General features: G+C 37.5%; 68 protein-coding genes, 1 tRNA gene and 1 pseudogene (2 of these 70 running past the window's edge). 45 read left to right on the plus strand and 25 right to left on the minus strand.

Going from position 1 to position 55,172, the window contains the following annotated elements:
• A protein-coding gene (locus tag CYJ36_RS00990) for a hypothetical protein (protein ID WP_101563956.1) crosses the window boundary here: on the plus strand, positions 1–308 show its 3' portion. The gene continues 61 nt to the left of window position 1, outside the view; 308 of the gene's 369 nt are visible here — the last part of the coding sequence; its start codon lies off the left edge, out of view; it ends in the stop codon at positions 306–308.
• A 53-nt stretch (positions 309–361) separates the two neighbouring features.
• A complete protein-coding gene (locus tag CYJ36_RS00995) occupies positions 362–1,831 on the plus strand; it encodes a phospholipase D family protein (RefSeq protein ID WP_101563958.1) in 1,470 nt (489 codons plus the stop codon).
• Positions 1,832–1,867: 36 nt separating this feature from the next.
• On the opposite strand, the gene CYJ36_RS01000 is transcribed toward CYJ36_RS00995, so the two are convergent.
• Positions 1,868–2,467 (minus strand): short chain dehydrogenase, encoded by a 600-nt coding sequence (locus CYJ36_RS01000; protein WP_101563959.1) that lies wholly within the window; start codon positions 2,465–2,467, stop codon positions 1,868–1,870.
• 136 nt (positions 2,468–2,603) lie between these two features.
• Between CYJ36_RS01000 and CYJ36_RS01005 the strand changes: the two are divergent.
• Positions 2,604–2,921: pseudogene (locus CYJ36_RS01005) on the plus strand (RsiV family protein); the annotation flags it as partial.
• Positions 2,896–3,402, plus strand: a complete 507-nt coding sequence (locus CYJ36_RS01010; protein ID WP_180849989.1) for a polysaccharide deacetylase family protein — start codon at positions 2,896–2,898, stop codon at positions 3,400–3,402. The pseudogene CYJ36_RS01005 and the gene CYJ36_RS01010, both read left to right, overlap by 26 nt.
• Before the next feature lie 230 nt (positions 3,403–3,632).
• Here the strand turns inward: CYJ36_RS01010 and CYJ36_RS01015 are convergent, their stop codons facing one another.
• Entirely contained in the window at positions 3,633–3,899 is a 267-nt protein-coding gene (locus CYJ36_RS01015; protein ID WP_101563964.1) for a YiaA/YiaB family inner membrane protein, read from the minus strand.
• A gap of 104 nt (positions 3,900–4,003) precedes the next feature.
• Between CYJ36_RS01015 and CYJ36_RS01020 the strand changes: the two genes are divergently transcribed.
• Entirely contained in the window at positions 4,004–4,249 is a 246-nt protein-coding gene (locus CYJ36_RS01020; RefSeq protein ID WP_101563966.1) for a hypothetical protein, read from the plus strand.
• Positions 4,250–4,480: 231 nt separating this feature from the next.
• Here CYJ36_RS01020 and CYJ36_RS01025 read toward each other — a convergent pair whose 3' ends face one another.
• Positions 4,481–4,873 carry a DUF948 domain-containing protein gene (locus CYJ36_RS01025; protein ID WP_101563968.1) on the minus strand — a complete coding sequence of 131 codons (393 nt, stop codon included), beginning with the start codon at positions 4,871–4,873 and terminating at the stop codon, positions 4,481–4,483.
• A 171-nt stretch (positions 4,874–5,044) separates the two neighbouring features.
• Here CYJ36_RS01025 and CYJ36_RS24965 point away from each other — a divergent pair, with 171 nt between their 5' ends.
• The 7 genes from CYJ36_RS24965 to CYJ36_RS01055 all read left to right on the plus strand — a co-directional run bounded on the left by CYJ36_RS24965 (position 5,045) and on the right by CYJ36_RS01055 (position 8,486).
• On the plus strand, positions 5,045–5,173 hold the full coding sequence (locus tag CYJ36_RS24965) for a hypothetical protein (RefSeq protein ID WP_441296219.1): 129 nt from the start codon (positions 5,045–5,047) through the stop codon (positions 5,171–5,173).
• Complete coding sequence (locus CYJ36_RS01030) at positions 5,161–5,532, plus strand: SF0329 family protein (protein WP_257962356.1); 372 nt, start codon at positions 5,161–5,163, stop codon at positions 5,530–5,532. The genes CYJ36_RS24965 and CYJ36_RS01030 overlap by 13 nt, the downstream gene beginning before the upstream one ends.
• A gap of 54 nt (positions 5,533–5,586) precedes the next feature.
• A complete protein-coding gene (locus CYJ36_RS01035; RefSeq protein WP_101563970.1) occupies positions 5,587–6,105 on the plus strand; it encodes a GNAT family N-acetyltransferase in 519 nt (172 codons plus the stop codon).
• A 318-nt stretch (positions 6,106–6,423) separates the two neighbouring features.
• Entirely contained in the window at positions 6,424–6,552 is a 129-nt protein-coding gene (locus CYJ36_RS01040) for an FbpB family small basic protein (protein WP_101563973.1), read from the plus strand.
• A gap of 17 nt (positions 6,553–6,569) precedes the next feature.
• Positions 6,570–6,959 carry a sporulation protein gene (locus CYJ36_RS01045; protein WP_101563975.1) on the plus strand — a complete coding sequence of 130 codons (390 nt, stop codon included), beginning with the start codon at positions 6,570–6,572 and terminating at the stop codon, positions 6,957–6,959.
• Between the two features lie 23 nt (positions 6,960–6,982).
• Positions 6,983–7,762, plus strand: coding sequence for a TerC family protein (locus CYJ36_RS01050; RefSeq protein WP_101563977.1), 780 nt, complete (start codon positions 6,983–6,985; stop codon positions 7,760–7,762).
• Between the two features lie 148 nt (positions 7,763–7,910).
• The gene (locus CYJ36_RS01055) at positions 7,911–8,486 is read left to right on the plus strand and encodes a YdcF family protein (RefSeq protein ID WP_101565580.1); all 576 of its coding nucleotides are present in this window, start codon (positions 7,911–7,913) and stop codon (positions 8,484–8,486) included.
• On the opposite strand, the gene CYJ36_RS01060 is transcribed toward CYJ36_RS01055, so the two are convergent.
• Positions 8,483–8,686, minus strand: coding sequence for a hypothetical protein (locus CYJ36_RS01060; RefSeq protein WP_101563979.1), 204 nt, complete (start codon positions 8,684–8,686; stop codon positions 8,483–8,485). The genes CYJ36_RS01055 and CYJ36_RS01060 overlap by 4 nt on opposite strands.
• 145 nt (positions 8,687–8,831) lie before the next feature.
• On the opposite strand from CYJ36_RS01060, the gene CYJ36_RS01065 reads away from it, so the two are divergent.
• From CYJ36_RS01065 to CYJ36_RS01080, 4 genes are all read left to right on the plus strand, one after another.
• Positions 8,832–9,323, plus strand: coding sequence for a PaaI family thioesterase (locus tag CYJ36_RS01065; protein WP_101563981.1), 492 nt, complete (start codon positions 8,832–8,834; stop codon positions 9,321–9,323).
• A gap of 173 nt (positions 9,324–9,496) precedes the next feature.
• Entirely contained in the window at positions 9,497–10,348 is an 852-nt protein-coding gene (locus CYJ36_RS01070; RefSeq protein WP_101563983.1) for a DUF1206 domain-containing protein, read from the plus strand.
• 671 nt (positions 10,349–11,019) lie between these two features.
• Positions 11,020–11,388, plus strand: coding sequence for a Ger(x)C family spore germination C-terminal domain-containing protein (locus CYJ36_RS01075; RefSeq protein WP_180849991.1), 369 nt, complete (start codon positions 11,020–11,022; stop codon positions 11,386–11,388).
• 195 nt (positions 11,389–11,583) lie between these two features.
• The gene (locus CYJ36_RS01080) at positions 11,584–12,201 is read left to right on the plus strand and encodes a spore coat protein (RefSeq protein ID WP_101563986.1); all 618 of its coding nucleotides are present in this window, start codon (positions 11,584–11,586) and stop codon (positions 12,199–12,201) included.
• A gap of 139 nt (positions 12,202–12,340) precedes the next feature.
• Here the strand turns inward: CYJ36_RS01080 and CYJ36_RS01085 are convergent, their stop codons facing one another.
• Positions 12,341–13,369: an STAS domain-containing protein gene (locus tag CYJ36_RS01085; RefSeq protein WP_101563988.1), complete on the minus strand. Its 1,029-nt coding sequence runs from the start codon at positions 13,367–13,369 to the stop codon at positions 12,341–12,343.
• 271 nt (positions 13,370–13,640) lie between these two features.
• Between CYJ36_RS01085 and CYJ36_RS01090 the strand changes: the two genes are divergently transcribed.
• Together CYJ36_RS01090 and CYJ36_RS01095 are read left to right on the plus strand one after the other, a co-directional pair.
• On the plus strand, positions 13,641–14,819 hold the full coding sequence (locus tag CYJ36_RS01090; RefSeq protein ID WP_101563990.1) for a processed acidic surface protein: 1,179 nt from the start codon (positions 13,641–13,643) through the stop codon (positions 14,817–14,819).
• Position 14,820: 1 nt separating this feature from the next.
• Complete coding sequence (locus tag CYJ36_RS01095; RefSeq protein WP_257962357.1) at positions 14,821–15,468, plus strand: class D sortase; 648 nt, start codon at positions 14,821–14,823, stop codon at positions 15,466–15,468.
• Positions 15,469–15,561: 93 nt separating this feature from the next.
• Here CYJ36_RS01095 and CYJ36_RS01100 read toward each other — a convergent pair whose 3' ends face one another.
• Together CYJ36_RS01100 and CYJ36_RS01105 are read right to left on the minus strand one after the other, a co-directional pair.
• Complete coding sequence (locus CYJ36_RS01100; protein WP_101563992.1) at positions 15,562–16,419, minus strand: manganese catalase family protein; 858 nt, start codon at positions 16,417–16,419, stop codon at positions 15,562–15,564.
• Between the two features lie 52 nt (positions 16,420–16,471).
• Positions 16,472–16,975 carry a DUF3231 family protein gene (locus CYJ36_RS01105; protein WP_101563994.1) on the minus strand — a complete coding sequence of 168 codons (504 nt, stop codon included), beginning with the start codon at positions 16,973–16,975 and terminating at the stop codon, positions 16,472–16,474.
• Between the two features lie 150 nt (positions 16,976–17,125).
• On the opposite strand from CYJ36_RS01105, the gene CYJ36_RS01110 reads away from it, so the two are divergent.
• Complete coding sequence (locus CYJ36_RS01110) at positions 17,126–17,362, plus strand: WGxxGxxG family protein (protein ID WP_257962358.1); 237 nt, start codon at positions 17,126–17,128, stop codon at positions 17,360–17,362.
• A gap of 148 nt (positions 17,363–17,510) precedes the next feature.
• Here CYJ36_RS01110 and CYJ36_RS01115 read toward each other — a convergent pair whose 3' ends face one another.
• The 4 genes from CYJ36_RS01115 to CYJ36_RS01130 form a co-directional block, all read right to left on the minus strand.
• Positions 17,511–18,650 (minus strand): zinc-dependent alcohol dehydrogenase, encoded by a 1,140-nt coding sequence (locus CYJ36_RS01115; RefSeq protein WP_101563996.1) that lies wholly within the window; start codon positions 18,648–18,650, stop codon positions 17,511–17,513.
• Positions 18,651–18,859: 209 nt separating this feature from the next.
• Positions 18,860–19,228 carry an ArsR/SmtB family transcription factor gene (locus CYJ36_RS01120; RefSeq protein WP_101563998.1) on the minus strand — a complete coding sequence of 123 codons (369 nt, stop codon included), beginning with the start codon at positions 19,226–19,228 and terminating at the stop codon, positions 18,860–18,862.
• A complete protein-coding gene (locus tag CYJ36_RS01125; protein ID WP_374702767.1) occupies positions 19,228–19,650 on the minus strand; it encodes an SRPBCC family protein in 423 nt (140 codons plus the stop codon). Before CYJ36_RS01125 ends, CYJ36_RS01120 begins: the two co-directional genes overlap by 1 nt.
• A 149-nt stretch (positions 19,651–19,799) precedes the next feature.
• Positions 19,800–20,120: a hypothetical protein gene (locus tag CYJ36_RS01130; RefSeq protein ID WP_101564000.1), complete on the minus strand. Its 321-nt coding sequence runs from the start codon at positions 20,118–20,120 to the stop codon at positions 19,800–19,802.
• Positions 20,121–20,272: 152 nt separating this feature from the next.
• Here CYJ36_RS01130 and CYJ36_RS01135 point away from each other — a divergent pair, with 152 nt between their 5' ends.
• The 3 genes from CYJ36_RS01135 to CYJ36_RS01145 all read left to right on the plus strand — a co-directional run bounded on the left by CYJ36_RS01135 (position 20,273) and on the right by CYJ36_RS01145 (position 23,810).
• Positions 20,273–21,271, plus strand: coding sequence for a TAXI family TRAP transporter solute-binding subunit (locus CYJ36_RS01135; RefSeq protein ID WP_101564002.1), 999 nt, complete (start codon positions 20,273–20,275; stop codon positions 21,269–21,271).
• Between the two features lie 66 nt (positions 21,272–21,337).
• Positions 21,338–21,847 carry a DUF1850 domain-containing protein gene (locus tag CYJ36_RS01140; RefSeq protein WP_101564004.1) on the plus strand — a complete coding sequence of 170 codons (510 nt, stop codon included), beginning with the start codon at positions 21,338–21,340 and terminating at the stop codon, positions 21,845–21,847.
• A complete protein-coding gene (locus CYJ36_RS01145; RefSeq protein ID WP_101564006.1) occupies positions 21,837–23,810 on the plus strand; it encodes a TRAP transporter permease in 1,974 nt (657 codons plus the stop codon). Before CYJ36_RS01140 ends, CYJ36_RS01145 begins: the two co-directional genes overlap by 11 nt.
• A 371-nt stretch (positions 23,811–24,181) precedes the next feature.
• On the opposite strand, the gene CYJ36_RS01150 is transcribed toward CYJ36_RS01145, so the two are convergent.
• Entirely contained in the window at positions 24,182–24,823 is a 642-nt protein-coding gene (locus CYJ36_RS01150; protein ID WP_101564008.1) for a DsbA family oxidoreductase, read from the minus strand.
• 133 nt (positions 24,824–24,956) lie between these two features.
• Here CYJ36_RS01150 and CYJ36_RS01155 point away from each other — a divergent pair.
• From CYJ36_RS01155 to CYJ36_RS23480, 4 genes are all read left to right on the plus strand, one after another.
• Positions 24,957–25,028, plus strand: a tRNA-Val gene (locus CYJ36_RS01155).
• Positions 25,029–25,149: 121 nt separating this feature from the next.
• Entirely contained in the window at positions 25,150–26,064 is a 915-nt protein-coding gene (locus tag CYJ36_RS01160) for a tyrosine-type recombinase/integrase (RefSeq protein WP_101564010.1), read from the plus strand.
• 1 nt (position 26,065) lies between these two features.
• On the plus strand, positions 26,066–26,173 hold the full coding sequence (locus tag CYJ36_RS01165; RefSeq protein ID WP_101564012.1) for an anti-repressor SinI family protein: 108 nt from the start codon (positions 26,066–26,068) through the stop codon (positions 26,171–26,173).
• Between the two features lie 1,012 nt (positions 26,174–27,185).
• Positions 27,186–27,329 (plus strand): hypothetical protein, encoded by a 144-nt coding sequence (locus tag CYJ36_RS23480; RefSeq protein WP_180849993.1) that lies wholly within the window; start codon positions 27,186–27,188, stop codon positions 27,327–27,329.
• Between the two features lie 36 nt (positions 27,330–27,365).
• Here CYJ36_RS23480 and CYJ36_RS01170 read toward each other — a convergent pair whose 3' ends face one another.
• From CYJ36_RS01170 to CYJ36_RS01205, 8 genes are all read right to left on the minus strand, one after another.
• Entirely contained in the window at positions 27,366–27,869 is a 504-nt protein-coding gene (locus CYJ36_RS01170) for a hypothetical protein (protein WP_101564014.1), read from the minus strand.
• Positions 27,870–27,900: 31 nt separating this feature from the next.
• The gene (locus tag CYJ36_RS01175) at positions 27,901–28,224 is read right to left on the minus strand and encodes a hypothetical protein (RefSeq protein WP_101564016.1); all 324 of its coding nucleotides are present in this window, start codon (positions 28,222–28,224) and stop codon (positions 27,901–27,903) included.
• Positions 28,225–28,238: 14 nt separating this feature from the next.
• Positions 28,239–28,853 (minus strand): hypothetical protein, encoded by a 615-nt coding sequence (locus tag CYJ36_RS01180; protein WP_101564018.1) that lies wholly within the window; start codon positions 28,851–28,853, stop codon positions 28,239–28,241.
• Between the two features lie 169 nt (positions 28,854–29,022).
• A complete protein-coding gene (locus CYJ36_RS01185) occupies positions 29,023–29,445 on the minus strand; it encodes a hypothetical protein (protein WP_101564019.1) in 423 nt (140 codons plus the stop codon).
• Complete coding sequence (locus CYJ36_RS01190) at positions 29,446–29,652, minus strand: hypothetical protein (RefSeq protein ID WP_101564021.1); 207 nt, start codon at positions 29,650–29,652, stop codon at positions 29,446–29,448.
• Positions 29,653–29,767: 115 nt separating this feature from the next.
• On the minus strand, positions 29,768–30,043 hold the full coding sequence (locus CYJ36_RS01195; protein ID WP_101564023.1) for a hypothetical protein: 276 nt from the start codon (positions 30,041–30,043) through the stop codon (positions 29,768–29,770).
• A gap of 321 nt (positions 30,044–30,364) precedes the next feature.
• Positions 30,365–31,246 carry a hypothetical protein gene (locus CYJ36_RS01200; protein WP_101564025.1) on the minus strand — a complete coding sequence of 294 codons (882 nt, stop codon included), beginning with the start codon at positions 31,244–31,246 and terminating at the stop codon, positions 30,365–30,367.
• A gap of 670 nt (positions 31,247–31,916) precedes the next feature.
• Positions 31,917–32,471: a tyrosine-type recombinase/integrase gene (locus tag CYJ36_RS01205; RefSeq protein ID WP_101564027.1), complete on the minus strand. Its 555-nt coding sequence runs from the start codon at positions 32,469–32,471 to the stop codon at positions 31,917–31,919.
• A 512-nt stretch (positions 32,472–32,983) separates the two neighbouring features.
• Between CYJ36_RS01205 and CYJ36_RS01210 the strand changes: the two genes are divergently transcribed.
• The 6 genes from CYJ36_RS01210 (at position 32,984) to CYJ36_RS01230 (ending at position 35,919) form a co-directional block, all read left to right on the plus strand.
• Entirely contained in the window at positions 32,984–33,289 is a 306-nt protein-coding gene (locus CYJ36_RS01210; protein ID WP_101564029.1) for a YjcQ family protein, read from the plus strand.
• 41 nt (positions 33,290–33,330) lie between these two features.
• The gene (locus CYJ36_RS01215) at positions 33,331–34,155 is read left to right on the plus strand and encodes a hypothetical protein (RefSeq protein WP_101564031.1); all 825 of its coding nucleotides are present in this window, start codon (positions 33,331–33,333) and stop codon (positions 34,153–34,155) included.
• A 56-nt stretch (positions 34,156–34,211) separates the two neighbouring features.
• The gene (locus CYJ36_RS01220) at positions 34,212–34,694 is read left to right on the plus strand and encodes a hypothetical protein (protein WP_101564033.1); all 483 of its coding nucleotides are present in this window, start codon (positions 34,212–34,214) and stop codon (positions 34,692–34,694) included.
• A gap of 82 nt (positions 34,695–34,776) precedes the next feature.
• Positions 34,777–34,941 carry a hypothetical protein gene (locus tag CYJ36_RS23485; RefSeq protein ID WP_180849995.1) on the plus strand — a complete coding sequence of 55 codons (165 nt, stop codon included), beginning with the start codon at positions 34,777–34,779 and terminating at the stop codon, positions 34,939–34,941.
• 96 nt (positions 34,942–35,037) lie between these two features.
• Positions 35,038–35,364: a hypothetical protein gene (locus tag CYJ36_RS01225; protein WP_101564035.1), complete on the plus strand. Its 327-nt coding sequence runs from the start codon at positions 35,038–35,040 to the stop codon at positions 35,362–35,364.
• Between the two features lie 75 nt (positions 35,365–35,439).
• Positions 35,440–35,919, plus strand: a complete 480-nt coding sequence (locus CYJ36_RS01230; RefSeq protein ID WP_101564037.1) for a hypothetical protein — start codon at positions 35,440–35,442, stop codon at positions 35,917–35,919.
• A gap of 747 nt (positions 35,920–36,666) precedes the next feature.
• On the opposite strand, the gene CYJ36_RS24600 is transcribed toward CYJ36_RS01230, so the two are convergent.
• Positions 36,667–36,825 (minus strand): YjcZ family sporulation protein, encoded by a 159-nt coding sequence (locus CYJ36_RS24600; protein WP_101564039.1) that lies wholly within the window; start codon positions 36,823–36,825, stop codon positions 36,667–36,669.
• Between the two features lie 263 nt (positions 36,826–37,088).
• On the opposite strand from CYJ36_RS24600, the gene CYJ36_RS01240 reads away from it, so the two are divergent.
• The 3 genes from CYJ36_RS01240 (at position 37,089) to CYJ36_RS01250 (ending at position 40,205) form a co-directional block, all read left to right on the plus strand.
• On the plus strand, positions 37,089–37,904 hold the full coding sequence (locus CYJ36_RS01240; RefSeq protein ID WP_101564040.1) for an STAS domain-containing protein: 816 nt from the start codon (positions 37,089–37,091) through the stop codon (positions 37,902–37,904).
• Between the two features lie 386 nt (positions 37,905–38,290).
• Positions 38,291–39,457 (plus strand): MalY/PatB family protein, encoded by a 1,167-nt coding sequence (locus CYJ36_RS01245; protein WP_101564042.1) that lies wholly within the window; start codon positions 38,291–38,293, stop codon positions 39,455–39,457.
• Positions 39,458–39,521: 64 nt separating this feature from the next.
• On the plus strand, positions 39,522–40,205 hold the full coding sequence (locus CYJ36_RS01250) for a copper homeostasis protein CutC (RefSeq protein ID WP_101564044.1): 684 nt from the start codon (positions 39,522–39,524) through the stop codon (positions 40,203–40,205).
• Between the two features lie 36 nt (positions 40,206–40,241).
• On the opposite strand, the gene tatC is transcribed toward CYJ36_RS01250, so the two are convergent.
• From tatC to CYJ36_RS01265, 3 genes are all read right to left on the minus strand, one after another.
• Positions 40,242–40,997, minus strand: a complete 756-nt coding sequence (tatC, locus tag CYJ36_RS01255; RefSeq protein ID WP_101564046.1) for a twin-arginine translocase subunit TatC — start codon at positions 40,995–40,997, stop codon at positions 40,242–40,244.
• A gap of 66 nt (positions 40,998–41,063) precedes the next feature.
• A complete protein-coding gene (locus CYJ36_RS01260) occupies positions 41,064–41,243 on the minus strand; it encodes a twin-arginine translocase TatA/TatE family subunit (RefSeq protein WP_101564048.1) in 180 nt (59 codons plus the stop codon).
• Between the two features lie 228 nt (positions 41,244–41,471).
• Positions 41,472–42,686, minus strand: a complete 1,215-nt coding sequence (locus CYJ36_RS01265) for a metallophosphoesterase family protein (RefSeq protein ID WP_101564050.1) — start codon at positions 42,684–42,686, stop codon at positions 41,472–41,474.
• Between the two features lie 434 nt (positions 42,687–43,120).
• On the opposite strand from CYJ36_RS01265, the gene CYJ36_RS01270 reads away from it, so the two are divergent.
• The gene (locus CYJ36_RS01270; protein WP_101564053.1) at positions 43,121–43,921 is read left to right on the plus strand and encodes a DeoR/GlpR family DNA-binding transcription regulator; all 801 of its coding nucleotides are present in this window, start codon (positions 43,121–43,123) and stop codon (positions 43,919–43,921) included.
• Positions 43,911–44,915 carry a histidinol phosphate phosphatase domain-containing protein gene (locus CYJ36_RS01275; protein ID WP_101564055.1) on the plus strand — a complete coding sequence of 335 codons (1,005 nt, stop codon included), beginning with the start codon at positions 43,911–43,913 and terminating at the stop codon, positions 44,913–44,915. The genes CYJ36_RS01270 and CYJ36_RS01275 overlap by 11 nt, the downstream gene beginning before the upstream one ends.
• A 108-nt stretch (positions 44,916–45,023) precedes the next feature.
• On the opposite strand, the gene CYJ36_RS01280 is transcribed toward CYJ36_RS01275, so the two are convergent.
• On the minus strand, positions 45,024–46,010 hold the full coding sequence (locus CYJ36_RS01280) for a LacI family DNA-binding transcriptional regulator (protein ID WP_101564057.1): 987 nt from the start codon (positions 46,008–46,010) through the stop codon (positions 45,024–45,026).
• 203 nt (positions 46,011–46,213) lie between these two features.
• On the opposite strand from CYJ36_RS01280, the gene CYJ36_RS01285 reads away from it, so the two are divergent.
• The 8 genes in view from CYJ36_RS01285 to uxuA are tightly spaced (at most 33 nt apart) and all read left to right on the plus strand, a layout consistent with a single transcriptional unit that may run on beyond the window.
• Positions 46,214–46,870: a bifunctional 2-keto-4-hydroxyglutarate aldolase/2-keto-3-deoxy-6-phosphogluconate aldolase gene (locus tag CYJ36_RS01285; RefSeq protein ID WP_101564058.1), complete on the plus strand. Its 657-nt coding sequence runs from the start codon at positions 46,214–46,216 to the stop codon at positions 46,868–46,870.
• A complete protein-coding gene (locus tag CYJ36_RS01290) occupies positions 46,867–47,865 on the plus strand; it encodes a sugar kinase (protein WP_101564060.1) in 999 nt (332 codons plus the stop codon). Before CYJ36_RS01285 ends, CYJ36_RS01290 begins: the two co-directional genes overlap by 4 nt.
• A 33-nt stretch (positions 47,866–47,898) precedes the next feature.
• Positions 47,899–48,900: a TRAP transporter substrate-binding protein gene (locus CYJ36_RS01295; protein ID WP_101564062.1), complete on the plus strand. Its 1,002-nt coding sequence runs from the start codon at positions 47,899–47,901 to the stop codon at positions 48,898–48,900.
• A gap of 22 nt (positions 48,901–48,922) precedes the next feature.
• A complete protein-coding gene (locus CYJ36_RS01300; RefSeq protein WP_101564064.1) occupies positions 48,923–49,447 on the plus strand; it encodes a TRAP transporter small permease in 525 nt (174 codons plus the stop codon).
• Positions 49,448–49,465: 18 nt separating this feature from the next.
• The gene (locus CYJ36_RS01305) at positions 49,466–50,761 is read left to right on the plus strand and encodes a TRAP transporter large permease (RefSeq protein ID WP_101564066.1); all 1,296 of its coding nucleotides are present in this window, start codon (positions 49,466–49,468) and stop codon (positions 50,759–50,761) included.
• A 25-nt stretch (positions 50,762–50,786) separates the two neighbouring features.
• Entirely contained in the window at positions 50,787–53,183 is a 2,397-nt protein-coding gene (locus CYJ36_RS01310) for a glycoside hydrolase family 31 protein (RefSeq protein ID WP_101564069.1), read from the plus strand.
• 16 nt (positions 53,184–53,199) lie between these two features.
• On the plus strand, positions 53,200–54,606 hold the full coding sequence (uxaC, locus tag CYJ36_RS01315; RefSeq protein ID WP_101564071.1) for a glucuronate isomerase: 1,407 nt from the start codon (positions 53,200–53,202) through the stop codon (positions 54,604–54,606).
• A gap of 21 nt (positions 54,607–54,627) precedes the next feature.
• On the plus strand, positions 54,628–55,172 hold the 5' portion of the coding sequence (uxuA, locus tag CYJ36_RS01320) for a mannonate dehydratase (protein WP_101564073.1). 514 nt of this gene lie beyond the right edge of the window; the window shows 545 of its 1,059 coding nt (coding positions 1–545); the start codon lies at positions 54,628–54,630; the stop codon falls past the right edge of the window.

The following is a 55,172-nucleotide window of genomic DNA, read 5'->3' on the forward strand; positions in this document are numbered from 1 at the left end:
TAGTCACTTTATTTTCAGGAGGTGCTTCAAGAGTTGAAGTCAGTACGGATGAAAATACAGAAGGAACAAACCGTCAGCTGACCCAAATTGGAGAAAATACATTTGGAATGATTGATGAATGGGGGGACTTGAAAATTTTCGAGTATGATCAAGCAAAGAAAAGCGTCGTAACCGATCTCAATTTTGAGATCGGTTTTTTGGTGTTGCAGGAAATGATGACATTTAACATGATTGTAGATATCGCAATAAGGTTTGGACTGCGCTTTTGTTCTTTTTCCATAATGAGGGGAGGGATATTGGCTTTTTAGGAGAATTTACTTATTTAGCATTCTTAAATAATGACATAAAAAGGAGTTACAGCATGACCAAAACAGTCTTAACAGAGCAAATCGCAACAAAAAGAAGTCGATCGAGATTGATTTGGCTGGGAGTTGCCATTTTTTTGATTTTGTTAACCTCATCTGTTTCAATCTACCAGTATTTAAAACCATTGCCTCAAGGTGTTTCTTATGAAGGAGACGTTCATTCTGCCGATCAAATTGAGTTTTTATATGACTTAACATTTGAGAATAAGGGTCAAATCAATCATGATCAGGTAATTTTCGATCAGATCCATACGATGATTGAAGAGGCAGAGGACTTTATCTTAATCGATATGTTCTTATTTAATGATGAGTATGACCGTTCGGCCACATATCCCTCGGTATCAACGGATTTGATGCAAGCGTTACTAGATAAGAAGAAACAGAATGAACAAATCAGCATCACGGTTATAACAGACCGTATTAATACATTCTATGGATCATATCGTTCAGAGATTGCTGCAAAATTAGAAGAGCAGGGAATACAGGTTGTTTTCACAGATATGAAGCCGATGCGGGACTCAAATCCTGTTTATTCAGGAGCATACCGGACTTTCCTGCAATGGTTCGGAACAGAAGGCAGCGGCTGGATTCCAAATGCATTCAGTCCTGATTCACAAGATGTTACGTTAAGGTCTTATTTAGATCTCTTAAACTTCAAAGCCAATCACAGGAAAGTTGTCGTAACTGAAAAGGAAGGAATGGTGACCTCGGCTAACCCTCATGATGGGAGTTCACTGCATTCAAACATTGCTTTTGTTGTAAAAGGAGAGATCCTTCAGGAACTGGTGCAGACTGAAAAAACAGTAGCTCAGCTTTCTGGAGCAGATGTAAATCTGGCTGAGAATATGGCTGTCTCGGATATGACAGAAACCGGGGAGTATACTGTTCAGGTTCTGACGGAAGGGAAAATTAAAAAGCATCTTTTGAGTGAAATCACGAACTCAAAAGAAAATGAAAAAATCACAATCGGAGCCTTTTACTTATCTGACAGGGACATTGTAAAGCAACTGATTGCCGCATCAAAAAGAGGTGTTGAAGTTAAGCTGATTTTAGATGCAAACAAAGATGCATTTGGACGTGAGAAAAACGGAGTACCAAACCGGCCTGCTGCTCACGAATTAGTAACGAGGTCTAATGATGAAATTCAAGTTCGCTGGTATAAAACAAATGGTGAGCAATATCATACGAAGCTTGCTTTTTTCGAAAGAGAAAAGGAAGACATTGTGATAGGCGGATCAGCCAATTTCACGAAAAGAAACCTTGGTGACTTTAATCTTGAAACAGATTTGAAAGTGACAGGTCCAGCTAATACAGGAATCATGTCTGAGGTTGAAGAGTACTTTGATACAATTTGGAATAACAAATCGGGGAGATATACAGAAGATTACGAGATGTTTGAGGATGACTCCGTTATGCTTCGTTTTCTCTATCGCTTTCAGGAGTGGAGCGGGATATCAAGCTTTTAGAAGAAAACGGCAGCTGATGAACTGCCGTTTTGTCCTTCAATAAACTTTATAGGTCTGCCCAGTTTGAGCCCCAAGAACACTCTTTTTATAGGCAAGTGCCACATCTGCAGCTGGAACCGCTTTAAAGCCGTGGAAAAAATCAGCATATTTGTCCATCGATTCGATCAGGACGTTTGGACTTACATTATTAATACGGATTCCGCGCGGCATTTCAATCGCTGATGCTCTGACAAAAGCCTGAATCCCGCCATTTGCCATCGCTGCAGAGGCCCCCTTTAAAATAGGATCATCCATCATGACTCCGCTCGTCAGTGTAAAGCTTCCGCTGTCATTCACGTAGGGAATTCCAAGGAGAACGAGATTGATTTGTCCCTTGAGCTTGCTCATAATTCCGATTTCATTTAATTCAGGGGTTAGCTCTTCTAAAGGGGAGAATTGTGCTCTGCCTGCAGCGCTGATTACTGCATCTACTTTCCCGACGGATTCATACATTTCTTTGATGCTTTCTGATAAAGTGAAATCAACCTCGATATCTGCCCCATTGCGTCCAGCACGAATGATTTCATGAGCATTTCCAAATTCTTTTACAATCGCATTTCCAATGGTTCCGCTTGCACCTACAAGCAAAAGTTTCATTTAGCTGCCTCCTCCAGTATATTTGTAACCTATTATATCCTCTAATTTATCAAAGACGCCAATAATTTAAGCTGAAATTAATGTTTAGATTCAATTATGTATTTTATAATAAAAGGACAATCGAAAGTCCTTATATACTTACTTGAAAACTGCCTTTGAATCCTCTGAAAATTACAAGCTCTATTTCTTTCAGAAGGATTTGGAAGATTGGGCTTATCATCCTGAAAATACATTTTATAATGCTTATTTAACGGAAAAGTCACTCGTGTTTAAATTCAGCGAATACGAAGTGACAGCAGGTGCAGCTGGAATGCCTGAGATAGAGATTCCGCTTGAAAAAGCACAGCACCTATTGAAGGATGAATGGAAGAAAGAACTGGCTCAAGAAAGTGCTCGGCCTGAGGAAGAGAATCAGCCTGAGGAAAACAATGATTCAAAAGAAAATCAAAAATGAAGAGAACAAACCTGAGAATAGTGCTGCACATAATAAAAAGCAAGTAGCTCTAACCTTTGATGACGGTCCACATCCCCACTATACTCAGCAGATTCTTGAAACTTTGAAAAAGCATCATGCAAAAGCAACCTTTTATGTCCTTGGAAGCAGGGTAGACTTTTATCCAAATCTTGCAAAACAAATTGTCCGGGAAGGCCATGAAATCGGAAATCATTCATGGAGCCATAAGGATCTGACCACTTTACCTCCAGAAATGATCCAAGAAGAAGGGGATCAATCGAATGAAGCAATTGAAAAAGCAACTGGAAGTGCTCCAAAAACGGTTCGCCCTCCATTTGGTGCTTCCAATGAGGAAGTGATGGCTGCGATCGGGCTTCCGAGTATTCTTTGGACGGTCGATACAATGGATTGGAAAACAAAGAATGCTGACGACATTTTAAAGCAAGTGAAAGAGAATACGAGAGATGGATCATCATCTTAATGCATGACATTCATAAAGCAACAGCTGAATCGTAAAATCAGGTTTTATTTTTTCTTGATGAAGAAGGTTATGAACTTGTCACGGTTTCAGAGCTTATGAATGGATAGAGCAGCGGCTTTCTTTGAGAGCTGCTTTTTTTGTTGGCGAATATAGAAAGAAATAAGGAATATTGGAACGGGAACAAAAAAAGAAAAAAGGCACTTTTACTTGTGCCTTCTGTAAATATAAACTTATGAATCTATTGATTTCCCGAGATTTTGCTTGCGTTCTTGTTCTGCAATGATTTCGTCATCTTCAGCGTTATCTCTTGTTACCTTTTGCGTTAAAATCGCACCTACAGCTACCAAGATCATGACCGCAATATAATACCCTTTTTCATTCAGCTGCAGATTATCTGCATTGTAAAGTCCGATGCAAAACATGACGACCCCTGCAAAAAATGTGAAATAAGCCAGTACGGTGAAAGCAGGAGTATTTCTTCTTCTGTACCTTTGCATATTTCCAACCTCCTTGTATTAAAAGATATGTATGTAATGACTTAGATATCATACCATAATTTACCTTAAACGAAACCTTGTTACGATGTAAAATTTTTACCTATTTGGAAAGTATATTTACACTATTAATAAAGGTTCTATTCTTCATAGAACCAAACGGCATTATTGGCTATCATCAGGCAGTTGTTCTCCAGTTATTGCTCATCGGTATATGGGGACATGTGAAAACGGGTGACGCTGTTTTCTGCAAGAAGGAAGAATGGCATGAATTATCGAGCAGCGAAGGCATAACAGCGATTGACATTGAAAGTGAGATGCTGAATCCAAATTCTTTAATGACGAGGCTGTGAAAGTAGGAAGCGATTGGAAAAAAGAAAGTAAGCAGCTCGTATTGGCAAGTATTTTCCGTGTTTCGGAAAGTAAAGTGCTCAGATTAGAAAGTAAATACGTGATATTGGAAAGTAAACAAAAAAAGAACGATTAGATTCAGGACATTTACAAATGATAAAAATAGCACCCTAATCCTTTACGGCTAGAGTGCTGTTTAAGAGAGACGGTAACTCAAATAATTGTACTTATTATTATTTCACATTTATATGAACTGGCCCCTTTATTCGGACTGGGGGTTCATTGACGGAAATTTCAGTGCGCGGTGACCGTTTTCCTCCGAATACAGCACCTACCTGCTTAATCGAGCTTGTCACATTATGAATCATTTCTCCAACATCATGTGCAGATTCAAGCAGCGGATCTACTGTTTTGATTTTTCCTTTCACGTCCACTGTAATCTGATTAGCTGTATGTATCAGCTGTTCAGCCTCTTCTGTCAAACCATTCACGGCATTTCTGACCTCTGCAAGAGTTTTATTTGTTTCATCCAGTGTAGTCATCCCTTTTTTCAACGTTACAATTAGATTAACCGCTAAACAGATAAAAGCCCCAGATGCTCCTGCTACACTCAACTTAATAAGCATGTTTTCACTCCTTTTTACTTCAACTTTATGTCTGGGAATGATCGTACATTCCTATATTTACATCTTTGAAGATAATGATATTGTTATGGTTATTTATGGTAATATAGATTTACAAGAGTCAGAAAAAGACAGCAGAGGTGAAAATGGTTGTACAAACCAAAATGGAGCAAATTGAAAAAGGAGTTAGAGGGATTCATTTGCGACTCTCTCAAAGATCGAGTAAGCTACTATGCAACAAATTATCGAAAGGCTCATGATCTAACAGTTGATAAAAAGAAGTCTTTAATATGTGTACAATAAAATCAAATAGGATTCTTTTTAATAAAGAAAATGAACTGAGAAAACTGATAGACATTGATTACGATATAGACAATGGAGCTGAAAACTATAGAATAAGCGTTCAGGCTCACGAGATCATCGAATCTGAAGGCACATTTGCTCAATACGACTTTTTTAATGCGGCCGAGCAATATTTGAATGCACCTATTGATCACTCATTGGAATCGAAGGATATGATCATAAAAATTTTCTCGCTGCTTGAGCGAAGAATTGGTAAACGCACTTTGCTGAAAAGATATGAATCTATTCAAAATGAATTGGAAATCATTCAATATTTTTATCGTTTGCGATGTGAGGCAGAAGGATGGGAATTCAAGTAAGATGCCACGCGAAGAATCTATGGCAGACATTTTGACTAGAAGGGAATAACCCCAATGAAAGACATAAGACAAGAAAAAGCTGCAGACATCCTAGCGATTAAAGAAGTAAACGACTTGGCATTCGGTCAGGAAAATGAATCAAAACTTATTCAAGAAATCAGAGAATCTAAATACTTTGTTCCAGAGCTTTCCTTAGTTGCGGTAATTGATTCAGAAGAAGTAATCGGTCATATCCTGTTCAGTCAAATTACGATTGAAACAGAAAACGGTTCGATTCCTTCACTTGCTCTTGCGCCAATGGCGGTTAAGCCGGAATTTCAGAAACATGGTATCGGTTCCCTGCTCGTTAACGAAGGATTAATGCGCTGCAAGGCAAAGGGCAATGGTTCGGTTATTGTACTTGGCCATCCTGAATTTTATCCTAAGTTTGGCTTTGTACGTGCAAGCGGGAAAGGCATCAAACCCCCTTTTGAGGTTCCAGATGAAGTGTTTATGCTGATTGAACTTGAGAAAGATGCATTGGATCATGCTGAAGGTACGGTAAAATATCCGGCAGCATTTTTAAATGTCTGACCAAATAAAAAGGGATGCACAGCTTAAACTATTCAACTTTCAGAATTATGCTAATTAATCATTGACATAGACGCCGAATCCCTATATGATATGAGTATACAAATCGAATAGTTTTCTCCTAAAGGGGAGTAGCTTTTACAATAGAGTCGTCATTTCGAAGCATTTGCTTCCGGCCCTATTGGCAACCACTTATGTTGTTAGCAAGACCTTTACCATATCGGTAAAGGTCTTTTATTATTTTACAGAAAAAAACCTTTGCCGATATGCAGGCAAAGGTTTTTTTAATACACAAATTAACTTGGAAGGTGTGAGTTACAAATGAAAAAAGTCAGAGGATCGATTGAACAGCTTATTCAAAAAAACAAAGAGGAGCTTTTGAAAGATAAAAGACAGCTCGAGAAAATTGAGAAACGAATTGATGAAAAGTATATGAAAATAAAAGCTTAATTGGAGGAGAATGAACAATGATATTGAGAAAGTATATGTCCATTTTAGGAATTGGATCGGCGCAAATTGACCTAATCTTGCCTAAGGAAGAGTTTCAGGCTGGAGAATGCATTAATGGTTATTTTTTAATTAAAGGCGGTGTGATTGAGCAGAAGCTGAAACGAATTGATTGTGATTTAGTGTTGGCTGATCATACGACTGATGAAGAAAGAATAATTGAAACAACCAATATTTTAACGTCGAAACAGATTGAATCAGAAGAACAGAACCGGATTGATTTTACATTCAGGCTGCCTTCAGACTTGATGGCTTCAACTGATGTAAGAACGTATCACTTTAACACGAGGCTTGTTTTTGATGAAGGTGTCATCAGCAAGGATCTGGATATTATTAGAATAATGGACTGAATTAAAAAAAGGGGGTTTACTAAATGGAATTAACAATGTTAATGGAATACGGATGGGTACTGCTGCTCTTAATCGCAATTGAGGGACTTTTGGCAGCGGATAACGCCCTGGTTTTAGCAATAATGGTCAAGCATCTTCCTGAAGAGGAAAGAAAGAAAGCTCTCTTTTATGGTCTTGCAGGGGCGTTTGTTTTACGATTTGGCTCATTGTTCGTGATATCCTTCCTCGTTGATGTTTGGCAGGTTCAGGCGATCGGTGCTCTCTACTTGTTATTCATTGCTTTGAATCATATTTTTCGGAAGGTGGTTTTCAAGAAAGCTGAGGAAAATGCGAACCCTGAAAAGAAAAAATCTGGGTTCTGGGGAACCGTTCTCAAAATTGAACTTGCAGATCTTGCATTTGCGGTAGACTCCATTCTCGCTGCAGTCGCTTTAGCTGTGACACTTCCAAATACAAATCTGCCTCAGATTGGCGGTTTGGATGGAGGCAAATTCCTTGTGATCTTTGCAGGAGGAATCATCGGACTCGTGATTATGCGCTTTGCAGCAAACTTCTTTGTGGAGCTGCTTCATAAGAGACCAGGTTTAGAAATTGCTGCCTTCACGATTGTGGGCTGGGTAGGGGTGAAGCTGTCTGTTTATACATTATCCCATCCAGAGCTTGCCATCTTGCCAGAAGGATTTGCGAAATCACCAGAATGGAAAATAACATTCTATGTCGTTCTCGTTCTTATTGCATTAGGCGGCTGGTTTTTATCAAAGGAGAAAAAAGAAGAAACATTGAAGGAAGAGGTAATTGGATAATATCAGTCAATCGGTATCTTTTAAGCTGGGAAACTGGCTTAGGAGGTGCCGGTTTTTTGCGGGTCAGAACATTTTAGTAGTTTTTTCCATATGAATTGGTTTATAGTTAAGAAACAAACCATTAAATTCAGAACGGACGAATCAAATGATAAAAAAGAAACAGTTACGGTCCTTTATATTAATACTTTTATCTTCAGGTCTTATTTACACAGGTTTCCTCCACTATAAAATCCATCAATACAGTTCAGCAGAACCGCCTCAAAATGCGGATTATATCATCGTGCTCGGTGCGCGGGTAAAAGGAACCGTACCTTCACTCGCTTTGCAATATCGGGCGGATGCAGCGGCAGAATATCTAAAAAAAAATCCGAGAACAGTTGTGATTGCTTCAGGAGGACAAGGGCCTGGCGAGGATATGACCGAGGCAGAGGCCATTAGTGAGATTCTGCAAAATCATGGGATCGATGAATCTAGAATCATAAAAGAATCGAAGTCTACAAGTACGATTGAAAATATCACATATTCCAAAGAGCTGCTTCCAGCTCATGCAAAGACTGGACTCATCGCTACAAATGACTTTCATGTTTATCGCTCATGCTTGATTGCAAGAAATCTTGGGCTCGATGCAAAAGGTCTGTCAGCAAAAACGCCAAAAGTTGCTGTCTTAAAATCCTTTGCAAGAGAATACCTGGCAATAACTAATTATTATGTGAAGAACCGTTAGGACGCAAAATAAAAAGAACCATTTTTTCTTTCGTCAGAGAAATGGTTCTTGTACTTTTGTTTATTCAGCTGTTCTTTTTTCGTTTTTGTTTGTCTTGTTCGCATGTCCCCGAAGACAAATGGACTTCTGCTTTCTTCAGGGTTTCTTTTTCCCTCACGCAAAAGCTTTAAGCGCTGTTTCTTGGCTTTTGATTGACTCACTTTTAACACTCCTTAAATAGTATTCTTCCATAGTATACAGGAATGCGCAGCATTTTGTACAGAATTTGGTAATTTTGCTCTATTATCTAACTCGGGAGCTGATCTTGTTATGTTATAATATTCAGAAAAAAGGGGAGAAGAATGAATGGAGGAAAAAGCGGTTCATGCGATTCAGGATGATTATCCAGATGATTTTGCATGGTGTTATGGGTGTGGCCGTTTAAACAAAGATGGTCATCAGTTTAAAACAAGCTGGCAAGGGGAAAAAACAATGACAATTTATACACCCCGCCCAGAACATATGGCAATCCCGAATTTTGTTTATGGCGGTTTACTTGCATCCTTAATAGATTGTCATGGAACAGGTTCAGCCTCATTAGCCAAGCACAGAAAAAATGGAAATGAAGTCGGGGATGGCATTGAACCTCCCCGGTTTGTAACAGCCTCATTAAGAGTGGACTATGTAAAGCCAACCCCACAAGGTGTACCGTTAGTAGCGATTGGAACGATAAAGGAGATTCATCCTAAAAAATGGGGGATTACTACAGAGGTATTTGCAAATGATTTGCTTTGTGCCCGCGGTGAAGTTGTCGCTGTGGTGATGCCAAGTACTTTTACAAAAAAAGATAATCTCTGAGCATATGAAAGTGCAGTTTTATGTTTATATTGGAAACGCCGCAAATATACAAAAGTATTTGCGGCGTTTTTTTGAAGTGACAATTTATAGAAATGATGCAATCCAGGTTTCTTTTTTATCCACAATGGGAAATAAATAGTCACCAAGCAAGATTCAAAAGGGAGCGATAAAACATGGAGTATTCTGCTAAAGCAGGTGCTAAGCAAAAGGCAAACCAAGCTGGACAAGAAACAAAGCCTTGGATCAGGCGTTTAGGCAGATTCGGATATATGGCAAAAGGAACCGTATATTTCCTAATTGGGATTCTGGCAGTAATGGCAGCACTTGGAGCGGGAGGGGAAACAACAGGAACGAGCGGTATGCTTCAAACTGTAGCAAGCAAACCGTTCGGGGAAATACTACTATGGCTGATTGGAATAGGCTTGATTGGCTATGTCATTTGGGAAATTATTAAAGTTATAAAGGACCCTGAGAACAAAGGAACAGATGCAAAAGGCATCATCACTAGAGCTGGCTATGCAGTAAGTGCAATCGTATATGGAGCGATCGCGTTTAAAGCTATCTCCGTTGCGATGCATGCAAGTTCAGGAGGCGGTGGCGGGTCTGAAAAGACAATCTCTGCAAAATTATTGGCACAGCCATTTGGACAATGGATCATCGGTTTAGTCGGAATCATCATCATAGGCTATGGATTGTATGAACTTTATACGGGATATACTGAAAAATTCATGAATAAATTTAAAGTCAGTGAAATGAATCAGCATGAGAAGAAGATTGCAAGAAAATCAGGAAAGGTGGGATTAATTGCACGCGGTGCGGTTCTTTCCATGATTGGCTATTTCTTTATTCAAACGGCGATCACTGCAAACCCGGAACAATCGAAAGGAATTGATGGCGCACTTGCCGAACTTGCTTCGAAGCCATTTGGACAATGGCTTCTTGGTATTGTCGCAGCTGGTCTGATGCTATATGGAATATATGAGGTTATTAGGGGAAGATATGAACATATGAGTTTTGGAAAATAGTATGATGGAGCATGAAATCCTTATGGGTTTTGTGCTTTTTTAAATGATAGGAAGTATAAAATCTTTATTTCTTATCTAATGATTCTTGATCAGATCTTCTGCATGCAGCAAACGTTATGTGAAATGGACATCGCCTGCAATAGTATGGTGAATGCACCAAAAATAGAGTCTTTCGAACTTAAGAAAGTGCGACAAAACGGAGTTTGCAGCACAAAGTAGCCTATCCCACTGGTAGTAAGTGCGTCGAAACGGAGTTTGCAGCACAAAGTAGACAATCCCACTGGTAGTAAGTGCGACAAAACGGAGTTTGCAGCACAAAGAAGGCCCTCCCACTGGAAGTAAGTGCGTCGAAACGGAGTTTGCAGCACAAAGTAGCCTATCCCACTGGAAGTAAGTGCGTCGAAACGGAGTTTGCAGCACAAAGTAGCCTATCCCACTGGTAGTAGGTGCGTCGAAACGGAGTTTGCAGCACAAAGTAGCCTATCCCACTGGTAGTAAGTGCGTCGAAACGGAGTTTGCAGCACAAAGTAGACAATCCCACTGGTAGTAAGTGCGTCGAAACGGAGTTTGCAGCACAAAGAAGGCTCTCCCACTGGTAGAAAGTGCGACAAAATGGAGTTTGCAGCACAAAGTAGCCTATCCCACTGGAAGTAAGTGCGTCGAAACGGAGTTTGCATCACAAAGACAAGCATGTCAGTATTCAAAACCTTTCATCAAATACAAAATATAAACCTGAAAAAAGAGGAAGCGAATATAAAATCAAAGTCAGCATAACGATGGATGGACGAGTCATGGAAGGCGGAGAGCTGGATTTGACCCAAAAAAAGAATATCGAAAAAATCGAAAAAAAAGCCGAAAAAATGCTTGAATCAGAGGCATTGGATCTATTGGAAAAACTCCAGAAATTAAATGTCGATCCACTGGGTCTTGAAGAAAAATTGCGCCAAAAGGGATTTACTGATTGGAAGAAGAAATATGAAGAACTTCAGTTTGAGGTGAAAGCTGATGTCCATGTTATACAGGCTGGAATTATGGAATGAGAATTGCTGATGAAAAAAGTGTATATAAAATGTAAGAAATCTATTATGGATGACAAAAAGGTAAAATTCCTGTACAAGTTAACGAATAAATTTCCATTTAAGATACAGAATAGGTTTGTAAGTTCATATAGGGTGTGACACAGCTAATTAACTTCAATTACCATTATTAATATGTTCAAGAGAGGAATGAATGAAATGGATGTAAACAATGAGGTACATGAGAACATGCATACCGGAAACGTTCCAGCACAATTAAATCATGGCGGCCATGAAATGTTTGATGTTTCTGAAATCCTATCAGGATCCATCAATACCTTAAATCTTTACACGATATTGAAACAGCATGTTCAAGATCCTGAGCTTTTGGATATGATGAATCGCCAAGAGCAATTTCTGATAACCGAATACAATACAATTGTTGAGTGTTTTCAAACAGGGATGAAACCATCTGTATCTACTGGTGTCTACAATATGACGCAGGGAAATGATTTTGTGTATGGCCTGAAGCAAACCCAGCCAATGAAGCCAATTCAAATGCCCCAGGAAATAAACGATCAGGTCGTATCAGATCTTATGTTGGGTTCAGTCAAGTCTATTGCATCATTAAAAGGGATGGCAACTACGGAAATAACCAATCCTGTTGTTAGACGTGTTTTGGCTGATACGATTCCTAATTGTATTGAGATGGCTTATGAGATTTCAATCTATCAAAATAAACATCATTATTATCAGGTACCGCAGCTGACGGCAGGAGACATGCAGCAGATGGTGTCTTCTTACGCTCCAGCTCAAATGAAGAATCTTCCGAATTAAGATCTAAGCAACAGTTGTCAATTCATTAAACAAGACCTCTCCTGGACGAGAGGTCTTGTTTTGAATATGGTGGTTTTGCATTCTAGCCGGTAGACAGCAAAATGTGCTCATGATTATTGGTCTTCTTAAAAAAGTTCATTTACTTTCTGTTTTTTCTTTCAACAATATCAAATCCATTCTCCCCAAGTGCATATTCTACACCGTGCTGCAAAGTAGAAAAGAAAGTGATGTCTTTCATTTCCACACCTGAATTGGTAATCTTCATGCTGAGAGAAGGCGAGATTCCGACTAGTATGCAGTTTCCTCCAAGGAGACGAATCGCCCGGATCAGCCGTTGCAATCCATGAATGGTCATTTCATCAAAATCCTTAATGCCTGTTAAGTCGATGAGTAAATAAGCAGCTTTTTGTTTGGAAAATTCGTACATTGCTTTTAAAGTAAGCTCCTCAATTCGTTCATCAGTAAATGTTCCTATTAATGGGATCACGAGAATATCCTTCAATACTGGTATCACAGGAGTAGATAAGTCTTTTACAAGTTCCGTTAATTCCGCAGTCCTTTGTTCGACTTTATGTTCCAATTCATTGATGTAATGCTGTTCTTTTTGCCTTGCCAGTTTATGTATGTTTGTTGTTGGAGTTGTAGAAGATGCAAAAACTTCAATTTCATCATAATCATGACCGTCTAATTGGCTTCGAGTAATTTTGTACCACATGTTTTCTTCAAATAATTCAGTGAAAACCCCGGCCCAATGACTTGGCAAGAGCACACCTGCCTGAGTTTTGTCCATAGAATGAAAGATTCGATGCTCCCAGCTGTTCTTCAGATGGATCACTACTTTTTTTTCTTCAAAAGAGTAATAATCTATTTTGACCTTACCCCAGCCTGCATTTCTGTAGATATCACTATAATGATTAAGAATGTCTACAATATCATATTTATCTGTATAGTAAGAACTGACGAGCTGCCCCATGCGGAAGCCAGTTGATTCAAATACTGTTGAGGAAACATCACTTCCGGAGATTTCTTCAATCGTTTTCATAAATAATTCAATTGCAGAATCCCAAAACAGCAGAGCAGGAGCACCGTCAAATGTGAATATATCATTATCTTTATCCCATATAAACTCGTTTTGATTCACTTTTACACTTATGATTGGATTTTGCATATAGCTGCTCCCTTACAAGTTATGTAACATATGGATGTATACTAAAATCATATAATATATACCGCGGGCGGACAACTTTATTTTACGAAGCGGTTCTAAGAATAAGGGCGATATCTGCGTGGCAAAAATAATTTAAATAGGTCTGATTCTTTTACGGTAGAAATATGGAAAATATTACGTATAAAAAAAACTGAAAATACTTATATTCAACTCTCAATTTAGATATTATAATACTCTAGTAAATATAGAAATTTTTCACAGGGGGAAAGAAATGAAGCGTTTACTATCATTGGTGTTGGCTGTTGCACTACTTTTTGGAATTTTACCTTTATCGGCATTTGCCATTGAATCAAACGACCCGGATTTCGAAATGTTCTTAGACGAAATGAATTGGGACAAGCAAGAATATATTGAATACTTGGAAAGTAAAGAATGGTACTTAGAAGATTTTGAATCAGTCGATGAAATGGGAACACCTCTTTCAGAAGAATCTGTGCAGTCTGTTATGCATGATTTTGAAATGAGCCGTGAGGAGTTAAATGAGCTTCTCATTGAAAACGGAGACATAGAAGATGGACAGGATGTTCTTGACGGTACGTTTATTATCTTTGAGGAAGAGCTTTCAGAATTTGTCGACTATTACTTGAATGGTTGGGAAGGCACACCTATTGACGATGAAAACCTTCAGGAATTACTGGAGTATTATGAATTTGAAACGAGAGAAGAATTAGAGAACTTTTTAAATGAAAATGACGATTCGATTAATAACTATGAATTCATTGAAGATCTGGATTCTGCTGTTGATATGTATGTAAACGGCGGAGAATACGCAGATGAGATTTCAAGCCTATTCACTGAACTTGGATTAACAGAAGAGGAACTAGAAAAATTATTTGATCATTTAATGACAGTGGATGTTGAAGATCCAGCTTTTGAAGAGAAGCTTATTAATCTTAGCGAAAGAATGATGGCGTTCGAAGATTTTGAAGCTGCTGAAGAACTCACAGCGGAACAAATTGCGGAATTACTTCATATTTTCAGTGAAATGCTTGACCTATTTAAAGTGGAAACAAAGTATTTCCTAGTAGTAGATGGCGAGAAACGACCTGTCTCGGTTGAAACATTAATGACGTTAGAAGCAGAAAAGGGCACGAGTTTATTAATGGAAATATTTAACACTCAAGGAGATTTTCTTGCAGATATATTACTGACAGCTGATATGTTTGGATCAAATCTCATTCAAGAAACTGGAAAAGATATTGAGCAAGCAAAGGAAATAGTGACAGAAGCTCCAAAAGCAGCTGATCGTTCCCATGCACCTGTTAAAACAATAAAGGGAGGGAAGCTCCCAGATACAGCTGCAAATTATGCAGGTAACACATTAGCAGGGCTAGGACTTCTTTTAGCAGGAGTAGTATTATTTCGCCGTATAAGAGTAAAAGGTATTTAAGATGAGAAGAGCAGAGACAAGAAAAGTCAAAATCAAACGCAGAAAACGTCTGATTTTGCTTTCGCTTTCTGTTGTAATGGCTGCATGCGGGCTTTGGTTCAGCAGCACGAATGCTTATACACTCTTAAAAGGATATCTTATGTTTGAAACAGGTCAGGCGGAAGCTGTACATTCTACAGAAATAAAGCTTTCTGATCCAGTTGAAGAGAAGGAACAGGGTCTAGAATTAAAGTACCCTGAGCGTCCCAAAAAGGGAGAAAACATCGGCAGCCTCACCATTCCGAAACTTGAAGCAAAACTCCCAATTTACCATGGAACAGATGAAGAGGAATTGGAAAAAGGGGTAGGCCATTTCGCGAAAAGTGTTTTACCAGGGGAAAAAGATAATTCAGTTCTATCTGGTCACCGGGACACTGTTTTCCGAAGGTTAGGCGAAGTTGGAAAAGGGGATCTCCTTATCGCAGAAACGTCAGCAGGAAAGTTCACATACAAGGTAAAAAAAGTACGCATTGTGGATTCGGATGATCGGACCGTCATTGTACCAAAACCAAGAGCCATCCTAACGGTCTCTACCTGCTATCCATTTGATTTTATCGGGGCTTCGCCGCAACGTTACATTCTGGTTGCAGACCTAATTTCAACTGAATAAGAAATATGTAAAAGCAGGGTGTTTCTGGATGGAAACCACACTGCTTTTTTTCATTGAATCTTATTAAAAGGGAACAGAAAAATTCCACAACGACTATTGATTCAGGTCATTTAAACCAGGGCTATGCTCATTTGGCATTACCGGCAAGTCAGGGATTGGATATCCTTGTGGAGGATCTGATATCATTAATTCGCCGCTGTTTCGGCTCGGTGATTCGCCATTGAATATCTCGCCGATGCGCGTTGTATCCAAGCGGAAATTAAACTGGGCATTATGAAAACCCATTTCAACATACTTCCGGCACTCAGGATACTTATTTATGTCGTAATTTGGAATCGGGAAAATCTTCCCCCAGTTTACTCCTAATGTTTCAAGTGCTTTGGCAAACGCATTTTGATGAGCGTTGTCACGAACAATTAAGAAGGCAAGAGTTTCTCTGAATGTTTTATTCGAGCTCATTTCATAAATTCTTGATTTTTGAAGCACTCCAGTAGATTCGAGAATGATGTTATTCAGCAAATCACTGATTAAATTTCCATGGCTGTAAACCCATGATCCGTTCCAGGGATTTCCGCCTGCATCGACAGGCAATGAACTTTGTGCTCCCATAATATAATGATGCGGGTTAGCGTGTTTAACAGTGTCCTCTAGGGGGGCTTGATCAGGACCAGAGTTCCCTGCATCATTTACCTCGCCGGATTCATTTAATAGCTGATTAATAGTTGTTTGAACAAGTTCCACATGACTGATTTCTTCAAGAAAAACACCTCTGATTAAATCACGATACTGTTTATCTTTCCCTCTAAAGTTTGCACTTTGAAAGGAATACTGCATCATCGTCCGCATTTCTCCAAATTGTCCGCCTAATGTTTCCTGTAATACTTTTGCAGCAGCGGGATCTGGTTTGTCAGGGACAATCATATTAATTAAGTCTTCTTTATAAAAATACATCTAAGGCTCCTTAATAACAGAGGCAGTAATTAAATTACTGCCTCTGTTTTATTTATTTATCCAGATGCAAAGGAGGAGGAATTAACCATCCTTTTTCTTTGTTCAATTGCAGGATTTTTCCGCCAAATTGAACTTTTTTAGCATGATGCTGAGTAAATAACAAGGCAATATCCTCACGTATGGACTGTCCAATCATTGTACTGTCTGCCACAAGTCCCTGAGCGATATCTTTAGAAATACTCATTGCAACTTCAGGATCTGAAATTCGCGCTCCAACAGGGATTTCTTCCAATTTTGCATTTGGTCTTTCTGGAGGAGTAGGAGGCAAGCCGACCTCACTCTTTTTCAAAAGAGCTTCAAGTTCTTCAATTGAAGGCTCTATACAATTTTTAATCATTTGATCAATGAATTTTTTTAAGTCTGAATCGCCAGTGTGATTATAGTAAACTTGGTAGCCTGCATGGGATGCTTTTGCCGCTGATAATGCGCTCCATACTCCAAATACCTCTCCATAATGCATCGGTTCATCTGTCGGATTACCGCTGAGAATACCCAAATTTTATCACTCCATTCCATATTTAAAAACTACATAACCTAGTTTGTACAGGATAACTATATTAATACAGCTTATATGTAAAAAATGAAGAATAAAATGTTTTCTTTAGAAGATACTAACAATGAACTGATACAAAAAGGAGGGATTATCTTGAAGAAAAATGCAATGTTGATGATATTTTCATTCATTTTTGCAGTTATGGTGTCTGGTGTTAACGTCCATGCGGAAAATAACAACAATGGCAGAGACGATAATATAGGCACTAGAAATGTTAACACAGGCACAACAGCAGCCGCAGAAGATGATAATATGGATTTTGGCTGGGTTGGTTTATTAGGTTTAGCTGGACTGTTAGGCCTTAGAAGAAAAGATAGAGATACTAGGTAATAGCAATGAAAAAACATGCCGCATACTTGCGGCATGTTTTTTTGGCATGTTCAGGTAAATTGGGGTTAAGGATTAATTTAAAATTGAAACAAGAGAGAGAACGAAAAAGAAGCCTGGAAAATTATAGTTCAGGCTCTTCCCCGCTTTATTAAGGCTTCAAAACCACCTTCACACACTCATCTTCATGATCATTAAAGATTTTATAGGCTTCACTTGCCTTGCTTAAAGGTACTCTGTGAGAGACAATTTCGGTTGGATCCAATTTTCCTGCTGTAATCATGTCAAACAGCATGGGCATGTAGTGAATAACCGGTGCCTGTCCCATTTTAAGATTGATGTTTCTTTCAAAGATATTGCCAAGGGGGAACATGTTATATTTTGATCCATATACTCCTGTCAGCTGGATCGTGCCAAACTTTCTGACGGAATTCATCGCAATTTCAAAAGGGCTCAGCGTTCCGCCCTGAAGTTTCAGCTTTTGTCCAATTTCTTCAAGAGCTGTTTTCTTACCGTCCATTCCGACACAATCAATTACGGCATCTGCACCACCGCTTGTGAGCTCTTTTATATGAGAACCTGTATCTTTAAAATCATCAAAATTTATAATCTCAACATTGTTCATTCTCTTAGCGCGTTCCAGTCTATATGGAAGATTATCAACAGCGATAACGCGTTTTGCCCCTTTCATCCACGCGAACTTTTGCGCCATTAAGCCAACAGGACCGCAGCCAAGCACAACAACAGTGTCATCACTTTTTACTCCTGCATTTTCAATACTCCAATATGCTGTCGGCAGCACATCAGACATAAACAGAAGCGCTTCATCTTCAAACTCAACAGATTCTGGAATGACAAACGGCATGAAATTTCCAAAAGGAACTCTTAGGTATTCAGCCTGTCCGCCTGGATGGTTCCCATAACGTTCTGTAAATCCGAAATAACCGCCGGTGTCAATTTCCGGGTTTGGGTTCGAATTATCACATTGGCTTTCCAAATCGTGCTTGCAATAATAACAGCTGCCGCAAGAGATGTTAAATGGAATGACAACTCTGTCGCCTTTCTTTACCTTTGTTACTTCTGGCCCAACTTCTTCCACAATTCCCATTGGTTCATGGCCGACAACATAGTCTTTGTCTGCAGGCAATGCTCCCTGATAAATATGTAAGTCTGAACCGCAAATAGCTGTAGAAGTAATCCGGACAATAATATCATCCTTCTTTTGAAGTACGGCATCTGGAACTTCTTTCACTTCCATGTTCTTCATTCCCTGAAAAGTTACGGCTTTCATTTAATTAGCCTCCTAGAATTTGTGATGCTTTTCATATACCCGAAGCAGAAAGAAATAAAAGTAATTATTTAAAAAATGAGACTTTTGAATGGTTATATTTTCAAAATGAAAGGGTCTAGTTCAGTATTTGATATTTTTTTTGAAAAATATCTATTTAATTGCAATAAAGAACACCGCTCCTATATGAATGAGCGGTGTTCTTATACCTGTTACTTATTATTCATCTCATTATCAGTTTGAATCATCTTCAAGCCGTTTTTATCAGGCTCTTCCACCAAATGTTTAAGCATCGATAGCTTGTTATTCCAAAATCGCTCGTAATAGGAAAGCCATTCTTTTAATTCTGACAAAGGTTCAGGGTGCAGGCGATAGCGCTTTTCTCTTCCTTCTTTTCTTCCGCTGACGAGTTCAGCTTCTGAGAGAATATGCAGATGTTTTGCTATAGCTGTACGTGTCATAGGAAAATGACTCGTTATTTCAGAAATCGGCATTTCTTTTTCTGCAAGCAATCGTAAAACTTCTCTTCGGGTTGGATCAGCGATTGCCTGAAATACATCATGCTTTTGTGCTGAAGACACTACATTTCAACAATCTTTCGAAGATTTCCAACAATTTGAGTCCAGCCGTGATCCATACGGCCGCGGATAATAGAACTTTTCTCATTTGCTTTTGGAAGGATCGTATCTGCCTCTTTCCAACCGCCATGGATGAGGGTGAACTCAGTTTTTCCGTCCAGTTCCTTTAAAATAAAAGTTACAAACCAGCCCTCTGTGTCCCACTCAAATGACAGACGATGCGGGGGAACTAGTTCAATTACCTTGCATGGGGAAGGCCCGAATGGCGATTGTAAATGAAACTCATAGCCCATTTCCGGCTTAAAATCATTTGGCATAAACCAGGCTGCGATACCTTCTGAAGTAGAAACTGAATTCCATACTTTTTCAATTGGGGCATTGTATACAACTGTTTGTTTAATATCCTGCAATGTATTTTGGTTCATAATCATTCTCCTTATAACACCATTTAGTTTCATTTTAATAATATAACACCATTTGGTTCTACGTCAATAGTAAAACACGAATTCATGCCAATTTGAGCATCCTATTAAACGATTATGAACCCTCATATCATCTAGTTGAGCGGGCCATTTTAATTCCTATACTTAATAAATAGATACTTGGCAATTTCAAAAAGAATGAAACTTGCCAAAAAGGTCACCGCTACACCCTGCCAGTACAGATCTTCATGAAACATACTTACACAGCATTGCCGATTATATGTAAATGGAAGCGGAGGATCAATAGTTGAAGATGTAAGCTCTAAAAAAGGAACCGGAAATCCAATATAAAATGGAAGTGCCTCTTTTAATTCTTCCCCTGAATTTAATTCTTTACCATCAAAAAATACTGATATCCAAACAATTATGAGAGACCATATGAATAATAGAGCCGCTTTTATTACTTGTTTCATAGAAAAACTCCTTTAAAAATAATAGTTACATTATGCATTAAAATGAATATTATTCAAATTTTAAGAATAGATTGACAACTAACTTCAAACATATGGTAATATTAGAAAGTGGTTATATTACAATTAAATGACAAAGAGGGGGAAATTTACTAGTGAAAATACGTAAAAGCTTATTTGTTGTGATGATGCTTGTCCTTGCCATGATCATTTCTGCATGTGGAGAAAAAGAGGCGACGACAGGCTCAGGCGGAGGTTCCGGAGATTCCGGAGATTCTAAGCCAAAAACGCTGCGGATTTTAACTGGCGGAACGGGTGGTACTTATTACCCTCTTGGCGGATCATTTGGAGATATCATTTCCGATAACACGGATTATAAAGCCACTGTTCAATCTTCAGGAGCTTCCGTAGAAAACATGCAAACATTAAAAAGCGGTGACGCAGAAATTGCTTTCTCGCAAACGGATATCGCGACTTATGCTTTAAACGGAGAAAGTATGTTTAAAGATAATAAGATTGATAACGTCCTGGGTCTTGGTACTTTATATAACGAGACTGTTCAATTAATAACCACTGAAAAAAGCGGAATTAAATCGGTAGAAGATCTGAAAGGCAAAAAGGTTTCGGTTGGAGCAATCGGTTCAGGTGCTTACTTAAATGCAACTCAAGTGCTTGAGGTGCATGGTTTGACAGTAGAAGATATTCAAGCTCAAAACCTGTCATTTGATGAGTCTACTGAAGGGATTCAAGGTGGAAGCATTGATGCTGCATTTGTAACAGCGGGAACGCCGACAGCTGCTGTAGAAACACTTTCTGCTCAAAACGAAGTAGTCGTAGTTCCGCTTGAAGCAGACAAAGTGAAAGAGCTGATCGAAAAATATCCTTTCTACTCTGAAGATGTTGTTCCAAGCGGCACGTACAAAATTGGTGAGGATGTAAACACAGTTGCTGTTAAAGCAATGCTTGTTGTTCAAGATGAGCTTGCAGAAGATCTTGTATACGACATTACAAAATCAATTTTTGAAAACACAGATAAAATTGCACATGCAAAAGGCAAACTTATCAAAGCTGAAACAGCACTGGAAGGAATCGGTGACTTAAAGCTGCATCCTGGTGCAGAGAAATACTTTAAAGAAAAAGGCGTTCTGAAATAATTGGCTGACGGATAGACCGCAGGAAAATCTGCGGTCTATCGCTTATTCATTTTGGAGGGAAATTGGATGAACAAATGGAAGGTATATGGACTCATCCTTTTCTTCGCACTCATCATAATTTTTTTTATCCCTTTTAAAGAGACCGTTGCTTTTCATTACGAAGACACACGTAATCTTTTAGCTTATCTTTCTGTAGAGGAAGAGGATACTTTTCAAATAAATTACACTCATTCTATTCATTTAACAGAAGTGATTGAAACGTATGAGCTTTCGAATAAGCAAATTAAACAAATCGAACTTTCTTATGATACCTTTGCTGTGGGGATGCCTTCTGGTCCTGAGGGAGATGAGGTTTTTGAAAGGGAAAATGGGAGGTACATCATTTCTAATATGAATCGGACGTTTCCTTTTATTGACCTTAGCATAGGACAGGTCGTTGCTAATCATCGGGCAGTATACATGGGCAAGGAATATGAATTAAAAACATTCATAAAACCCGGAACATGGGTCAGAATCAGCTATGAAACCATGAATCTTTTTCAGCTTTTGAGAGGAGTGAAAATGAATGAAGGATGAAGAAGTAAAGTTTTTATCACTTGAAGAACAGCAGGAAATTCTCGAAAAGTATGATCCTGAAGCTGCAACGAGAAAGCTGACAGGGATAATGGGGTGGATTGCCTTTCTTGGTTTGCTTTCATTTTCCCTTTTTCAATTGTACACAGCTATTTTTTCTGTGTTTACAGCTCAGATTCAGCGATCCGTCCATTTAGGATTTGCACTTGCGCTAATATTTCTATTATTTCCTTTAAGTAAGAAAAAGAAGGAAACCGGCAAGTGGCAAGTTGGCTGGTATGATATTGTGCTAGCTCTTCTCAGTATTGTCGTTGGTGCATATTGGCCGCTATTTATAGAAGATATCGCCATGCGTGTAGGAATCTTGACGACAACTGATTTTGCAGTAGGAGTTATAGCCATTCTGCTCGTTCTTGAAGCAACAAGAAGAGCGGTTGGTCTGCCGATTACAATTATTGCAGTCATTTTTATGCTTTACGGAATTTTTGGACAATATATGCCAGGATTTCTTCAGCATGGCGGACTGAGTCTTGAGAGATTGGTTCAAACCATGTTTTTCACAACTGAAGGTATACTAGGAACACCGATTGGGGTTTCAGCAACATTTATCTTTTTATTTCTTTTATTCGGCTCTTTTTTGATTCAAACAGGGGTTGGCCAATATTTTAATGATTTATCAGCCGTAATCGCCGGGAAAAGGATAGGCGGTCCGGCAAAAGTTGCCATTTTTTCAAGTGCCCTGCAAGGAACGATCAGCGGAAGCTCAGTTGCGAACGTTGTAACTTCGGGAGCATTTACCATTCCAATGATGAAAAAATTGGGATATAAAAAGGAATTCGCCGGTGCTGTCGAAGCAGCATCTTCTACAGGAGGCCAATTAATGCCCCCAATTATGGGAGCAGCCGCTTTCTTGATGGTCGAGTTTATTGGGAATGGCATTACATACTGGGATATTGCAAAAGCTGCAGCAATCCCGGCAATCCTTTACTTCACAGGGATCTGGATCATGACACATTTTGAAGCAAAACGATTAGGTTTACGTGGTTTAACTGAAGAAGAAATGCCTAACCGTAAAGAAGTAGCAAAGAAGATTTATCTATTGCTGCCCATTATAGCAATTATCGTCTTGCTTATGACAGGAATTCCAGTCATGCATGCTGCACTTTACTCTATTTTAATTGCGATTGTTGCAGGCTTTATCAATAAAGAAACAAGAATGGGTCCAAAAGCTATCATTTTAGCATTAGTAGATGGGGCAAGAACAGCTTTATCTGTAGCTGCAGCAACCGCAGCAGCCGGAATTATTGTTGGAATCGTCACAAAAACAGGTCTTGGCTTGACGCTTGCGAACGGGCTAATCGATCTGGCACAAGGCTACATTATTCCTACCCTTATTTTCACGATGATCGCGTCTCTGATTCTTGGGATGGGTTCGCCAACAACAGCAAACTATGTCATCACATCAACCATTGCTGCACCTGTTATCATTTTTATGGGATATCCTGATTTAGCCGCACATCTCTTTGTTTTCTATTTTGGAATTATAGCAGATATTACGCCGCCAGTTGCACTTGCAGCATTTGCAGCTGCTGGCGTATCAGGAGGAGAACCGATTCGTACAGGGATCCAATCGTCGAAGCTCGCAATCGCAGCATTTATTATCCCGTACATTTTTGTCCTTTCACCTGAAATGCTTCTAATAGACACGACAATTCCAGAAGTCATCTGGGTTGTGTTTACAGCAGTGACCGGCATGATTGCAATCGGAGCTGGAATTATAGGCTATTGGATGAGAACTATGAACTGGATTGAACGAGTACTGGCTATCGTTGCAGGATTGCTGTTAATCTATCCAGAAGGAATATCTGATATTTTTGGTTTAGTTATGTTTGCAGGCTTGTACGCTGCCCAATTCTTTAATAATCGAGATAGAGATAAAGGTCAAAAAATAGCGCAGCAGGTATAACAGGCAAGTTCATAACCATAACTTAACCTGAGACTGAGCATGAAAAGTATATTTATTTCATGCTCTTTTTTGTCCCTGAGACTCCATAGAAGAGTACCATAAGAAAGCCGATATGGTGATTTTGTATTTGTTTCTTTTCACCTATCTAGATTCTCATAACTATACATGATTGGACTCTGCTTTTTATGGATCTAAACGATTTTTAGTAGAAAGTGCTAAATCATTTGAAGAACATTTAAGAGAAGAATTATTGAAGATTGATAGCAGTGGATTGTTTAAAGAGGAAATAAATCTGTCAGTTAAGTTGGCTGTGAAAAACTAAATTAAGAAAGAACAGCTAATACCTATTCTTTCTCAGTTTGATATCTCTCTTAGCAGCTATCCGCAGAACAGCTGTCACCAATGAAAGGTTTTTTCTTCACAACTTGATCCTTCAAAATCTGCTCAAACGTTTCTTTTGAGTTTAATCCTTGAAAAACTTGATCTCCGATAATAAATGTAGGAACCGCTTGAATCTGAGCATCTTGATAGGCATGTTTAATGGCGTCACGGTGAATGATTTGATACGTTCGGTCACGTAATGATTTTGCAAATGCTTCTGAGTCTAAGCCGATTTCTTCAGCAAGCGCAGTTAGGACATCTATATTTCCAACATCTAGCCCTTTTTGCCAATATGCTTTAAAGGCAGCATCTACATATTCATCAGCTTTTCCATGATCTTTTGCAAATTGAAAGCCTTCATGCGTCAAATGAGTTGCAGGTACAGGATCTAAGTGAAACGGCATATCCATTTCCACGCCAAAACGTGCAGAAAGCGGTTTTACTGACTGCTCCCAAGCTTGTTTAATGTAGCTGCTTTGCGGAGACAATGGCTCAGTACCTTGTGGCCGAAGCTCAAATGGCATCCATTCCACTTCAACATCCTTGCCCTTAATGGCCTCTTTAAGTGGTGCTTCTCCAATAAAACAAAACGGACATACATAATCCGAATAAACTTTAATTTTTACAAACATCTTGAATCCTCCAGGGCATATGATAAGCCTATTTTACCAGACAAAAAGAACAGTTGGTGAGCTCGAAGAATTTTGTTGACTTTGACCTCAGAGCCTCATATAATAGAGTTTGTCAGCAACACTTACATACTGCGACTTGTTAGCTCAGTGGGAGAGCACTTCCTTGACAGGGAAGGGGTCGGGGGTTCGAATCCCTCACAGGTCATAAAGCGAGTTGTATCAAGGGTTCAAGGCACTTTCACTACAATGTAAAATATAGTGGTCGTGCTAGAAACTGTTACAACACCGATAAACCACTTCACTAATTTCAGTGAGGTGGTTTTTTTATGTTATTAAAGTTTGGTTTACAAGAATTTTTAGAAGACAGAGAGTTTAAAAATGTTACCCCTAATACGTTGACTAATTACAAAATCATGCTCATTCAATTCTTAGATTTTTGCATTGAAAATGAAGTTGTAAATGTTCAAGATGTTACCCCCAATATTGTCAAAAAGTTTATTCACCATTATCAGAAAAAGGGGAATAACGCTTCTTCTACCAATTCAAAGTTACAGCGTATTCGAGTTTTCTTCAATTATATGATTGAGATTGAAGTTATCGATAAGAATCCTGCTAACAAAATTCAAAAAGCAAAAGAAGATGTAAGAATTGATGTATTTACTGATTACCATATCAAACAAATGCTCAATTACTACCGTAGAATTAAACAACGTGAAAAAGCCTTTTGGGCTTATCGTGATCATACTATTATCGTTACCCTTTTAGGGACTGGAATCAGATTATCGGAATTAACTTCTATGAAATGGACTGATATAGACTTTCAGAATCAAACATTATCCGTATTCGGCAAGAATCGTAAACGTGAAACTATGCCAGTTGCTGAAAAAGTTATTAAAGAATTATCTGCTTACAAGATTTATTGTGAACAATTCTTTTCTAATGAACAAATTCCTTATGTATTTACGGATAGAGAGAATAAAGAATTAACTCCAAATGCGGTTAAATGTATGTTTAAAAGATTGGCTAAAATAATGAACTTTCGTGATGTTCGACTTTCGGCTCACACGTTTAGGCATAGTTTTTGCCAGAGGTGTATCCATGCAGGTATGAGTACCTTTGCAATTCAAAGGCTAATGCGACATTCATCAATAGCAGTAACTCAAACTTACGCAGCCATGTGGGGAAATGATTTGAAAGAACAGAACGACAAATTCAATCCTCTAAATAACTTGGAGATATAACATGAAAAAACTAGATTATGAGTGGTTGCAACTTATTACTCAAGCCAAAGAATTAGGAATAACCATTGAGGAAGTAAAAGAGTTTCTAAATAACCACCTGAAAAAATAAAAAATGAGGTAGGGTGCTCGAACACCTTACCTCCAATAAATCACCTTATTATCCCATAACTTAATATGGAATTTCCCTGCCTTCATTTTACGAAAAAAACTCGTTTATGCAAGGTCTAGTTTCCTATTGTCTTTTTTAGGGAGTTCCCTTGTGAGCTGCCGTTAAGCACAAGTTAATAAATTACGTCAGGTCTGCCCTGCCAATGCACATAAAAGGGGATAGGATACAAAGAATGTTATCTGTTTCATTCCGTATCTGAAAGGTGAAAGCCACCTTTAAACGCTGATCGAAGGAAGGATAGGAGTATATATACTCGTAGGACAAGCCACATACAACTGTCAGGGCTATCTGAAACAGTAGGCTTGTTGAGATGAACAATCTCACAATAAACAGATTTGATACATACGGATACCATACCGATATACAATTAAGAATCAAGTTGCCTATCTTTGTTGCATTATTTTTTTTATTGCAAACTTAGGTAGCCAACTTTGTCCAACCGTTTCCAATCCCTCAACCAATTAAGCAAAAACCAAAAAGAACAAGTCAAGTATAACCTTCCAAAAATAGTTGAAAAATTATTGTTAAACATACGGAATAGGCCAGTAATTTATAAGTTATTGGCAAGTGGTTATTAAGCAATTGCTAAAAAGGGGATGTTCTTTGTTGCTTCTTTCTGATAAAGGCATATACATGCCACGTAACGCTCACACATGCCTTGTACCGGCTTATAATATAACCATACCGCGCTGGGCCAACTGCAAGGAGTACAGTTATATTTTGATTACTGTATGCCTCTGCCAAGGAATAAGGCTTAAGGATACTTCCAGTTGCTTGATATAAAAAAGGTGGTGATCTGTAAGAAGGGAAAGTTATTAAGTATCAAAAATTCACCCTGTGCATATTTGGAATATGTCTAGCATAAACTTTAGCAAGAGTGTCGCTTGCAAGCGGAGGCTAAAGTTGAGATAGCTAATACAATACTACTTCCAATATCTATGGAGGGATTCAAATGGCAAATAAAAAAGTCGTCCATTTTAAACACGAATTTATAGGTGAAGGTGAAGAAGATTTAAGAGATATTTTTGCGAGGCAATTGGTCAGATACATAAATCAACAAAAAGGATATTCATATGTGAGGCTGAAATCAAATTAAAAAAGATGCCCTAAAAGGACACCTTCAATAATTTTATTAGATGGAATATCTCCGAATGCCATTGCGTTCAATAAGGTAAATATCTTTTCTTATTAAGTCGCGATACTCTTCAAGCAAGAATCCGAATGATATGTCATCTAAGCTGTTTTTCTTCATAAGATCAGAGACTAACGGTGAAGAGCTTGGATGTGAAGGATAAAGAGTAATTTTCTTATTCTGTTTCACTAAACTAATAAACTGATTTATTACTTTTTGCTCATTTTGTTTTTTCCCTGATTCAAAAGAAAATTCCATATAACCAGAAATATTCTTAACACTGATATTTTCCTTTTCAAGGTACATTTCAGTATCAGAACGATCTAATAGTCGAGTTAATTTTCTTCCAGTCATTCGATGATAAGTGAAATCTTTAATACATCGATCGGAAAGTTGAACCGGATCAGCGGTATTAATTTTAACTTCTCCATTTTCTTTCACAAGCTCCGCGAATTCTTTTAAAATTTGATCGTCAGATAGGGCCTTTGCATCGTTAATAAACATACGATATCATCCTTTTTTAATGAATTTGTGGTTACTTTTGTACCGAGCGAGCTTCTTTTTCTAACTCTTCAATAGTCATATCGGGAAAACTTTGTCGAAACTCTTTTAGAATATTCATTTCTGGCTGGTTCAATTGTTTATTTTCTGTTTTCTTTTTGAGTATTGATATAATTCCCTTATCTATAAAGCTTTGAAGAAGCATCGATGCGCCGGCAGTCTCAAGAAGCTCGATTCCATCTAAAAAGCTTTTTGTTTCATTTCCTGCTGCCAACCAACTTAAATCCTCACTAACATCCATGTTATTTGCAACTTCAATATCGTTATCCAAGTTTTCGATTCCTTTTAAATAATCCATAGCTTTTCCTCCAATTAGTTTAAATTTTCTATCCCATCAAGCCAGTTATTGGTCTCAACGGATGCAAGTTGCAGCCAATCAAGTTTTTCTTCTTCTTTTTTAGCTGCTTCCCAATCAAGCGAAGTAGAATACTGTCCAGCCGGATCGTTGACTAGACAATTTCCAATAAACTTAATCCCTTTTAGAATTCTCCCGTTTTTTGTCTGCTCTTCTGAAGAATAACTGCATTCCATGCTGCAAAATAGTTGGCCGCTTAGGTGCAATTGTTGAAGAGAAGCTATTAATTCCGGATATCTGCTTTTATACAATTTGGCCGTTACTTGCAGATGCTCTTTTCCGTCCTTCTGGATGATTTTAGAAGCTGTATGATGTCCAACTATTAACGCTTCCTTATCGAGCCGCGGGAAGCTTTCAGAGTGGCTTGACGGTGTTCCTAATACATCTGGTAATACAATCAAAGGTGTATCAATAATAGTTGCCTTTGCCTTCAAGACTTCTTCCTTTGTAAATACCGCACCGTTTAAGTTTGGATGATCCAATGTGACAAGAATTAACGTAAGAAGCACGTAATCATCATTAGAACTCTTTTCGTAATTATCAATAATCTCAATGCCGTCTAAAAAGCTCATTTTTCTGTTCCTCCGTTCTGTTTTGCTCTATAATACATAAATACCAAAACGTAAGATTTTTTTCTCTACTAATTTCAAATAAACGAAAAAACTTTTAAATAATAATAAAACCGGCCACGAATGACCGGCAATCTATTTGAACATCGCTTAACGGAGCGCCCACGATGGATTAGTTAAGGGCTTTAATCCCTTTTATATAGCGGCTGTATATCTCGTCATTGTGGTACGATGCAGCGTTTAGGGGACTGTCTAAAGCCCACTTTCTGCCAAGGAAGTAAAACCTTAAATTCGTTTTACCTTCAAATTTAGATAGATCAGCATCATAAGGGAATGTGATTAAGCAAGTTCCGACAGACAACCTGCCCCATTCCATTTCGACCTCATCCTCACTTGATTTAATAACCTTGCCGATCCCTCTCACTTCAACTATTACAGGTGCATCCTCGTATTCTTCACAGACTTCATATATCTCATTGTAGACTTTGCAAACACTGTCCATATATTCAAAGGTAATAGTTGATCCGTCATACTCTACCATTTTCTTTAAATCGTTCCGGAATGTGTCCAACGTTGAATATCTGCTTCTTCTCATTTATCCCAACACTCCAGTGTAAGTTATTTCATAATCATGTTTATTTGTAACTTCCTCAAGATGCTTCTTAGCTTTTAATCGGGAAGATGATTTGTAAGTAAAAACTCGTTCAGTTTTGCCGCGTTTAACAATGGCATAGAATGTTTTTAGTGGAAGATGAGTTTTATTTGTTTTATTGTTCCGGCTTTTTTCTTTTTTTTGTTTCATTGGGATACCTCCTGTTTTTTAATACGTGTTGGCCTTCACCATAGAAAAAGGAGGAGGGGCTAGTTCACACCTTAGAAAGCATTAACCTTTATTCTTCTGGAAAGGCTACCGTCGGTTAAATAATCAAAGTGTTTTCTTCTTCAGTAGTTAAATAATAGTGGTTAATACCTTTAATCTTCTTTACTTTAATTCCGGCAGCCTCTAAAGTTTTCATAACGTTTGCATCCCTTTTTCTCATACGTAAAGAATCCGGAGAAACATCTAGGTACGCTGCAACTTCTAAAAAGGATACTGGCGAACCGTCATAAGCGAAACGTCCAAGTGTTATCGTAGATATATGACGAATAAAATCTTCTCGCGAATAGTAAATGTTCTTTTTTAAGTGCTTCATTCGAATTCCTCCAATATAAATTTATTCGTATATGCAGCCGACCGGATGCTGGCCGACCGCCGAGGTCTTATATTAAACGTTCCTCTACCGAGGGTTAGGTCAACTTGAAAGTTCACAAGTTTACCATCCTAAAACTTTTTATTTCTAAGAATTAGGTACAATAGTTGCTACGGTACTTTGACATTTCGGTACTTATATATATAATGAATAGAATAAATCTACTCACCAAAAGTGACTCAATCCCTTGCCGCTCTAAGGATGATGATACTTTTAGAATGTACGAATCAAATCAATTTTTTCTACCTAAATGTACGAGTCAGATCAATTTTTCTTCCTGACTTTGAAGAATGGAGCTACATCAACTGCTATAGTTACTTGAACTTTTGCATAATCCCCACGAAAGAATATATTTGGATTAAGCATAAATTTAGTAGGTTCTTTACCAACCTTTATTTTTGCAACAACGTATTCTCCATTAATTTCTATCTGATAAAGTTGTCTGGATAAATAAGCAGCAGAAACACCTAATGCCGCTGCCAAGTCTTTTTGCTTCATAAATTCTAGTTTATTTAAATCCGTTTCGTTTGGATTTTTAACCAATGCCATAGTTCTCATATTAACGAACTCCTGCAACTTGAAAACCATCGCCAACTCTTCAGGCTTATTCCCTTTCAAACCTTCCTTGATGTCCTTTGTTACCACCGATACCACACCCATACCTTTAAACGCTCCTTTGAAAATGTAGTTTTTATTAATGGAGTACGTTTCTTCCTCGGTCGTATAAATCAAAATCCCTTTATCCAAACATTTATCTTTAAAGTCATAAAATGTCTGCCTTTTATCTTCTAAGCCTAATATCTTTAAGAAGTCACCAGTCTTTAAAGGTGTCTTATCCTTCTGACTATGGATCAGTTTTCCGCCATAATCGATATAACATTGAAGGATCATTAGATAACCTATTTGAGCATTCGTTAAGCTCTGGCAAATATAATCAATCTCGTCCATGTTCGTATTCGTGAACTTGTTTTGCTTTCGATTACTGTTCATTTTTGCAAATTTCTTTTTTCGTTCAATATCAATTTCACTTTCATATTTATATGTGTAACCGGTATCCGGATCACGAGCTATGCCTTTTACTCCCTGAAGAGGTACAAGATTTTCAGGTATGTTTCTTACTTTGAGAACGTTCCTTATATTAGTCATGAAATCTTAAGCTCCTTTTTGATATTGTGTTAGACACATTGGTTAATAAATAAAGATGTAAAAATTGATGATTTTTGTTGCTCGTTTACTCGATAACAATCTTCCGAGTGTTCGAGAGTATCGGTTCCGAGTGAACATGAAAGTGTTCCTTTAAGATCTCATGAATATCACTTTCATCAATTAGCAGCTATATCTTTAAAATTATTCGGACGTTAGAATTCCAGGAAAACGATTAAAAAAAACAAGCTATTGAAGGATGTAAGAAAGCCAAGAAATTTTTTGGGCCCTTCAATAACTTGTATACAAAAGGAAATTGGCTCTCGAACAAGCCTAAATGAAGGAATTGGCGTAAACCTTCATATAAACCATTAATACGAGAATAAACGAACAAAAGCGCACTAATTTAAAATATTCTTTTGTTTTGTTAAAAAAATTTAGGCAGGAAAGAGAGAGAAGAAACATTGATGATGTGTAAAGGAGAAGAGCTTGACAGACATAGTTCTGTTAAAGGTAAATATACGAGCACGTAAAACATTAAATATTTAGAGGTTAAAACGAACATTTATTTACGGCTGCATTTGGTACTTACGACTTACAAGGCATAAAAAAAGAACCGGCCATCTTGACCGATCCACTTTTAATACTTATATAATTGTTCCACTGCTGCTTGTTATAAGACAAAGTTGCTAAGATTGTTTTCTATTTGTTCATCTGTAATCCCAATATACTTTAGTGTTATCGATGGATGAGAATGATTGAGTATCATTTGTAATTCAGCAACATCTTTGAACTGTTTATAATGCCAGTAACCGAACGTCTTACGCATGGTGTGTGTTCCAACGCTTTCTATATCCACCATATCAGCCGCCTTATTAAGCTGCCTGTATGCCTGTATCTTACTTATAGGTTTATCACCCTTACGACTAGGAAACAACCAGTCACTATCAACTGTATCGATGTAGGATGCCAGCTCATCGGACACGTTGTTAAGCTGTATTGTTCTACTCTTCTTTGTCTTGCCTTCTTTGATGATTAACCTTGTCTTTCCTTTAATATCCTTTACTCTCAAAGCCAATAGATCAGAAACACGCAAGCCTGTATTAATGCCAAGTAGGAACAATATGTAATCTCTTTCGCTGCAATGTCTTTTCAATGACCATTTCATATCCCTTAGCTTCTCTAATGATCGAATAGGTTGAACGTCAATCAAATGTTCCTTTGCCATCTAGCCTCACCCTTTCATATCGTTTGTGCGCCAGTAGAATCAACAATTTGAATGTATACTTTTTTATGATGGATTAACAATATCACTTGAATAGACCTAAAGTCAATAGAATCAGTATTTTGAAAGTAAACTTATGAGTAATAGTTTACATTTGATTTTTATAAGACATTTCAGATAATAACCTTGCGCTTTTTCTGGCAAGGCATCTTAGTGTTAAATTAGTAACAGTATATATGTTAGTACAAATCAATTAGAATTTATCGTTTAGCAGCAGAGTGATAATTGATCCAGATTATTAGGAACAATTGGACTTTATGAAGGAGACATAAGTTAACAAGGGGGTATTTTACATTCTACAGAGTTGAATTTTGAAATGAGATTGAGCACTCCCCATTAAACATTTTTGAGAAATTATTTTGTCATCGAATAACCGAAAGTAAAATAAAGGAATTTCCGAAATTTTGTCGAATGTTAATGTTTGTTAAACAAATCGATGGAGATGAGATTAAATTATGAATAGAAGAAAGTTGATTTTTAGCATTCTAAAAGAAGTGGAGAAAAGTGAATATCCTACATTTGCGGATTATGATATTTCAAAAGATCAGTATGGGGATATTATTGATTTAATGATTTCTAATAAACTAGTTTCCAATGCAAGTGTTGTCAGAGGAGGCAGAGGTAATAAAGTCCAAATGATTTTTTTAGATAAAGCTAAAATTACGCTTCAGGGTTTAGATTATTTGGAAGAAAATAATATTTGGTTAAAAACATATAGGGGATTACCAGAAGTAAAAGAATGGATTAAGCTAGTACCATAAAAAATTAAAAAACAAAAGCAATAAATGAAAGGAAGAGATTTATGAGAAATTATGAAGCTAAAGATGTAAAAAGATCTATCCGAAGATTTGAAGATGCAGCAAAGGATATACTTGCCTCTGGTTATAACACATACAAAGCAAGAATAATAAGATTTACTGAAATAACTAAAAATGATCAAGTTATTAACTCTATTGTTGGCCCATTGTATGATATAAAGGTTAATTTCGATCAAATACATTATAAAAGCCCAGGTGGAGAATGGGTTGAAGAAATAAGGTTGCCAACTGATATAAACATTCAATTAGCATATGTGGTACAGATTTTCGATTCTGTATCTTTAGGGAAAATATCTTTAGACAGTCTCACGTTTGACATTTATGTAAATAAAAATATATGGAGTAATATTAACTCGTGGTTACACGAAATAGTAGAGCCTTGCTTAAGAGAACTACTTTATCGACTTAATGATCTGATTGAAGATGAAGTCGAAGGGAAAGAAGAAATTACAAGCTCATCTCTTCAAATATTTAACTATGGCTCAATCACAGCTTCCCAAGGAAGTAATATTGCTATGGGTAAAGATATTCAACAAACTGTTACTTATAAAAATATCACAAATGAAATAATGGAAAGGGTTCGAAATGAAAAAACTGTATCTGAAGATAAACTGGAGGAAGTAGAGCAAATTACAAATGAAATACAAGAAGAAATAAACAAACCAGATCCTTCTCAAAGTAAGTTAAAGCAATTTGCGGGAAAATTATATGAAATTGGTCAGTCTGGACTTTTAAAGGTAACAAATACGGTTATTCAAGATCCAAGATGGGGACAAGCAGTTGCAGATACTTTCATGAACAATTTTTAGCATTCCTAAAGGGATGCTTTTTTCTTGAATAGAATTAGATGAAAGGAGGAGACAGATTGCAACCTAAAAATGAAAAAGAACAAATAGAACTCGCAACGGCAGAGAAATTTCTAAGGACTTATAATCTTGAGTTTAATACTAATTTTATTGCATATGAAATATCTGATGCACCAGATATTTTATGTAAAGACATTCATACAAATGAAAAATTAGCATTAGAAATAACCTTGCATGAAGATTTAAAAGGAGAAATTACGTATTTGTTAGGGAGAAGAAAGGATCAACCGAAGTCGAAAATTACCGGAAGTACTGTGAGACAACTTGAAGGCGATTCTTTACCAATTCTTATTGAGGTCATTAAAAAGAAATTAACAAAAGACTATGGAAAAAGTGTTGCTTTAGTAGTGAGACAAGTTTCACCTATTCCTTGGACATATGATATTGAATTCATAAAGAAAAACATTAATATATTAAATAATCCTTTTGATAAAGGAATCTGGTTATTAACTCCTGATCTGAAAATTATAAAGTTAGATTAAGCATTACAATGAAGTACTTATTACAGGATATTATTTTTTGTTGTCGAAGATAATTTAGTTGATTAGAAAGGAGAGAGTAAAAATGAAACAAGTAAAATTAATTAAAAGTGGTAGCGTTGCATCTTTTGAAGAGAATTTGAATCGTTTTTTGGATGAAATCTCTGACAAATCATTTGAGATTCAGTTTAGTTCTAGTTATAACGGAAATACAGATATTTATGCGGCATTGGTAATCTATGAATTGTAATAAAGTTCAAAGCATCCTTCGGGGTGCTTTTTATCTAGTATTTTGCAGGAAAATATCTCCTTTTGTCGAATTAGAGAGATGAAAGGGGGAGTCAGGATGCAAAGTGTAAAAGAAGGCCTTCAAGGATGGTTACAAGATCTTAAGACTGAGAAACAAAATGCAGAGGAAAGGTTACGACAAGCAAAATTAAATTTTGAATTAACACAAGTAAAGTTTAATATCGCTACTTCTGCCAAAGAAAGATTACCTCATAAACAGGAAGTACAAGATGAGTTTTATGAACAACATGTAAAACAATTAGAACAATCATATGAATCGTTTATTAGCAGTTATGAGGAAACCCGTAAAAAGGTCTATAGAGAAATACAATATTTAGAGACGTTGATAAGACGTGTAGAAGAATCTCTTCCTGAATTTGAATAGTCTTTATAAAGCATCCTTCGGGATGTTTTTTCGTTATTAGAAAATAAGTTTATTTATGAAATTAAGGAGGGAAATATGGATATTAAAATCTGGTCTGTATTCGTTTCGGCAACAGTTGCGCTAATAACTTTTTTAGTTCTACATTTTTTTATTGAACCAATGAAGGAAGAGAAAAAGCGGAAATTAGAACAATATAAGAATTTTTATGCTCCGTTGTACACTATAGTTATAACAAGAGCAAGCATCGTCAAGGAATATTCATTAAAACAGAATAGGATGATGTTAGGCCATACAGATAAGAAGCCTCATTTACAGCCTGATTTTATGGAGGAATTTATTATTAAAAACTCCGGTTACGCTAGTGTAAACTTAATAGATGCTTTTAAAGACCTTGCTTCGACAAAGGGTGCTATTGATAAAGACATTTCAGAAAGATTCACTAAAACAGTTGTCATAGATTATAACAAGTTAAAGAAAGGTTTGAAAATGGAATATAATAAAGAAGAATTACTAACGGGAATTCCTGAAATACTAAAGGAATTTCGTACAAGTTAAAATAATAAATCTTTTTCCGTTAATTTGAATAATGCTATTAATGTACCAGATAATCAGATAGTCGTTACTTTACAGTATAACGATAAAACGAGTGATACTTTTGCATTGAATTATCAGTTTTTTTAATGGAGTCTAAATGGAAGGTAGTTAATAGAGATTTATGCAAACATGGACTTTTAATATTAACTTGTGAGTTTGTGACTACTTCATAGGATAAATTTAACAAAACCACTTTACATTTTCATCCAACCACTTTACAATGAAAGAGATAATTCTAAATTAAGAAGTGGTCTATTGGATTAGTAATAGAGTAACCACTTGATACATAACGGTTTGGCTTCTCGTTCCTTGACAGGGAAGGGGTCGGGGGTTCGAATCCCTCACAGGTCATATTCCTATAATCGTTATATAAAATGGGTTTCCCGAAAATGGGAAGCCCTTTTATTTTCTTTAAAAATAATTTATCCGGCCAAATGACTGCCCAATTTAATTTCAAACTTTTAAAAAGGAATTTTCAACGTCCGAATTCATCTTTTTAGAAAATGTGTATATAAGTTCATTGTGGTTCCAATATCTTTATGTACGATCCTGGAGTTGAACAAGTATTTGTTCCTTGTTATTCCAATCTTCAGCTGGTTTTAATTAGAAAGAGTGGAAATTGAATTAAAATTGTAACCATTAACAAGCAGATTTAAACAATATGACTCCAGTCCAATACCGGAGTCATATTTTAAGGCAAATATATTCTTAATATCGACCTAAAAAGCTAGCACCAATAATGATTAGTAAAATAAACAGGACAACAATTAAAGCGAAGCCACCACCGTAGCCACCGCCGTAACCACCGCCGTAGCCACCACCGTAACCACCACAGCAACCGCCGCCAAAACCACCATAGCCAAACATCTATATCACTCCTTTTTAGCCTTTTTTGGAGACTAAATCCTGGAAAATGATTTCCAATGATAAGAATCCCTAATTGTATACTATGCAAAGCATGTAATAATGATTGGGTTGGTAAAAAGTGAATAAACACATTTCATCTCATGTGTATCAATCCAATATGAAACTTATATAGTTGAAATTATTAATTAGAATTGCTGATATTAGAAATAGTAACTCTAATTAGGTTATAATTAAGTATTATTATTTAAAGGTGAGGACAAAAAATGACCACGATTTTGAATGTTAGCAAACACTTAATTGAAAATACAGAATCTCTCGCAGTTGATGTCGTTGAAAATGTTCTTCACAGCATAAAAGCAGAAATACCTGAATGGGAAAAAACACAAGCAATCTCAATGTATATTGATTTAATAGGGTTTTTAGGGAAATCTATTATTGATGATAAAGATATCGTACCAGAAGACCTAATTGAGTGGAGTAAAAAGAATGGAGAACGGGAAGCAGCTTCTGGAGGAAGAATTTCAGAGATTGCTGTTCGTTATCCACCTACCCGAAACATTTTTATTGAAATTATGACCAGAATTAGTGTGGAGTTTGGACTTACCGTAGAAGAAAATTCTTTTATTATTAAGCGGATAAATTCAATTCTAGATATAAGCCTTAACGAAACTGTTTTTGCTTTTGAACGGCTTTCGGATAAAATTAAGGAAGAGACTCAAAGGGAAATGGCTGAATTATCAGCACCAATTGTACCCATTCGGGATGGTATTGCAGTTCTTCCCCTCATTGGTACTGTTGATTCTTATAGAGCAGCATATATCTTAGAAAAGGTTGTTCCAAAGATTGCTGAATTACAGACACAATATCTTATTGCGGATTTCTCAGGCATCTATAATATCGATATAGAAATTGCCTATTATCTATACCAAATTGAGAACGTTCTTAGTCTATTGGGCATTAATACAATTGTAACAGGTCTGCGCCCTGATTTAGCTAAAACTGTCGTGAATGGCGGCATCGATATGTCATCTATTAAGACATTTGCACATGTTAAACAAGCATTAGAAAGTATAGATTAAAATAACTTTGGAATTTTATTTAACCAATTTATAAGTACCTTCTCTTAATGAACTATAACCCGAATAATGGACACTTATGAAAAAGTGCCTATGTTCGGGTTTTTGTGTGTAAGAATCAGAGAGAAACCCCAATATGTTTTACGAATTTCATACCGGCAATTACATACAATCCTAAAGTTCAAAGTTATTTGACTGAACAAACGACTGGCTCAATTTTAAATTCTAGATGCCTTTTTTAGAGGTTGTTAAAAGGTATAAGGACGAAGCCCCGAAGATGTCAGCCGGCTTTTTCAAAACAAGTTCAGAGCCATAAGGATAAATGTTCTTTAATTCCTGTATAATATTGATGAATTATCATTAGCGGTTAAAAGATAGGAGAAAAAGTCATGCAGCTAGAAAAATTAATTGATCGAAGAAAAACACATTCGGTTAAATGGTACATAGAGGATCAAGATATGATTCCATTATGCATTGCTGATATGGATTTCCAGGTATCAGAAGAAATCGTACATGCTATTTCTCAAAAAGCAACGCATGGAATATATGGCTATAGTACATTTTGTGAGCGTTATTATGATGCTGTTCAGTATTGGTGGAAAACGCAGTACGATTGGGAGTTAAAACGGGAGTGGATTTCTTTTAGCCCTGGGATTATACCCGGAATCAATTTATTAATAAAAGCATTAACGCAGCCGGGTGATGCAGTTATTGTGCAGGATCCTGTCTATTATCCGTTCTTTTCTACGATTGAAACACAGGGCTGCACGATATTAAATAATTCTCTTGTCTATTCAAATGGTTTATATGCAATGAATTTTGAAGATTTTGAGGAAAAAGCATCACGTCCGAATACAAAAATATTCATTTTGTGCAGCCCTCACAATCCAGTAGGAAGAGTTTGGACTCGTGAGGAATTGCGTAAAATTGGAGAGATTTGTGAGAAACATAATGTTTTTGTCATTTCAGATGAAATGCATGGAGATTTAACTTACTCAGGCTATAAACATATACCATTTGCAACTGTTCATCCAAATCATTTAAAGTTTTCCATTACATGTGCTGCACCAAGTAAAACATTTAATATTGCAGGCATGCAAAGCTCTATTTTTCTTATTCCGAATCGGGATGTGAAAGAAAAATATGAAGCTCTATTAACAGGATACGGTTTAATGCGGCCAAATGCCTTTGCAGTGGAAGGAACGATTGCTGCCTACTATAAAGGATTGCCATGGCTTCAAAAAGTAAGGGGGTATTTAGAAGATAACCTGCAGTATGTATGTTCCTTTTTAAAAGAACATATTCCTTCTATTAAAGTAGTGAAACCTGAAGCAACCCATTTGATTTGGCTGGATTGCCGTGATCTTGGAATTCCGCTTGAAGAATTGCATAAATTCTTCTTAGAAAAGGCAAGAGTTCGCCTTGATGAAGGAATGAAGTTCGGTAATGGCGGGGAGGGGTTTGAACGTATAAACATTGCATGCCCCCGGGAGGTCCTAACTGAAGCTTTACTTAGAATGAAAGCTGCTGTAAAAGGTAGAGAAGAAACCTGCTAACGATTTTTGACGGCAGGTTTGTGTTTTCTTTTATAATAATAAAACAGATTTAGGAGGACAGGTCTTGATTATCGAAGCCATCGCAGATTCACTTGAAGATGCAAAAACCGCACAAACAGCTGGTGCCAATCGAATCGAATTAGTCACTGGATTAATGGAAGGAGGGCTTACTCCCAGTTATGGCTTAATTAGAAGTGTCTGCAGAGAATTAATGATTCCAGTGAATGTGATGATTCGCCCGCATAGCCGGAGCTTTTGTTATTCTGAAGCAGACTTGAATATTATGTTAGAAGATATTGAGATCTGCCGCAAATTAGGTGCAGCAGGAGTTGTGTTTGGTGCTCTTACAGATGAGAATAAAATAGATGAGGAGAAGCTTTCTAAGTTAATTCAAGCATCCAAAGGGTTAGATATTACCTTTCATCGGGCGTTTGATGAGGTCGATCATCTTAACACTGCTTTAGGAGTTCTTCAAAAGTATCCTGAGATATCTAGAATTCTCACATCTGGCAGCAAACATAAAGCAATAGATGCGATAGAAGAGTTCAAGCAGCTGACAAATCTTTCGGCGGCTTCTGGTCTTTCCATTATGGCAGGTTCAGGGTTAACACCTCAAAATTTGCATGGGTTCTTAGAAAAAGTTAACGTGCGGGAAGTACACTTTGGTACAGGAATCCGTTTTGAATCTAGTTATAGCCAACCTATTGATCCCAATAAAATAAAAGAGATCAGGGAAATAGTATCATAAAAAAAGGCAGGCATTTATAAAATGCCTGTCTTCTTTTTAATAGTTTATGATGTTTTTTTCATCGGAATAATTGTTTTCAGATTGTTTTTTATTTTTGTTTCGATATACGACTTTGGACAATGTCACACTAAACTCATATAAAATGAATAGCGGTACGATTACCAATATATCCGAAATAAGATCAGGAGGAGTTATGAAAATAGCAACAAGAGTAAGTAAAAAATAAGAAATCTTTCTTGCTTTCGAAAGCAGCATCGGATTAATGACACCAATAGAGGTGAGAAACATGACAATGAGAGGTATTTCAAATAGAACTCCAAACGGGAGAGTTAAGTTTATCATGAATTTGAAATATTTTTCGGCAGTAAACATCGTTTCAAATTGTCCTTTAGATAAGGTTAATAAAAAGTTAAGAACAAGTGGATACACGACAAAATAACCAAATGATAGTCCTGTTATGAACAATGTAAACAATCCAGGAATGTAAGCTAATGTTGTTTTTCGTTCCTTTTCTGTTAGAGCTGGTTTTACAAATACCCACGTTTGATAAGCTGCTACTGGAATGGTCAGTGCGATTGCAATGATTCCTGAAATCATGAAATAAACCCAAAGGATTTCACTTGGTCCTAAGACGGCTAAGTCATGATCGAGGTCACGAATAAGCCACTCGTATATTTCCTGCACATAAATGAATGAACCAAATAAAAATAGGATAAAAGCAAGTAAAATTAAAATTAACCGTTTCCTTAATTCCCCAAGGTGATTGACAAATGATAACTCATTCTTGTTCATATAAGCGCCTCCCTTTTTAGAAATAAGAGGAAGATGTAAACTGGGAGTTTACATCTTCAGGCATTTTTACTTAGAGCTGCCGCTATCTTCTTTTTCGTCTGACATGATGTCTTTAGCTGAGCTTTTAAATTCTCTTAACGTATTCCCGAATGCACGGCCAATCTCTGGAAGCTTAGATGGTCCAAATACAATAAGAGCAATAATTAGAATAAGAATTAAACCAGGTACACCTATATTTTGCAGCATGTTATTCCCTCCATGATTATCTTTTTTTATGGCTGTTTTGCATTGATTGTTGTTTTTGGTTATTACTTGTACCCGTGGATTTCCGCTGCACTTGCTTTCCGCGGGGAGGGATGGGAGCCTCTATTTCCCGCAGGAGTCAAGTGCCTTCCGCTACAATCCACTAAAGGTTTTATTTAACCATTTTTTCTGAAACTTTACGAAAAGCGCCTTTTATATTTACCTAGAAATTTAATTCTTTACAGTTTTTTCTTCACTTTTATTATTTAATGGAAGAGGATCCATACTTTGATCATTTGCTGTTAAGTCAATCCCATAGTCCTTTGCGAAAACCATATGTGTCTCAACAAGGACTCCCTCTTTATTTTCATCTAAATTGAATACTCTTGCACCGCGAAGTCTATTTCTATCAGAGCCTGAAAGACCATACGTACCGAAGCCAGTGTTTCCTGCATACCCAAGCAAAATTCCATAATAGTTGCCGCAATAGGTGTTTATATGATCATGTCCGCAGAATACCCCTTTAACGTCTCCTCTATCTAACATGGCTGAAAATAAACCGCTGTTAACCGGACCAGGGCATTCATCTTCATTTCTTTCTCCTACGATACTATGCCTTTTTACTGCAAGATCATGGTTTGCTTGTGATCTTACGTCTACACTTCCATGCCACATAAAACGATGCTCCCATAGTGGGATATGAATGAATACGAGTGAAGGTACTTTATAACCGTACTGCTTTTCAAGTTTTTTAGATTTTTCATAATACCAATTAACCTGATTAAAACGGAGCCAGTCCCAAGTAGGGTATCCTTTAAAATCCTGACCGGCGATTTGTGCTGGAGCGTATCTGCCGCTGTCAAGAAGCCAAAGGTTAAACGCAGCTTTATTACCTTTTGATTGGCGTATGATGAGGTTCATGTTTCCTGTACCGGTTAAACCCTTTTCGCCAGGTTCGTTCATATTATATTTGTACTTCATATAGAAATTCAGCATAGCAGTCTCATCCATTCCACTCTTGGAAGTGGAGTCTTCATCATGGTTCCCAAACGTAACCGCCCATTTAATTCCTCTTTTTTCCATTGGCTGAGCTACATTATTCAGGGCTTGTTTCATCTCCAATTCTGAATCACAGCCTCCTGTAATATTGTCACCATTTAGTACAACAAAATCCGGTTTTTCAGAGTCAAGAACTTTCTCCATAAGTTCAAGTGTCCTGCGATCAATACGTTCATCATCTTGAGTATCATTAAATTGGACGACCTTAAACTTTCCATCTGAGTTGAAGTGAAGCTTAGCGTCTGCATTTTTTTCAGCATGTACCGTGTTAGTAAATAAATCTCCCGGCAATCCAGTAGTAGCAAGAGTTAAAGCGAGTGTACTCATTCCTCCAATTTTAATAAAACTTCTTCTGTCTAATCCTTTATTTGAATCCTGATTACTCATAAAAAAACCTCCAGTTTTTTATAAATGATTGATTAGCTTAACAAAAGAAAAGAGTAATAGTAATGGAGAAAATTTATGTAATGTCTATTCAAACAGTCACTACTTAAATGAGATGGCGCCACCATTCCCGTTACCTACATTTCCATCATAGGATATTAATATTGATAGATTATTAATCAAGATAGCAATGTAAGTAAAAAAAGCAAAACAAAAAACAAAAAAACAAAAATAAAACGCATATATCGCCTTAAAAAGGAACTTAAGACGATAAAAGGTTCATAAATGGCTTGTTTTGATCTTTTGATATCGTTCTCATTTCTGTTTTATTTTACAAAAGTTAATATTTTCGCAGGTTATTATTTATATATCTTTTTTATAATGGGTTAAACCAAAACAAATCAAAACAAAAATGCAATTAAATAGGGAGGAAGAAAATGAAAAAGTCTTTAACTGCTGAAAGATATAAAGTAATTATCAGAGAATTAGAAATGAAAAATAAAATTGGTGTAGTAGAGTTAGCTATTAAATTAAACGTGACACCTGAAACAATCAGAAAAGATTTAAGCGCACTCGAAGAGAAAAAGAAATTACGCAGAATTCATGGGGGAGCTATCCAATATTTTGGTGTTATTAAAGAGCCTCATTTCAATAAAAAAGTTGGCATCTTTCATCTTCAAAAAAAAATGATTGGAGAAGCAGCAGCGACTTTTATTATGGATGGAGATTTAGTTGCACTTGATGTAGGTACAACAACTTTTCAAATTGCGAGTTCAATTAAAGACGTAAAGAATGTAACAATCGTGACCAATTCTTTGGCTGCAGCTGAACTATTAAATAATCGGATTGAAAACCGGTTATTTGATGGGAAAGTAATTGTACTTGGAGGAATCTCTAATCCTCTGCAGCGTTCAATCAGCGGTTCAATAACCAACAAGCTATTAGAGCAATTTTATTTTGACAAAGCTTTTATTTCATGCGGCGGAATAAGCATGGATGGGATTTGTGATTTTAATGTTGATGAAGCATCTGCTTCTTCAATTATGATGAAGAGATCAAAACAAGTATATGTTGTAGCTGATTCTTCTAAACTGAATCAGCGGGCTCTCTTTAACATAGGGTCATTCTCAGCAATTGATTGTCTTATTACAGATCAGAAAATGCCAATTGATTGGTTAAAAGACCCAGTGCTTCGGGATGTAGATTGGGTAACAGTCGGTGACTTGAATGAGAGTTGATTACCATGTTCATCTTGAAGAAGGTCCGTATACCTATCGCTGGTTAGAAAAAACCTATCAAAACCTGCTAATGGGACAATCATCTTTAGAAAATAAATATTCCAAACAATGGGTTAGCAACGCATTACAAAAGTTATCTGAGAGAGTGACTAAAGGTGCTTACGATTCAATTTGGCTTGATTTATATCTGGAAAATGCGATTAGAAAAGGAATAAAAGAAGTTGGGATTGTTGATCATCTGTATCGCTTTACAGAATGCCGAACGTACTTTGAAAAGAACATGCTGCTGGATGATACTCCAATTGGTACCTTGCAAAAACAATGGTTAGATCTGGTCATGACAGAAAGTATGGATCATTTTGCAGAATCCATTACAAGAAATAAAGAAAAATGGGCAAAGCAAGGAGTGCGGTTAAAGGTAGGAGTAGAAGCAGACTATTTTGAAGATCGTGAAGAGGATTTATCTGAATTGCTAAGCAAACATCATTGGGATTTTATTAATGGTTCTGTTCATTTTATTAATGGATGGGGGTTTGATAATCCCAAAACGATCGATGAATTTGAAAAATATGATGTAACTGCTTTATATGAAGACTTCTTTAGAATAGTGGAAAAGGCTACTAGAAGCGGTTTGTTTGACTTTATTTCCCACCTGGATAATATCAAAGTCTTCGGCTATCGTCCTCATGCAGATCGTTTGTTGCCTATGTATAAGAAAGTAATTAAAGCCTTAAAAGAAATGAATACTGCAACTGAAGTGAATGCAGGTTTATATTACCGTTTCCCTGTTAAAGAAATGTGCCCAAGTGAACCATTTCTAGATTTATTGATAGAGGAAAACATTCCCTTGCTCCTTTCATCTGATGCACATTTTCCAGAGGATTTAGGTGCTTATATAAATGAAAATATAAAGATGCTGTATCAAAAAGGGGTAAGGCAAATAGCGACTTTCGAAAAAAGAAAACGTATCATGATGCCTCTTTCTTTAAAGTGAATTTGTTTAAAGTGAGAAGATGTTTGAGAAGAATGAATTCTAGATAAAAACAGAAAAAACACCTCTACAACGTTCTGCGATGCTTCGAGGTGTTTTTAATTATTCGATTCATATGTTACGTGTCGATTTCCGCATCATAATTTCAGGTTCCATCAGTTGAGTAAGACTGATAGAACCAGGCTGAGCAATTAAGGAGAGCATGGATTCGACCATTTTGTCTGCCAGATGATCAATTGGTACCCCTACACTTGTCAGTTCTGTTTCTAGGCTTGCCATTTGCGGGATGTTATCATAAGAGATTAAAGATAGGTCATCAGGAATGCGCAAGTTTAATTCCTTTACTGCCCTTAATATACCTACACTTATGTCATAGCTTCCGCTGATAAGGGCAGTCGGCAGCGGCTCTTTTTGGAGCAGCGTTTTTGCTGCAAGATATCCGTCATACCAGCTAAGGCCTTTTGTATTGGCAATGCTGCTTTCGCCTGGAATCAGGTTTGCTTCTTTCATTCCCTCATAAAATCCATCCAGTTTTTCAGCTTGACGCTTATCGATAGGCGAAAGGTCTCCAATATAGCTTATTTTCGTATGTCCTTGATTATATAAATGCAGAACTGCTTTGTGAATGGCTTTTTTATGATTTACATCGATTATTGGAAGCGGGCTGCTTCCTGAAACACCGTACGAAAGAATGGGGATTGAAGATGCTAATCCGGAATGAAGCTCCGTTTCTCCGCCTTCTTCAAAGATTATGACACCATCTACTTGAAAGCTTTTGAACATTTCTACAGCCTTATCTGCTGAATTCACAGAGAGAATCATAAAATAATTTTTACTTGTTACGATTTCGTTGATCTTTGAAACAAGAGCTGTAAGTGCAATTCGATCAATTGCTGGCCAGACAAGTCCAATCGTTCTGCTTTTTTTTGAGACAAGATTTTTTGCAGCAAAGTTTGGGGAATACCCTAAATTACGTGCTGCTTCTATTACTTTTTTCTTTGTATCAGGCTTGACGAGAGGACTGTCATTCAATGCCTTTGAGACAGTTGAATAGCTGACTCCGGATTCTCGGGCAATATCTTTTATGGTTACACTCATCAAAAAATCCTCCAAAATATAAAAATGAAATGTTGAAAATTTTCCGAATACAACTTATACTGTTAATAACAACGTTGTTACTCATAGTATAGTATAAAAGCTGAGGAAATACATGCTTTTTTACAATAAAATAACAACGTTGTTATTTTACAATCATTAATAACAACGTTGTTATAAAGCAATCGATGATAGGAGGATTCCAAATGATTAAATATGAACGGCTATTAAAAATGACGGATGCAGGTGTTGTTGCAGTCATAAGAGCAGACCAGCCAGAAGAAGCGGTAAAAATCTCAGAAATGTGCATAAAAGGCGGGATCACTGCAATTGAAGTTGCTTTTACAACACCAGAAGCAGATAAAGTGATTGCATCATTAATTAAATCGGATATTTCAGAAGAAGTGATTATTGGTGCTGGTACTGTATTAGATAGCGAAACAGCCAAACTGGCTATTAATGCCGGTGCTAGTTTTATAGTCTCTCCAGCTTTCGATAAAGATGCAGCTAAATTATGTAACCGTTATCAAGTTCCATACATACCAGGCTGCATGACAATAAAAGAAATGATTACAGCGATGGAATATGGTGCGTCGATCATTAAACTTTTTCCAGGAAATCATTTTTCAAGTGACATTGTTTCTGCTATTAAAGGTCCGCTGCCTCAATTAGAAATGATGCCAACTGGAGGTGTCAATTTAAATAATGTAGAAGAATGGATTTTAAGAGGCTGCATTGCCGTCGGAACGGGAAGCGATTTAACCTATCCTGCAAAAACTGGCGATTACGGAGAAATTTCTAAGATCGCAAGTCAATTTGTTCAAAAGGCTAAGGAAGCAAAAAGACGGGTGATGGTAAAATGAAAAAAGTTATTTCATTAGGAGAAATCATGCTAAGGCTGACACCCCCTGATTATCAAAAGATCGTTCAAACAGAAGCATTTGAAGCCTATTACGGCGGAAGCGAAGCAAATGTTGCAGTAAGTCTGGCATCACTTGGCCATCATTCCGCGTTTGTATCGAAATTACCAGCTAATTCATTAGGGGACGCTGCGATCGGACATTTAAGGAAATATGGTGTGAATGTGGAAGACGTTGTTCGGGGCGGAGACAGACTTGGCATTTATTTTGCTGAAAATGGAATATCGAGAAGAGCTTCTCAGGTTTTATACGACCGGTCACACTCATCTATGGCAGAAGCGAGGTTAGAAGATTTCGACTTCCATCGTATACTTGAAGGAGCAGACTGGTTTCACGTTTCAGGAATTACGATGGCAATAGGGGAAAGCGGTGCAAGAATTACAGAAGAAGCTATGAAAATCGCGAAGGAAAAACAGATAACCATCAGTTTTGATTTTAATTATCGAAGCAAGCTTTGGACACTTGAGGAAGCAAAAGCTGCATATGAAAAGGTGCTGCCATATGTGGATGTTTGTTTTGCAGGCCACAAGGATGCAGCATACATTCTTGGTATTGAATCGAATCAGCTGAATGAAAATGAACCTGACACCATAAAGGAAATCATGATGAAAATGAAAGATCAGTACAGTCTGCCTATCATTGCTTCGACGGTTCGCAGCGTACATTCAGCTTCTGTTAACAGCTTGTCCGGCTATGCATTAGATCAAAGCGATTTTTTCAGTACAGCTAAATGTGAATTTCAAATCCTTGACAGGGTTGGAGGCGGAGACGCATATGTTGCGGCTTTCATCCATTCCATGTTAAAAGGGGAATCAATGAAGTCAAGTGTCTCCTTTGCGTTAGCCGCAAGTGTTTTGAAACATACGTTAAAAGGTGACTTCAGCATTCTATCAGCAGATGAAATAAATGCGTTTGAAGAAAATTCCATTCAAAGGTAACAATTGTTCATCGAATTCATGGGAGGAACCTGGATGAGAAAACTACTAACTATTATTATTGTATGCGCTTTAAGTTTAGGAACACTATCAGCTTGCAGCAGCAAGGCAGCTGGTGAGGATGAAACAATTACGATGCGGCTTGCACACAATCAAAGTGAAACTCATCCTGTACACAAATCATTAACAGAGTTTGCAAGATTAGTAGAAGAGAAAACGGATGGATCCGTTAAGATACAGCTTTATCCAAACGGTCAGCTTGGTGCAGAGCGTGAGGTAATTGAGTTAACCCAGACTGGGGCCGTTGATTTTGCCAAGGTAAGTGCAAGTGCTTTGGAAAGTTTTTCAGAGGTGTATTCTCTTTTTAGTCTGCCTTACTTATTTGATAGCAAAGAACATTATTATAGTGTCATGAACAGCAAGGTTGCACAAGAAATCTATCAATCAACAGAAGAAATCGGATTTATCGGGCTTTCTTTTTATGATGGAGGCTCACGGAACTTTTACACGAAAAATAAACCAATCAAACATCCAGACGATTTGAAGGGTTTAAAGATTCGTGTTCAGCCTAGCGCAACTTCAATTAAAATGATTGAACTAATGGGCGGAGCGCCTACTCCGATGTCCTTTGGAGAAGTATATACAGCTTTACAGCAAGGTGTAATCGATGGTTCGGAAAATAATGAAACCGCTTTAACGGATAATAACCACGGAGAAGTCGCAAAGCAGTACTCATACAGTGAACATGCCATGGTTCCGGATATGCTGATAATGAATAATACGAAATGGGAGGAATTGAACGAAGATCAAAAACTGGCAATCTCTGAAGCTGCAAAGGAATCAACTGAGTTTCATAAAGAAGTTTGGGAAAAAGCAATTGCGAAATCAATCGAAGATGCGAAGAAAAAGAATGTCACTTTCAGCACGCCAGATAAGGAACCATTCCGAAAAGCTGTACAGCCGCTGCATGAAGAGTTTGCAAAAAAAGAATCTACTGCAGAATACTACAAAGAAATTCGGGCTGCGGCAAAAGACTGAAATCTTTTAGGAGGGATAAAACATGCAAACCATTAGAAAAAGAGTGGATCAAACTCTTGCCTTTATAACATGTACAGTATTGGGTTTTATGGTGATCATCGCAATCTGGCAAGTATTTACCAGATATGTTCTAAATTCACCAAGCTCGGTTTCAGAGGAAATCCTAAGGTATTCATTGATCTGGGTCTCAATGCTAGGAGCAGCTTATGCGTTCGGACAAAAGAAGCATATCGCGATCGAGTTTATAGTAGAAAAGCTTCCAAAAAACAAAGCTCTTCCTGTAAGCGTAATCATTGAAGTCCTTGTGCTTGCCTTTGCTTCAGTGGTCATGGTGATTGGAGGTTCTAAGACAGTTGCGATTACCATGGCTCAATCTTCAGCTTCGCTTGGCATACCCATGGGATTCATCTATCTTTCACTTCCTGTAAGCGGAGTTCTTATTATCGGATATAGTCTTCTAACCATTTATGAGGCGATCGCAAAGAAGAAAGTAGATTTATATTCAGATGATTTAGAAGCTGCATCCAAATCTCAATTAGAAGGCTAGAAAAAGGAGTGAAGTGAATTGACATTAACAGCAGGAATTATTCTATTAAGTGTGTTTTTTGTTCTTTTATTAATAGGAGTTCCCATTGCCATCAGTATTGCCGGCGCCTCCATTTCAACTATGATCATTTTGTTTCCGTTTGATGTTGCCGTCTTTACATCCGCTCAAAAAATGGTGACAGGACTTGATAGTTTTGCTTTACTGGCTGTTCCATTTTTTGTTCTATCAGGCATCATCATGAACAACGGAGGAATTGCTATCCGGTTAATTAATCTGGCAAAATTGCTGGCCGGACGCATGCCGGGGTCATTGGCACACACAAACGTGTTAGGCAATATGCTTTTCGGGTCAATCTCCGGTTCTTCTGTTGCCTCAGCTGCTGCCATTGGCGGTGTCATGTCTCCCATGCAGGATAAGGAAGGGTATGAGCGGACATATTCGGCAGCCGTCAATATTGCTTCTGCACCAACTGGTTTGCTGATACCGCCGAGCAGTTTGCTGATTATCTACTCATTGGTAAGCGGGGGCACATCTGTAGCTGCGTTATTTATGGCGGGATACATTCCAGGAATCTTATGGGGAATGGCAACGATGGCTGTGGCCTTCTTTATTGCTAAAAAGAAGAATTATCCAATCTCACAAAAGATTACATTCAGTCAGGGATTCAAGGTGTTTCTCGACGCGATTCCAAGTCTGATGCTGATTGTCATTGTTCTTGGCGGAATAATTGCCGGAATCTTTACGGCAACAGAAGGAGCTGCAATAGCGGTAGCCTATTCTCTTATTCTATCCATCATTTATCGAACGTTCAGCTTTAAGAAGCTTCCAAAAATGCTCCTTGAAACGGTTGAAATGACAGCTGTCATCATGCTTCTGATCGGGACTTCGGCGATTTTGTCTCTGGTAATGTCCTTTACTGGCATACCTGAAGCAATCAGCAGCGGGCTATTAGGGCTTACGGATAGTCCAATTCTTATTTTGCTTATGATGAATCTCATTCTTTTAATAATTGGAACATTCATGGATATCACACCGGCTGTTTTAATTTTTACGCCAATCTTCCTTCCGGTTGTTTCCACATTCGGCATGGATCCGGTTCATTTTGGAATTATGATGGCATTCAACCTATGCATCGGGAATATTACTCCTCCTGTAGGAAGTGCGCTTTTTGTTGGCTGCAGCATCGGGAAAGTGAAAATCGAACAAGTCGTAAAACCCCTGCTTCCATTTTACGGAGCAATCATTATTGTTTTGTTAGCCGTTACTTTTATACCTGAAATCAGCTTAAGCTTGCCTAAACTATTCGGACTATAAATACATCAGAGAGAAGGTTTGCAATATGAGTATTAAAGAAATGTACCCTTTTACATTTGTACAGGAAAACAGCAATGTCCTCCACTTTAAACTAGAAGATGGAAATGTCCATGCAAAGATCTTCATTCTGGAGAAAAATATCGTCCGCATTTTATTCTCTGAAGGAGAAACATTAAAACTCAATCGAACATGGAGTATCGCACCTGGAATGGAAGATGTTCCAGTGGAAGGCCGAAACCGCTTTGATACAGTCGGATTTTCATTGCCAGCCTATGAAACTAGGCAAGCAGAAGATGTCTTTATTGTAGAAACAGAGAGTTTAAAGCTTCACATTAAACTGGACGGATTTAAGATCAGCTGGTTCTACCTGGAAAATGAAAATTGGATTCCTCTTGCAAATGATCGAAAGACACAAGCATACAATTTTGACCAGTCGTTGGGGAATGGGCCTGTACATTATCTGCAGCGTGATTTAGACGAACAGTATTTCGGGCTTGGTGAAAAAACAGGGCCTGTAGATAAACATGGGAAACGTTATCGCATGCTGACGATTGATGCAATGGGCTATGATGCTGAATACACAGATCCGCTTTACAAACATATCCCGTTCTATATTACGAGACAGAAGAAAACAGGGATTTCGTTTGGATTATTCTACGATAACTTATCAAGCTCTATTTTTGAAATGGGATCAGAGCTTGATAATTATCACGGTCTTTACCGATACTTTCAGGCTGAAAAAGGAGATTTGGATTACTATGTGATCGCGGGGCCGAAAGTTCGGGATGTTACTCAGAAATTTGCATGGATGACAGGGAAAACCATTTTGCCTCCTAAATGGAGCTTAGGGTATTCAGGTTCCACGATGAGCTATACAGATGCACCAGACGCGCAGGACCAGCTAAAGAAATTCGTACAGCTCTGTGAGGAACATGACATTTTGTGCGATTCCTTTCAGCTTTCATCCGGCTACACATCAATCGGTGACAAGAGATATGTATTTAATTGGAATGATTCAAAATTCCCATCACCAAAAGAAATGGTTAACGATTTTCACGAGAAAGACCTGAAATTGTGCGCAAACATTAAACCATGTTTATTAAATGATCATCCGGTTTTTAAAGAGTTAAAAGAAAAACAGATGTTTATTTCAAACAGCAAAACAAATGAACCTGAAATGGCTCAATTTTGGGATGAAACGGGTGCGTACTTAGATTTTACAAATAAAGATACGTACGACTGGTGGAAAGCTCAGGTAAAAGAGATGCTGCTGGAATATGGCATTGATTCGACGTGGAATGACAATAACGAATTTGAAATTTGGAGCAAAGACGCAGTTTGTCATTGGTTCGGAGAAAAAATAGACTTCGAAACCATTCGTGCCCTTCATCCGCTGCTTATGATGAAGGCGTCTTATGAAGCACAGAAAGAATTCAGTCCTGATCTGCGTCCTTATTTGATTTCACGTTCTGGCAGCCCTGGAATGCATCGTTATGTTCAAACTTGGACCGGCGACAATCGCACAAGCTGGAAAACGTTAAAGTACAACAACAAGATGGGAATTGGTTTGAGCCTATCTGGCATTTACAACTTTGGGCATGATGTAGGAGGATTTTCAGGTCCTGCTCCTGAGCCTGAACTGTTTGTAAGATGGGTGCAAAATGGAATTGTCCATCCTCGCTTTACGATTCATTCCTGGAATGATGACCAGACTGTAAACGAACCGTGGATGTATCCAGAGACTTTAGATTCAATCAGGGAATTAATTAAATTCAGAACGAAACTCATTCCTTATTTGTATACAGCTCTTTATGAGGCACATGAGAATCATATGCCGATTATTCGCCCTACTTTTTATGATTTTGAGCATGATCAGAACACATTTGAGGAAAATGATGATTTTATGCTTGGAGAAAATCTGCTTGTCGCATCGGTTGTGGAAAGCGGCAAGAGAGAACGCGAGGTTTACTTGCCAATGCATCCTGATGGGTGGTACGACCTTCATACAGGGAAATGGTTTGAAGGCGGTCAGCAAGTAATCATTCCGGCACCGCTGAATTATGTGCCTTTGCTTGCTAAAGGCGGATCGATTCTTCCGATCAACAAGGCTGAGGTGACATTTGAGACCAAACGTGAAGATGAAAGAGGCTTTTTATTATTTCCTTCTAAAGGAAATGGAAAATCCTCTTACAGATTATATGAAGATGATGGACTGACTACTGAGTATACGCATACTTCAGCGTTTCTGTTTGTTGAAATGGAAGCGAATGGAAAAGAAATTCATATTGCAATGACTAAAGAAGGTTCCTATAACCTCCCGTACGATAAGGTCACGTTTAATTTGCCTGATGGTGAACAGAGACTTCTATTTGTCAATGGGAATCAAATAGTAAGCGGTAAACCAGTAGAATACAATTTTTAAAGGGAGGGCATGTCTAATGAAAAAATTTTTGGATGACGATTTTCTATTAGATCACGAGAGTTCAAGAATTCTCTATCATGAGTTTGCAAAAGAAATGCCAATCTATGACTATCATTGTCATTTGAGTCCTAAAGAGATTGCAGAAAACAAACAGTTTCAAAACTTGACGGAAATTTGGCTGAACGGTGATCACTATAAGTGGAGGGCGCTGCGCGCAAACGGAATAAGCGAAAGGCTGATTACCGGGAATGCAGATGATAAAGAAAAATTTGATGCATGGGCAAAAACGATGCCTTCTTGTGTCGGCAATCCCCTCTATCACTGGACACACTTGGAATTAAAGCGGTATTTTAATATCGATCTAGCCTTAAGCGAAAAAACAGGTGATGAAATTTGGGAGCACTGCAGCACACTCTTAAAGCAGGAGAATTATTCAGCTCAAGCTATTATCAAAAAATCAAATGTTAATGTGATTTGTACGACGGACGACCCAGCAGACACGCTCGAATTTCATAAAGAAATTAAGGAGAATGAAAACATTGAGGCAGCAGTGCTGCCGGCATTTCGTCCTGATAAAGGAATTGAAATTACGCAAGATGGATTTCTGCCTTTCGTGAACGGTTTATCGAATGCTGCAAACCTCGAAATCAATCAATATCCAGATTTTTTAAAGGCACTCGAAGATCGGGTGAAGTACTTTCATGATGCTGGATGCAGAGTATCTGATCATGGATTTGAAAGGTTGTTCTATGAAGAGAGTACGCTTGAAGAAGCATCAGCCATTTTTGATAAAGCAGTAAATGGTCAAATGATTTCTCTGCTTGAGGAGAAAAAGTATAAAACATACACGCTTTTGTTTTTAGGAAGGCTCTATCATGCACATGGCTGGGCTATGCAGCTTCACATTGGGGCCATCCGAAATAATAATACAAAAATGTTTAAAATGCTTGGTCCTGATACAGGGTTTGATTCTATGAACGATTTTGAATTGGCAAAACCATTAAATCAATTGTTAAATCAGTTAGATTTGAAAAATGAACTGCCTAAAACCATCCTATATAATTTAAATCCAATTCATAATCCCATCATTGCTTCAGCCATCGGGAATTTTCAAAATGAAGAAGCAAGAGGCAAGCTTCAATTTGGAACAGGCTGGTGGTTCAATGACCAAAAGGATGGAATGCTTCGTCAGATGACAGATCTCTCAAGCATCGGGCTGATCAGTAATTTCCTTGGCATGGTGACGGACTCCCGCAGTTTCCTCTCCTATACAAGACACGAATATTTCCGCCGGATTTTATGTAATATGCTCGGCGGATGGATGCATAAGGGAGAAGCACCTGATGATTATGAGCTGATGGGAAAAATGGTTCAAGATATTTGTTATAACAACGCGGAAAACTATTTTGAGATTACTAGATAAATAATTGGAGGGCTACCGACTATGCAAATGACGTTTCGATGGTACGGTGATAATGATCCTGTCACCTTACAAAAAATCCGCCAGATTCCGGGAGTGACAGGGATTGTTTCAGCCATCTACGATATTCCTGTTGGCGAAGCATGGCCATACGATAAAATTGTTGATTTGAAAAAAAACATAGAAAAGAGCGGTTTACAACTAAGTGTCATCGAAAGTGTGCCTGTTCATGAAGATATCAAGCTCGGTCTTCCTTCAAGGGACCGATATATTGAAAACTACAAAACGACGATTCGAAATTTATCAAAAGCAGGAATCAAAATTGTGTGCTATAACTTCATGCCTGTATTTGACTGGACTCGCTCATCATTGGACTATGAGCTTGAAGATGGATCTACCGCTCTGATTTATGAAGAAGAAAAAGTAAAGCAAATGAATCCATTAAGCGGAGAATTGTCATTGCCGGGGTGGGATTCAAGCTATGAAGCCGAAGAATTAAAGAACCTGCTTGAACAATATCAGCATATATCAGAAGAGAAACTATGGGAAAACCTTTCGCACTTTATTAA

It is taken from the genome of Bacillus sp. UMB0893 (assembly GCF_002858905.1).
Taxonomy (GTDB): domain Bacteria; phylum Bacillota; class Bacilli; order Bacillales; family Bacillaceae; genus Bacillus_P.

What these genes read in the sequence shown, in the direction of transcription:
- CYJ36_RS01260 (WP_101564048.1), bottom strand. Translation starts at nt 41,243, where the DNA reads ATGCTGCAAAATATAGGTGTACCTGGTTTAATTCTTATTCTAATTATT.
- CYJ36_RS01085 (WP_101563988.1), bottom strand. Translation starts at nt 13,369, where the DNA reads ATGCAAAATCCAATCATAAGTGTAAAAGTGAATCAAAACGAGTTTATA.
- CYJ36_RS01045 (WP_101563975.1), top strand. Translation starts at nt 6,570, where the DNA reads ATGATATTGAGAAAGTATATGTCCATTTTAGGAATTGGATCGGCGCAA.
- CYJ36_RS01165 (WP_101564012.1), top strand. Translation starts at nt 26,066, where the DNA reads ATGAAAAAACTAGATTATGAGTGGTTGCAACTTATTACTCAAGCCAAA.
- CYJ36_RS01185 (WP_101564019.1), bottom strand. Translation starts at nt 29,445, where the DNA reads ATGAGAAGAAGCAGATATTCAACGTTGGACACATTCCGGAACGATTTA.
- CYJ36_RS01300 (WP_101564064.1), top strand. Translation starts at nt 48,923, where the DNA reads ATGCAAACCATTAGAAAAAGAGTGGATCAAACTCTTGCCTTTATAACA.
- CYJ36_RS01205 (WP_101564027.1), bottom strand. Translation starts at nt 32,471, where the DNA reads ATGGCAAAGGAACATTTGATTGACGTTCAACCTATTCGATCATTAGAG.
- CYJ36_RS01245 (WP_101564042.1), top strand. Translation starts at nt 38,291, where the DNA reads ATGCAGCTAGAAAAATTAATTGATCGAAGAAAAACACATTCGGTTAAA.
- CYJ36_RS01090 (WP_101563990.1), top strand. Translation starts at nt 13,641, where the DNA reads ATGAAGCGTTTACTATCATTGGTGTTGGCTGTTGCACTACTTTTTGGA.
- CYJ36_RS01270 (WP_101564053.1), top strand. Translation starts at nt 43,121, where the DNA reads ATGAAAAAGTCTTTAACTGCTGAAAGATATAAAGTAATTATCAGAGAA.
- CYJ36_RS01000 (WP_101563959.1), bottom strand. Translation starts at nt 2,467, where the DNA reads ATGAAACTTTTGCTTGTAGGTGCAAGCGGAACCATTGGAAATGCGATT.
- CYJ36_RS01280 (WP_101564057.1), bottom strand. Translation starts at nt 46,010, where the DNA reads ATGAGTGTAACCATAAAAGATATTGCCCGAGAATCCGGAGTCAGCTAT.
- CYJ36_RS01040 (WP_101563973.1), top strand. Translation starts at nt 6,424, where the DNA reads ATGAAAAAAGTCAGAGGATCGATTGAACAGCTTATTCAAAAAAACAAA.
- CYJ36_RS01140 (WP_101564004.1), top strand. Translation starts at nt 21,338, where the DNA reads ATGAACAAATGGAAGGTATATGGACTCATCCTTTTCTTCGCACTCATC.
- CYJ36_RS01145 (WP_101564006.1), top strand. Translation starts at nt 21,837, where the DNA reads ATGAAGGATGAAGAAGTAAAGTTTTTATCACTTGAAGAACAGCAGGAA.
- CYJ36_RS01130 (WP_101564000.1), bottom strand. Translation starts at nt 20,120, where the DNA reads ATGAAACAAGTAATAAAAGCGGCTCTATTATTCATATGGTCTCTCATA.
- CYJ36_RS01210 (WP_101564029.1), top strand. Translation starts at nt 32,984, where the DNA reads ATGAATAGAAGAAAGTTGATTTTTAGCATTCTAAAAGAAGTGGAGAAA.
- CYJ36_RS01050 (WP_101563977.1), top strand. Translation starts at nt 6,983, where the DNA reads ATGGAATTAACAATGTTAATGGAATACGGATGGGTACTGCTGCTCTTA.
- CYJ36_RS01100 (WP_101563992.1), bottom strand. Translation starts at nt 16,419, where the DNA reads ATGTATTTTTATAAAGAAGACTTAATTAATATGATTGTCCCTGACAAA.
- CYJ36_RS01230 (WP_101564037.1), top strand. Translation starts at nt 35,440, where the DNA reads ATGGATATTAAAATCTGGTCTGTATTCGTTTCGGCAACAGTTGCGCTA.
- CYJ36_RS01035 (WP_101563970.1), top strand. Translation starts at nt 5,587, where the DNA reads ATGAAAGACATAAGACAAGAAAAAGCTGCAGACATCCTAGCGATTAAA.
- CYJ36_RS01240 (WP_101564040.1), top strand. Translation starts at nt 37,089, where the DNA reads ATGACCACGATTTTGAATGTTAGCAAACACTTAATTGAAAATACAGAA.
- CYJ36_RS01150 (WP_101564008.1), bottom strand. Translation starts at nt 24,823, where the DNA reads ATGTTTGTAAAAATTAAAGTTTATTCGGATTATGTATGTCCGTTTTGT.
- CYJ36_RS01200 (WP_101564025.1), bottom strand. Translation starts at nt 31,246, where the DNA reads ATGACTAATATAAGGAACGTTCTCAAAGTAAGAAACATACCTGAAAAT.
- CYJ36_RS01180 (WP_101564018.1), bottom strand. Translation starts at nt 28,853, where the DNA reads ATGAGCTTTTTAGACGGCATTGAGATTATTGATAATTACGAAAAGAGT.
- CYJ36_RS01030 (WP_257962356.1), top strand. Translation starts at nt 5,161, where the DNA reads ATGTGTACAATAAAATCAAATAGGATTCTTTTTAATAAAGAAAATGAA.
- CYJ36_RS01175 (WP_101564016.1), bottom strand. Translation starts at nt 28,224, where the DNA reads ATGGATTATTTAAAAGGAATCGAAAACTTGGATAACGATATTGAAGTT.
- CYJ36_RS01025 (WP_101563968.1), bottom strand. Translation starts at nt 4,873, where the DNA reads ATGCTTATTAAGTTGAGTGTAGCAGGAGCATCTGGGGCTTTTATCTGT.
- CYJ36_RS01125 (WP_374702767.1), bottom strand. Translation starts at nt 19,650, where the DNA reads ATGAACCAAAATACATTGCAGGATATTAAACAAACAGTTGTATACAAT.
- CYJ36_RS01190 (WP_101564021.1), bottom strand. Translation starts at nt 29,652, where the DNA reads ATGAAACAAAAAAAAGAAAAAAGCCGGAACAATAAAACAAATAAAACT.
- CYJ36_RS01225 (WP_101564035.1), top strand. Translation starts at nt 35,038, where the DNA reads ATGCAAAGTGTAAAAGAAGGCCTTCAAGGATGGTTACAAGATCTTAAG.
- CYJ36_RS23485 (WP_180849995.1), top strand. Translation starts at nt 34,777, where the DNA reads ATGAAACAAGTAAAATTAATTAAAAGTGGTAGCGTTGCATCTTTTGAA.
- CYJ36_RS01265 (WP_101564050.1), bottom strand. Translation starts at nt 42,686, where the DNA reads ATGAGTAATCAGGATTCAAATAAAGGATTAGACAGAAGAAGTTTTATT.
- uxaC (WP_101564071.1), top strand. Translation starts at nt 53,200, where the DNA reads ATGAAAAAATTTTTGGATGACGATTTTCTATTAGATCACGAGAGTTCA.
- CYJ36_RS01095 (WP_257962357.1), top strand. Translation starts at nt 14,821, where the DNA reads ATGAGAAGAGCAGAGACAAGAAAAGTCAAAATCAAACGCAGAAAACGT.
- CYJ36_RS01285 (WP_101564058.1), top strand. Translation starts at nt 46,214, where the DNA reads ATGATTAAATATGAACGGCTATTAAAAATGACGGATGCAGGTGTTGTT.
- CYJ36_RS01115 (WP_101563996.1), bottom strand. Translation starts at nt 18,650, where the DNA reads ATGAAAGCCGTAACTTTTCAGGGAATGAAGAACATGGAAGTGAAAGAA.
- CYJ36_RS01015 (WP_101563964.1), bottom strand. Translation starts at nt 3,899, where the DNA reads ATGCAAAGGTACAGAAGAAGAAATACTCCTGCTTTCACCGTACTGGCT.
- CYJ36_RS01080 (WP_101563986.1), top strand. Translation starts at nt 11,584, where the DNA reads ATGGATGTAAACAATGAGGTACATGAGAACATGCATACCGGAAACGTT.
- CYJ36_RS01070 (WP_101563983.1), top strand. Translation starts at nt 9,497, where the DNA reads ATGGAGTATTCTGCTAAAGCAGGTGCTAAGCAAAAGGCAAACCAAGCT.
- CYJ36_RS01215 (WP_101564031.1), top strand. Translation starts at nt 33,331, where the DNA reads ATGAGAAATTATGAAGCTAAAGATGTAAAAAGATCTATCCGAAGATTT.
- CYJ36_RS01290 (WP_101564060.1), top strand. Translation starts at nt 46,867, where the DNA reads ATGAAAAAAGTTATTTCATTAGGAGAAATCATGCTAAGGCTGACACCC.
- CYJ36_RS01195 (WP_101564023.1), bottom strand. Translation starts at nt 30,043, where the DNA reads ATGAAGCACTTAAAAAAGAACATTTACTATTCGCGAGAAGATTTTATT.
- CYJ36_RS01295 (WP_101564062.1), top strand. Translation starts at nt 47,899, where the DNA reads ATGAGAAAACTACTAACTATTATTATTGTATGCGCTTTAAGTTTAGGA.
- CYJ36_RS00995 (WP_101563958.1), top strand. Translation starts at nt 362, where the DNA reads ATGACCAAAACAGTCTTAACAGAGCAAATCGCAACAAAAAGAAGTCGA.
- tatC (WP_101564046.1), bottom strand. Translation starts at nt 40,997, where the DNA reads ATGAACAAGAATGAGTTATCATTTGTCAATCACCTTGGGGAATTAAGG.
- CYJ36_RS01275 (WP_101564055.1), top strand. Translation starts at nt 43,911, where the DNA reads ATGAGAGTTGATTACCATGTTCATCTTGAAGAAGGTCCGTATACCTAT.
- CYJ36_RS01065 (WP_101563981.1), top strand. Translation starts at nt 8,832, where the DNA reads ATGGAGGAAAAAGCGGTTCATGCGATTCAGGATGATTATCCAGATGAT.
- CYJ36_RS23480 (WP_180849993.1), top strand. Translation starts at nt 27,186, where the DNA reads ATGGCAAATAAAAAAGTCGTCCATTTTAAACACGAATTTATAGGTGAA.
- CYJ36_RS01160 (WP_101564010.1), top strand. Translation starts at nt 25,150, where the DNA reads ATGTTATTAAAGTTTGGTTTACAAGAATTTTTAGAAGACAGAGAGTTT.
- CYJ36_RS01310 (WP_101564069.1), top strand. Translation starts at nt 50,787, where the DNA reads ATGAGTATTAAAGAAATGTACCCTTTTACATTTGTACAGGAAAACAGC.
- CYJ36_RS24600 (WP_101564039.1), bottom strand. Translation starts at nt 36,825, where the DNA reads ATGTTTGGCTATGGTGGTTTTGGCGGCGGTTGCTGTGGTGGTTACGGT.
- CYJ36_RS01010 (WP_180849989.1), top strand. Translation starts at nt 2,896, where the DNA reads ATGATTCAAAAGAAAATCAAAAATGAAGAGAACAAACCTGAGAATAGT.
- CYJ36_RS01170 (WP_101564014.1), bottom strand. Translation starts at nt 27,869, where the DNA reads ATGTTTATTAACGATGCAAAGGCCCTATCTGACGATCAAATTTTAAAA.